At 42.5% G+C, this 57,671-nt stretch carries 41 protein-coding genes (1 of these 41 running past the window's edge); 17 read left to right on the top strand and 24 right to left on the bottom strand.

What is annotated here, in order from left to right; all coding sequences use genetic code 11:
- From FO442_RS06575 to FO442_RS06535, 9 genes are all read right to left on the bottom strand, one after another.
- Nucleotides 1-477, bottom strand: partial view of a hemolysin family protein gene (locus FO442_RS06575; protein ID WP_144332370.1) — the 5' end (the start) only. 780 nt of this gene lie to the left of the window's left edge; the window shows 477 of its 1,257 coding nt (coding positions 1-477); its start codon is at nucleotides 475-477; the stop codon falls past the left edge of the window.
- Nucleotides 478-513: 36 nt separating this feature from the next.
- Entirely contained in the window at nucleotides 514-1,788 is a 1,275-nt protein-coding gene (gene purD / locus FO442_RS06570; protein ID WP_144332369.1) for a phosphoribosylamine--glycine ligase, read from the bottom strand.
- 1 nt (nucleotide 1,789) lies between these two features.
- Nucleotides 1,790-2,476, bottom strand: coding sequence for a phosphoribosylformylglycinamidine synthase subunit PurQ (purQ, locus tag FO442_RS06565; protein WP_144332368.1), 687 nt, complete (start codon nucleotides 2,474-2,476; stop codon nucleotides 1,790-1,792).
- A 63-nt stretch (nucleotides 2,477-2,539) separates the two neighbouring features.
- The gene (locus FO442_RS06560) at nucleotides 2,540-3,514 is read right to left on the bottom strand and encodes a hypothetical protein (RefSeq protein ID WP_144332367.1); all 975 of its coding nucleotides are present in this window, start codon (nucleotides 3,512-3,514) and stop codon (nucleotides 2,540-2,542) included.
- Between the two features lie 28 nt (nucleotides 3,515-3,542).
- Nucleotides 3,543-3,986 carry a GNAT family N-acetyltransferase gene (locus FO442_RS06555; RefSeq protein WP_144332366.1) on the bottom strand — a complete coding sequence of 148 codons (444 nt, stop codon included), beginning with the start codon at nucleotides 3,984-3,986 and terminating at the stop codon, nucleotides 3,543-3,545.
- Between the two features lies 1 nt (nucleotide 3,987).
- Nucleotides 3,988-11,349 carry a T9SS outer membrane translocon Sov/SprA gene (gene sov, locus FO442_RS06550; RefSeq protein ID WP_246073834.1) on the bottom strand — a complete coding sequence of 2,454 codons (7,362 nt, stop codon included), beginning with the start codon at nucleotides 11,347-11,349 and terminating at the stop codon, nucleotides 3,988-3,990.
- A 40-nt stretch (nucleotides 11,350-11,389) separates the two neighbouring features.
- Nucleotides 11,390-11,968 carry a Holliday junction branch migration protein RuvA gene (ruvA, locus tag FO442_RS06545; protein ID WP_144332364.1) on the bottom strand — a complete coding sequence of 193 codons (579 nt, stop codon included), beginning with the start codon at nucleotides 11,966-11,968 and terminating at the stop codon, nucleotides 11,390-11,392.
- 12 nt (nucleotides 11,969-11,980) lie between these two features.
- On the bottom strand, nucleotides 11,981-14,245 hold the full coding sequence (locus FO442_RS06540; RefSeq protein WP_144332363.1) for an NADP-dependent malic enzyme: 2,265 nt from the start codon (nucleotides 14,243-14,245) through the stop codon (nucleotides 11,981-11,983).
- A gap of 124 nt (nucleotides 14,246-14,369) precedes the next feature.
- The gene (locus FO442_RS06535; protein ID WP_144332362.1) at nucleotides 14,370-16,277 is read right to left on the bottom strand and encodes a T9SS type A sorting domain-containing protein; all 1,908 of its coding nucleotides are present in this window, start codon (nucleotides 16,275-16,277) and stop codon (nucleotides 14,370-14,372) included.
- A 113-nt stretch (nucleotides 16,278-16,390) separates the two neighbouring features.
- Between FO442_RS06535 and FO442_RS06530 the strand changes: the two genes are divergently transcribed.
- Nucleotides 16,391-17,080 carry an SIR2 family NAD-dependent protein deacylase gene (locus tag FO442_RS06530; protein ID WP_144332361.1) on the top strand — a complete coding sequence of 230 codons (690 nt, stop codon included), beginning with the start codon at nucleotides 16,391-16,393 and terminating at the stop codon, nucleotides 17,078-17,080.
- 53 nt (nucleotides 17,081-17,133) lie between these two features.
- Here the strand turns inward: FO442_RS06530 and FO442_RS06525 are convergent, their stop codons facing one another.
- The 3 genes from FO442_RS06525 to FO442_RS06515 all read right to left on the bottom strand — a co-directional run bounded on the left by FO442_RS06525 (nucleotide 17,134) and on the right by FO442_RS06515 (nucleotide 19,069).
- Nucleotides 17,134-17,796, bottom strand: coding sequence for a hypothetical protein (locus tag FO442_RS06525; RefSeq protein WP_144332360.1), 663 nt, complete (start codon nucleotides 17,794-17,796; stop codon nucleotides 17,134-17,136).
- Nucleotides 17,797-17,904: 108 nt separating this feature from the next.
- Nucleotides 17,905-18,183, bottom strand: a complete 279-nt coding sequence (locus FO442_RS06520) for a hypothetical protein (protein WP_144332359.1) — start codon at nucleotides 18,181-18,183, stop codon at nucleotides 17,905-17,907.
- Between the two features lie 130 nt (nucleotides 18,184-18,313).
- The gene (locus FO442_RS06515) at nucleotides 18,314-19,069 is read right to left on the bottom strand and encodes a T9SS type A sorting domain-containing protein (RefSeq protein ID WP_144332358.1); all 756 of its coding nucleotides are present in this window, start codon (nucleotides 19,067-19,069) and stop codon (nucleotides 18,314-18,316) included.
- 337 nt (nucleotides 19,070-19,406) lie between these two features.
- Here FO442_RS06515 and FO442_RS06510 point away from each other — a divergent pair, with 337 nt between their 5' ends.
- The 4 genes from FO442_RS06510 to FO442_RS06495 all read left to right on the top strand — a co-directional run bounded on the left by FO442_RS06510 (nucleotide 19,407) and on the right by FO442_RS06495 (nucleotide 22,917).
- Complete coding sequence (locus FO442_RS06510; protein ID WP_144332357.1) at nucleotides 19,407-19,916, top strand: TlpA family protein disulfide reductase; 510 nt, start codon at nucleotides 19,407-19,409, stop codon at nucleotides 19,914-19,916.
- Nucleotides 19,917-19,934: 18 nt separating this feature from the next.
- Nucleotides 19,935-21,629, top strand: coding sequence for a DUF6029 family protein (locus FO442_RS06505; RefSeq protein ID WP_144332356.1), 1,695 nt, complete (start codon nucleotides 19,935-19,937; stop codon nucleotides 21,627-21,629).
- Nucleotides 21,630-21,646: 17 nt separating this feature from the next.
- Entirely contained in the window at nucleotides 21,647-22,582 is a 936-nt protein-coding gene (locus FO442_RS06500) for an Omp28-related outer membrane protein (protein ID WP_144332355.1), read from the top strand.
- A 140-nt stretch (nucleotides 22,583-22,722) separates the two neighbouring features.
- Nucleotides 22,723-22,917 carry a hypothetical protein gene (locus FO442_RS06495; RefSeq protein ID WP_144332354.1) on the top strand — a complete coding sequence of 65 codons (195 nt, stop codon included), beginning with the start codon at nucleotides 22,723-22,725 and terminating at the stop codon, nucleotides 22,915-22,917.
- Nucleotides 22,918-23,070: 153 nt separating this feature from the next.
- On the opposite strand, the gene FO442_RS06490 is transcribed toward FO442_RS06495, so the two are convergent.
- Nucleotides 23,071-23,541, bottom strand: a complete 471-nt coding sequence (locus FO442_RS06490; RefSeq protein ID WP_144332353.1) for an acyl-CoA carboxylase biotin carboxyl carrier protein subunit — start codon at nucleotides 23,539-23,541, stop codon at nucleotides 23,071-23,073.
- Between the two features lie 122 nt (nucleotides 23,542-23,663).
- Between FO442_RS06490 and FO442_RS06485 the strand changes: the two genes are divergently transcribed.
- The gene (locus tag FO442_RS06485) at nucleotides 23,664-26,297 is read left to right on the top strand and encodes a M1 family metallopeptidase (RefSeq protein ID WP_144332352.1); all 2,634 of its coding nucleotides are present in this window, start codon (nucleotides 23,664-23,666) and stop codon (nucleotides 26,295-26,297) included.
- Nucleotides 26,298-26,363: 66 nt separating this feature from the next.
- Here the strand turns inward: FO442_RS06485 and FO442_RS06480 are convergent, their stop codons facing one another.
- The 3 genes from FO442_RS06480 to FO442_RS06470 all read right to left on the bottom strand — a co-directional run bounded on the left by FO442_RS06480 (nucleotide 26,364) and on the right by FO442_RS06470 (nucleotide 33,412).
- Complete coding sequence (locus FO442_RS06480; protein ID WP_144332351.1) at nucleotides 26,364-29,813, bottom strand: hypothetical protein; 3,450 nt, start codon at nucleotides 29,811-29,813, stop codon at nucleotides 26,364-26,366.
- Between the two features lie 206 nt (nucleotides 29,814-30,019).
- Nucleotides 30,020-32,389 (bottom strand): ribonucleoside-diphosphate reductase subunit alpha, encoded by a 2,370-nt coding sequence (locus tag FO442_RS06475; RefSeq protein ID WP_144332350.1) that lies wholly within the window; start codon nucleotides 32,387-32,389, stop codon nucleotides 30,020-30,022.
- A 48-nt stretch (nucleotides 32,390-32,437) separates the two neighbouring features.
- Nucleotides 32,438-33,412 (bottom strand): ribonucleotide-diphosphate reductase subunit beta, encoded by a 975-nt coding sequence (locus FO442_RS06470; RefSeq protein ID WP_144332349.1) that lies wholly within the window; start codon nucleotides 33,410-33,412, stop codon nucleotides 32,438-32,440.
- 465 nt (nucleotides 33,413-33,877) lie between these two features.
- Here FO442_RS06470 and FO442_RS06465 point away from each other — a divergent pair, with 465 nt between their 5' ends.
- The 3 genes from FO442_RS06465 (at nucleotide 33,878) to FO442_RS06455 (ending at nucleotide 36,932) form a co-directional block, all read left to right on the top strand.
- Nucleotides 33,878-34,597, top strand: a complete 720-nt coding sequence (locus tag FO442_RS06465; protein ID WP_144332348.1) for a ComF family protein — start codon at nucleotides 33,878-33,880, stop codon at nucleotides 34,595-34,597.
- 236 nt (nucleotides 34,598-34,833) lie between these two features.
- Nucleotides 34,834-35,760, top strand: coding sequence for a DUF1295 domain-containing protein (locus FO442_RS06460; RefSeq protein ID WP_144332347.1), 927 nt, complete (start codon nucleotides 34,834-34,836; stop codon nucleotides 35,758-35,760).
- Between the two features lie 125 nt (nucleotides 35,761-35,885).
- On the top strand, nucleotides 35,886-36,932 hold the full coding sequence (locus FO442_RS06455) for an NAD(P)/FAD-dependent oxidoreductase (RefSeq protein WP_144332346.1): 1,047 nt from the start codon (nucleotides 35,886-35,888) through the stop codon (nucleotides 36,930-36,932).
- On the opposite strand, the gene FO442_RS06450 is transcribed toward FO442_RS06455, so the two are convergent.
- Both FO442_RS06450 and FO442_RS06445 read right to left on the bottom strand, forming a co-directional pair.
- Entirely contained in the window at nucleotides 36,919-39,141 is a 2,223-nt protein-coding gene (locus FO442_RS06450) for a monovalent cation:proton antiporter family protein (protein ID WP_144332345.1), read from the bottom strand. The genes FO442_RS06455 and FO442_RS06450 overlap by 14 nt on opposite strands.
- Nucleotides 39,142-39,674: 533 nt before the next feature.
- Entirely contained in the window at nucleotides 39,675-40,154 is a 480-nt protein-coding gene (locus FO442_RS06445) for a toxin-antitoxin system YwqK family antitoxin (RefSeq protein WP_144332344.1), read from the bottom strand.
- A 236-nt stretch (nucleotides 40,155-40,390) separates the two neighbouring features.
- Between FO442_RS06445 and FO442_RS06440 the strand changes: the two genes are divergently transcribed.
- Nucleotides 40,391-41,842 carry a hypothetical protein gene (locus tag FO442_RS06440; RefSeq protein WP_144332343.1) on the top strand — a complete coding sequence of 484 codons (1,452 nt, stop codon included), beginning with the start codon at nucleotides 40,391-40,393 and terminating at the stop codon, nucleotides 41,840-41,842.
- A 100-nt stretch (nucleotides 41,843-41,942) separates the two neighbouring features.
- Here the strand turns inward: FO442_RS06440 and FO442_RS06435 are convergent, their stop codons facing one another.
- From FO442_RS06435 to FO442_RS06415, 5 genes are all read right to left on the bottom strand, one after another.
- The gene (locus FO442_RS06435) at nucleotides 41,943-43,442 is read right to left on the bottom strand and encodes an esterase/lipase family protein (RefSeq protein WP_144332342.1); all 1,500 of its coding nucleotides are present in this window, start codon (nucleotides 43,440-43,442) and stop codon (nucleotides 41,943-41,945) included.
- 119 nt (nucleotides 43,443-43,561) lie between these two features.
- Nucleotides 43,562-44,224 carry a response regulator transcription factor gene (locus tag FO442_RS06430; RefSeq protein ID WP_144332341.1) on the bottom strand — a complete coding sequence of 221 codons (663 nt, stop codon included), beginning with the start codon at nucleotides 44,222-44,224 and terminating at the stop codon, nucleotides 43,562-43,564.
- Between the two features lie 24 nt (nucleotides 44,225-44,248).
- A complete protein-coding gene (locus FO442_RS06425; RefSeq protein WP_144332340.1) occupies nucleotides 44,249-45,022 on the bottom strand; it encodes a sensor histidine kinase in 774 nt (257 codons plus the stop codon).
- The gene (locus FO442_RS06420; RefSeq protein WP_144332339.1) at nucleotides 45,019-45,714 is read right to left on the bottom strand and encodes a hypothetical protein; all 696 of its coding nucleotides are present in this window, start codon (nucleotides 45,712-45,714) and stop codon (nucleotides 45,019-45,021) included. The genes FO442_RS06425 and FO442_RS06420 overlap by 4 nt, the downstream gene beginning before the upstream one ends.
- A gap of 21 nt (nucleotides 45,715-45,735) precedes the next feature.
- Nucleotides 45,736-46,509 carry a hypothetical protein gene (locus tag FO442_RS06415; protein ID WP_144332338.1) on the bottom strand — a complete coding sequence of 258 codons (774 nt, stop codon included), beginning with the start codon at nucleotides 46,507-46,509 and terminating at the stop codon, nucleotides 45,736-45,738.
- 185 nt (nucleotides 46,510-46,694) lie between these two features.
- On the opposite strand from FO442_RS06415, the gene FO442_RS06410 reads away from it, so the two are divergent.
- On the top strand, nucleotides 46,695-48,047 hold the full coding sequence (locus FO442_RS06410) for a hypothetical protein (RefSeq protein ID WP_144332337.1): 1,353 nt from the start codon (nucleotides 46,695-46,697) through the stop codon (nucleotides 48,045-48,047).
- A gap of 261 nt (nucleotides 48,048-48,308) precedes the next feature.
- On the opposite strand, the gene FO442_RS19035 is transcribed toward FO442_RS06410, so the two are convergent.
- Nucleotides 48,309-48,488 carry a hypothetical protein gene (locus tag FO442_RS19035; protein ID WP_425460001.1) on the bottom strand — a complete coding sequence of 60 codons (180 nt, stop codon included), beginning with the start codon at nucleotides 48,486-48,488 and terminating at the stop codon, nucleotides 48,309-48,311.
- Nucleotides 48,489-48,828: 340 nt separating this feature from the next.
- On the opposite strand from FO442_RS19035, the gene FO442_RS06400 reads away from it, so the two are divergent.
- The 6 genes from FO442_RS06400 to FO442_RS06375 are packed head-to-tail and all read left to right on the top strand — an operon-like array spanning nucleotide 48,829 to nucleotide 57,452.
- The gene (locus FO442_RS06400; protein WP_144332336.1) at nucleotides 48,829-49,548 is read left to right on the top strand and encodes a VIT1/CCC1 transporter family protein; all 720 of its coding nucleotides are present in this window, start codon (nucleotides 48,829-48,831) and stop codon (nucleotides 49,546-49,548) included.
- A gap of 20 nt (nucleotides 49,549-49,568) precedes the next feature.
- Nucleotides 49,569-50,042, top strand: a complete 474-nt coding sequence (locus FO442_RS06395) for a hypothetical protein (protein ID WP_144332335.1) — start codon at nucleotides 49,569-49,571, stop codon at nucleotides 50,040-50,042.
- A complete protein-coding gene (locus FO442_RS06390; RefSeq protein ID WP_246073826.1) occupies nucleotides 50,002-50,964 on the top strand; it encodes a bestrophin family protein in 963 nt (320 codons plus the stop codon). Before FO442_RS06395 ends, FO442_RS06390 begins: the two co-directional genes overlap by 41 nt.
- Before the next feature lie 56 nt (nucleotides 50,965-51,020).
- Nucleotides 51,021-51,686: a response regulator transcription factor gene (locus FO442_RS06385; RefSeq protein WP_144332334.1), complete on the top strand. Its 666-nt coding sequence runs from the start codon at nucleotides 51,021-51,023 to the stop codon at nucleotides 51,684-51,686.
- A complete protein-coding gene (locus FO442_RS06380) occupies nucleotides 51,683-53,074 on the top strand; it encodes a sensor histidine kinase (protein WP_144332333.1) in 1,392 nt (463 codons plus the stop codon). The genes FO442_RS06385 and FO442_RS06380 overlap by 4 nt, the downstream gene beginning before the upstream one ends.
- A 55-nt stretch (nucleotides 53,075-53,129) precedes the next feature.
- On the top strand, nucleotides 53,130-57,452 hold the full coding sequence (locus FO442_RS06375; protein WP_144332332.1) for a CusA/CzcA family heavy metal efflux RND transporter: 4,323 nt from the start codon (nucleotides 53,130-53,132) through the stop codon (nucleotides 57,450-57,452).
- Nucleotides 57,453-57,671 lie beyond the last annotated feature (219 nt).

The following is a 57,671-nucleotide window of genomic DNA, read 5'->3' as shown; positions in this document are numbered from 1 at the left end:
AACAATGCGCAACAAACCATTACTCATCCAAACGATCAATTTTGTCGGAATATATAAAATCCAATATATCAGCAACATGGGAGATGCTCCTAAACGGAAAATCCCATTCGGATTAATTTGGAAAATGACTTTCGGGAGGAATTCTGCAACAGTTAAAACGATAAGCGTAGAGATGATTGTCTGAAGCAGAACGATCAGGTAGCCTTGTTTGATTCCCCAGGAATCGATCAAGGGATCAAGCCAGTCTGCCATATACATTCCATAAATGACAATTCCAATGTTGTTTGCTATCAGGAGTGTTGCTAAAAAATGTCCGTCATTTCCGTAGAAAACATCCAATAGTTTACTATACCAGGAATTTTTTCCGCGATCCAGTTCTACTTTCAAGCGATTGGAAGACACAAAGGCGATCTCCATTCCTGAAGAATATGCAGAAAATAGTAGTGACGCGATAATAATGATGACGGCAGGATCCATTCAGCTACTGAAAGCGATGAAGTTACTAAAAATCAATCAGACTACATCGAATCCGATGTCCTTTCTGAAGTATGCTTTGTCGAAAGAAATTTTTTCAATACTTGAATAGGAACGTTCCAATGCTGCTTCCAGGTTCCTTCCATAAGAAGTAACTGCCAGAACACGACCTCCGTTTGACAAAACTACCGGGCCGTCACTTGAAGTTCCGGCATGGAAAACCAAACTATCCGTCACGCTGTTGATCCCGTTGATCACTTTTCCTTTTTCATAAGCATCCGGATATCCACCCGAAACCATCATAACGGTACACGCACTTCGCTCTTCGAATTGAATGTCACATTCCGAAAGGGTATTGGTAGCAACACCTTCCAGTAAATCAATCAAATCGGATTTCAACCGCGGCATCACCACCTCTGTTTCAGGATCTCCCATGCGACAATTGTACTCGATCACATAAGGTTCCCCTTTTACATTGATCAGTCCAAAGAATATAAATCCTTTGTAAACAATTCCATCTTGTTTTAATCCTTTAACCGTTGGAATAATGATTTGATTTTCAATCTTATCCATGAATGTCTTGTCACAGAACGGAACCGGTGAAACCGCTCCCATTCCCCCGGTATTCAAACCTGAATCACCTTCACCGATGCGTTTGTAATCCTTGGCTTCCGGGAGGATTTTATACGAATCTCCATCTGTCAAAACAAAAACGGAACATTCGATTCCTTTTAGAAATTGTTCGATCACAACGCGGGAAGATGCATCTCCGAATTTGGCATCGGCGAGCATACTTTTCAATTCATTTTTGGCTTCAGAAAGTGTTTCAGGAATCAAAACTCCTTTTCCTGCAGCCAATCCGTCAGCCTTTAAGACGTATGGAGCTTTCATTCCTTCCAGGAATTTATATCCTTGTTCCAGGGTATCTTTGGTGAAGGTCGCATACTTGGCCGTAGGGATATTGTGACGCATCATAAATGCTTTCGCAAAATCCTTGCTTCCTTCCAATTGTGCTGCTTCTTTATTCGGTCCGATAACAGGAACATTTTTCAACTGGGGATCTGCAAGGAAAAAATCATGAATTCCTTTTACCAAAGGATCTTCCGGTCCGACGATCACCATGTTGATGTTTTCAGCAAGAACAAAAGTCTTAATTGTGGGAAAATCCGTTGCAGACATGTCCACATTTGTTCCATGAAGTCGGGTTCCGGCATTTCCCGGTGCGATAAACAATTGTTCCAAATGTGAACTTTGAGCTATTTTCCAGGCAATTGCATGCTCTCTTCCCCCCGAACCCAACAATAAAATGCGCATATTAACAGAATTTCAAGATTGATTCGAAGAAACGTTTTCCATCCTCATTTGCCAAAGCTGCATCTGCGGCTCTTTCAGGGTGAGGCATCATACCAAAGACATTTCTTCCCGGGTTACAAATTCCCGCAATGTGATGTAATGAACCATTCGGATTACTTGTCTCGGTAATTTGTGCCTCTTCATTCACATAGTGAAACAATACCTGATCATTATCTAAAATCGATTTCATTGTATCTTCCGGGGCGTAAAATCGTCCTTCCCCATGTGCAATCGGAATTTTATATGCTTTGGCAGGATCTAGTCCTTTGGTGATCGCGCTGTTTGAAGTAGCCGGTTTCAGGTACACATTCTTACAGATAAACTTTTGGTTGTTATTATGCAACAATGCGCCTTGCAATAACCCGCTTTCTGTCAAAATCTGGAATCCGTTGCAAATTCCCATTACATAACCTCCTTTGTCCGCGTGGTTCATAATTTCACCCATAATCGGAGAAAGTTTTGCAATCGCACCGGAACGCAAATAATCCCCATAAGAGAATCCGCCCGGAAGAACTACAAAATCTACCCCTTTCAAGCTGGTATCTTTATGCCATAAACGTTCTACTTGTTGGCCCATGATTGTTTCAAGGACATACACCATGTCTTCATCACAATTGGAACCTGGAAAGGTAACAACACCAAATTTCATTGATCTATTTTTGCGACGGAAAGCCCGTCAATTCATGAATGGCAACAAAGTTAGTCAATCTAGTCAGACAACCATGTATGAAATGAGGAAAAATTTAGCAACAGCTATAATTAGGGTAAGGTAAAAAAAGATACTCGCAACCCGCTGCCAAATCCGATGAATAAAGGCAAATGTAAAAAAGAAGCTCAGGGGAATGAAGAGCATACTGAGCCATTCGGACTGTTGATAAATAATGATTTCCGTTACTCCCAAAAGTAAGGTCCCGACCAGAATCCAGATTAAGGCACGATTTAACTTCTTAAATCGAATATTACTCACGCGTACCCGGATCTGGATCCCGATAATGCTCAACAAGAACAGGATAACGATCGTTGCCGATGTTCCGTAAAAAAATACTTCCTCATATTTAATCAACGATGAGTGACGCAAAATCCGGGTCGAAATGGTATGTCCTGAAATCCACCACCAGGTTAAGCCGTTCGCTATCGGAATCAAAAAACCGATGATCATTAAAAGCCACTGTCTGAAACTAAAAGGATGTAACGCCCAGGCGGAAAACCAGAATGGGATAATCAGTGCCGCACTGGGCGGAAGGAATGATGCAGACAATCCGATAAAAAAAGCACTGTTGAATGAAGTCGTCAGGTTCGACTCATGCGTTTTCAATTGGAATAACAGACGTACAGCCTGAAGTAAGAACAAATGGCAAATTAAAACCGCATCAACCTGGTAAAAGGAATGTGAAAAACTCATCAATACGACATAAAACAGCGATGGACCGTAATTATTCCTGTCTAAAAATTCATGCTGGTTGAACAGGAAATTGATTTGAATCGCATTTGCAATAACGATGACCGAAGCAATTATGGAAGTCCACCAGGTGTCCAACAAAGTTGTTTTCCCCCAAAGTCCCAAATCCACTACATCCAACAGGGCATGAAAATGAAAATATCCGTTCAGCAATTGGAATCCGACAACTATTGGAATCAACAAAACCAATACCAATGGACGATTACTCAGAAAAGGACGCAATATCATGCTGCGAATTTAATCGGAAATTTTAGAATCAAAAGAACAAACGGCCATTGACCCATTCAGGGTCCAGGACAGCCTGTTGTTTTTTATAGAATTGGATGGCCGATTCATTCCAATCCAATACCTGCCAATCCATTCGTTTTACACCCCATTTTCTGGCAATCTGCACCACTTCTGCAAATAACCGTGACCCGATTCCTCCTCTCCGGTATTCGGGTTGAATGTAAAAGTCTTCCAAATACAGGCATCTCCCTTTCCAGGTGGAATATGATTGGTAATACAATGCAAAACCGACAACTTCCTGCCGGTTGTTCTCTACCACCAGTGCTTCGCATACTCCATCAACAAAGAGATCGATTTTCAGGTTTTCAACAGTATTCGTAACCTCACCCGGTGCTTTTTCATACAATGCCAATTCGGAAATCAATCCGTGAATGGCGGTTTCATCACCTAATCTGGCAGCACGGATATTCATTTTACAATCCTCCTAAGTTAAACCGGAATCGAATTCCCGTACTCATATTACCTGTCGGGTATGATGTTGCGATTTTCGGATTGGTAATTACTTGATCGTAGTAAAATTGAACCATCAGGTTTGCACCGATATTGTAATCGATCGATGATTTGATCGAAATAACTCTTTGTCCTGCTGTAGCCTGTTCTGTAGATTCAACAATCTTACGGATAACTGTCAGGTTATCTCGGAACGTAAAGTCAAAACGAATATTCAATGGATTCTCCGGCTTGTTTTTTCCGATTTTAAACGGCAACCTCACTTTCGGGAATTTATATCCGGCACCGACCACGATTTCATTTCCTAACACTTCAGTCACCTGGTTGTTATTCAATGAAAGGGTAGCAGAACGATCTTTCTTGATCTCGAATTTCGTTATCAATCCCTGGCTTCCTGCCTTTTTACCACCCAGGTTCCAGGTTGCATCAAATCCAATCAGCGGAGAAAACCGTTCCGAAATAGTCACTGTCTGAATGTTTCTTTCAGCGATGAAATTTCCATTCAGATCGCGAGCCGTTGCAGAACCATTTTGGTCAAATGTTGCATTCAGATTCGATTGCACCTGGCCCAAAGTCACTGTAGAGGAATATGCGTGGCGAAGCACAAAATTCTTCGTCAGTTTTTTCATTTTCTCAAACTTCGCCAATCCGTTGTAATTCACGGTCCAATTCGGTAATGGCATCGCGCTGAACGGATTCACGGAACGCTTGTTCACTTTTCCATTCGTATAGGATGATAAAAACGCACCAATCACAACTTCCTGCTGGGAAATACCATATCCGTCACGGTATCCTCCCGAATTCCCGCTGGAGTTCGTGTTTGAAGCTCCCAACAACTCGGAAACTTGTTTCGTAGTCTCTCTCATTTGTTTGAAATTCCCGGATTCATACCCGGCGGATAATTTCTCAAACGCACTTCCAATGGAGATTGTTGAGTAAGAAAGCGTAGCGGTCTGGAAACGGCTTTGCGACTCAAATCGTTCGGAAAGATCATTGTATCTGAAGAAATCATTCGTGTTCTCAGACATGGTTCTGTTCAAGGACAAATCGATTGTCAAATCCTTCATCGGTTCAAGCGTAGCCCGTCCGGTAAATGTTTGATTGTGCGTAATTGAATGCTGACGGTTTAAGGCCGGATTCTTTACTAACCAATCGTTATCCGCAGCGGTTTGTGCAAAATTGTAGCCGTTTTCTCTACCCGAAACGGTATACGATTGCTGACCAAAAATAAATCCGCCCATTCCGGAACTGAACTGAGGGTTAAATCCAAGGACACTTGTTTTCTGGTTGTACCCCGGCAGCAATGTTCCATCTGTTTGGTTATACGTTCCGGAAACATTTCGAACACTCATCAGTAAGCGCGCTCCAAAACCTGCAATTGGATTTACCTTATTGTTCTTCTTGCGTTTTTGCTGGCGTTCATGCTTGCGTTTTTTGCGCTCCCATTGTCTTCGTTCCTTTTTGGTCATCTCATCCAATGGTTTTGGCGGTTTCAATTCCGTAACAGCCTCTTTCCCCTTATCTTCAGGTTTGGCCCCGCCATCGTCCGCTCCGACAGCTTTTTTCCTCATCGGTGCTCCTCGAGCCGGGCCACCACCCGTGTTTACCTTTTTAAAGAATGGGATTTTATTGTACAAGGTCGTCATATTCGCCTGAAGTGTAGCATTCACTGTTCGGCTGTTCTGCACAATATTTCCGTAATCCGGATTATAAGCATTCGTACCAGGGATTTTTGATCCGTCCTGTCCGAGTGGTGCACGTTGCCAGTTATAAGTCCCTGTATATTTTGCGTTTCCGGTTAGCCAATTTAAGGCAGGAATCAAATTAAAAGGTACATTGTATGAGAATGTGTAATCATGAGTATAGTCCATGGTCTTTCCAAACGTTCTCATTTGCTTTGCAATAGTATCTTTGAACTGACGGTATAAAGTATCGTTTCCTCTGCGGTTTACTTCTCCATCCTGCTCATCGAAAATAGCCCTGTTATTTGCGTTGAAAGTCAGCTTCAGGTTTTTGGTCAAATCCCATCCCAATCGGTAACCTCTGTTCCACTGGAAGTTCTTAACGTATACCGGTTTATACTCAAATGCTCCTGCTGATGTATCAATGGTGTTACGTATCTGGCGCTCGTTATAATTTCGTTGAAGATCATTGGTAAAGCCAAGTGTTTTCGGCAAGTACCCGATGCTGGTTTCTTTAAATATACCCCACCATTTGGATTTTTGCATGAACTTGGTCTTCTTAAATGGTTCGAATGGCTTGTTATCAAACGTATAAGCATACGCCAAGCTACCTTTCCATTGTTTTGTCCGATCGTAATTCGTGTTAAAATCACGATGGAACGTTTCACTGTAACCATAACCTGCCATCCAGTTGGAAATATCATAGAAATGGGCCTTTTTACCTGCCGCCCGTTCTTTGCGAACTCCCTGGAAGTTATAGGATTTGCGTTCGGTATAATCCTGAGCGATCTTAGCGATACTTCTTCTTTGGCCTGCTTCATAGGAGCTCAGTTTAATATCGGGATTGAACGGATCGTATTCCGGATTAATAATTCCGACGGAATAACCATAGAAGAACGGAACCGACAATTTAATACGATTTCCAAAGAACTGCCCCAATTGCAAGTTGGTTTGGAAATCCATTCCGATCTTTTGATTTCGCTGTCTTTCCTGAACACGGGAATCCACTGCTCCCCAGTTTATACCGGAATAATTACCTGAAAGAGAGAAGCTACCAAAGTCTGCAGCCTGAACCTGCATTTGGGCAATCGCAGCCGAACCACCATCGTCTACGAAATCCGTCAAACGCAATTCGTTGACCCAAACCTGTACACATTTTGCAAGACCATCATCTGACCAAGGCGACGGTTGACTTTTACTCGGATTGCGCACCCCGATCATGATCGTTTTAATTCCCTGCAGGTTCGGACTTCCTTTTACTTTAAGTCTTCTGTCCGGATTTGCCGGATCTATAATCACATATTCTACATTTGAAGAAACTCCGGAACCGCTTGCCCCCAATAAATCGTTTCTGCGCTTTTTCAAGTCCAATAAATCCTGGAATACGATTTCCATGTTATTTACTTCGGGCCAAACTGCGTCTGCATTTTTGGTATACCACGGAGTCAAAGATAAGGGAAGCTCATACTCGTAATAGTTGTCAACGAAATCAGTCCCCAAACGAACGAATAAAGTCACATCTTTATCGTGCAGGGTATTCGCCGTAACTTCTTCTGCATGGACGTACATCTTTAATTTTTTGTAGGTACGAACGTCGAACTGAACATTCTTGTAAGCTGCTCTTGCGTCACCATCCTGAAGGTTACAAACATCCAATGTCAGCGCCTGCTCATTCATCTGGCGTTGCTGAGGCTGAGAAGGGTCAATTTCCCGCTGAATTCCCGGAGGGATCTGATATCCGATCGGAATTTTCTCATTGTTTTCTTCAAAATTCAATGCCCCGATATTGAATGTTGTCAGGTTCGGATCCACCTGGATAACTTCTTGCGCAGCCATCAGGTCCAATAAATATTTTCTCCATTCACCGCGAACCAATTCCAACTTGGCAAAACGAACGATTACTTCCTCATCAAATCCTTTCATGAACATCCGGAAGAAACGAATGGATCTGAAATCACGAATCCCGTTAATCGTTCTTTCCGGTTCTCTGAGCGGAACTTTGAACTGGTACCACTTTTCTGTTTTGTTTGAATTCTTTGGCGTAAACGTTACCACACTGGTAATGTGGTTTTTCCCTACAACCATGTCTGCAGGGCGCAAGCTCACTTTGTATTGGAAATATGCCTCTGATTCGGATAAGTTATTGTCCTGGTTGATATCCTCCAAATCCGGAGTATTTCGCGCCTGGGTCGGGTACTTATCGTTATTCATGGTATCAGACATTTCTGTCGTAGCAGAGTTTCCTTCCATCCCATTATACTTTTTATACCGCTGAAGAATATTCAACTCTTGCTGATCATACACATCATCGCGGTAAAAGTTATAATCGTCATTGGAGGGATCGGCAATCATACGTGCCTTTGTTTCGGCAGATAATGTTCCGTTAGCCTGAACCCAATTCACATAACCCGAATAGGAAGTAATCTCTTCCGCTGACTTATATCCATCGATACCTACATCCTGGTTAATACGCGAATTCGGGTCGTTGTCAAATGCGTTCACGATCACCTGTTGGGTAGACACTTTTGCCCATGGCGTAATGACTACCGGGTAATTAGCTCCTGCATATGGAGGAATTCCATTTTCAAAACTTTTTCTTGAATCTGCCAGTACATCTTCCGAAACGTTTCCTAAGTTGAAGTATAAATCTCCACCCGTTAAGTTGGGGGTCGCTGTCATCGCATCCTCGTTAAACGGATCCAAAATCCAGAACTGGATGTATTCCACGTTTGCCTGTTCGAAATCATTTGTTGTCAGGGAACGCATAATTCCTCCCCAATGATCTTCCGGATTGGTAAATGTTCCATCCGCATTCAACGGTGCAATGGTATCGTAGTTATACATTCCACGTTCTTTTGGATAATACCCCAACTCCAAAATCTGGATAGTCGGAATAGCTCCGTAAGTTAGCTGCTGATTCGGGAAAACATCCGTTTGAAGCACCTGGCGCATACGGCTATCGTAGATCTGTGTAGGATCGTCTTTGATATGCTGTGGCGTCAGATTATTGGATTGATAAAAAAGCGGGTCAATTAAATACCAGGCAATTTTTGATCTTTTATATCCATTGGACAAATTCTTTGATGAACCTTCCGGGAACAGGTCTGTTTGACCTTGCGGGGTCGAGGCAAGCCTCCAGCTACTCTGTGTTCTTAAATCAATCGTACTCTGACTTCCTTCGAAATCATCCACATATGAGATCCCCGCTTTTGAAATCGCCTTCGGAGTGCCCGGAATTAAGTGTGCAAATTCACCCTTGAAGGTCATGAAGGATTTTTCCTTTGTGGAAAGAATTGGCAATAAGTCAATGAACTTGGTTAAAAACGGTAATTCCGTTCGGTAATTGATATCAAAACCAATTACGTTATTCTTATACGGTTCACTGCCAAAATCGACTTTCTGAGTAACCGGCCGTTCCATCATCCGAAGCCAGGTAGCCCCAATGTTGAAATCTTTATTAAACCTGTAATTGAGGTGAGTTCCGACCATGGATTTGGACTGGAACCCGAAGACTGAGTTACTTTCAATGGAAATTTTGATGGGTGTATTTGATTCCAATACTCCTGTGTTCAAGATCTTTACGCGACCCAAATTGTAATCTACCGTATAATCCTGTCCTTCTACCATCGGGATTCCTCCTGCGGTAACTTTAACAGCTCCTTCCGGAACGTTCAAAGCATTCAAAGAGATGTCCGAAGTAACGGAAGATTGGTATTCCCCCTTGAATACGAACCGGTTCTTGCTTGGGATTTGCTGAGCGGCCGTTTTCGTCGAGTCATATAGTTCCGTGTATGCAATGGTTTTGGCAATCGTTTCAGGCATTCCCTTCACCATCAGTTTTTGTTTCAGTACTTGCCCAAACGGTTCGGTCGTTGAAAACATGACACGTCCGTTCCTCGTATTGATCGTACCCCCTGTTTCTGCTTTTTGTCCGTTATAAACAATGGGAACGAAATCGAACAATCCATCAGAAAACTGCTGGTTGTTGACATTCAGCCGGTCCATTTCAACCAGCGTGATGATCTGGGTGTCATCCAATCCGCTATACGGGAAAATAGGTGCCAAAACGGATGTCTCCGGGTTATTGTAGAAAATATTCAGCTTAAACCCGGTTTGGTCTACCTGGTATGCACCGATTGAATAGACGTTTTTCATCATCAAATCCCAAATCTTCAAGGTCGGATTGGTGATTGTCGGTTTCAATAATTTTAGCATCAGTGCGCTCTGACCGGCAATACCGTCCGTAGAAAATTCCCCGACCTGATAGGTGGTTCCCCTGTAAGTATATTCATACGCAACCGCCAATACTTCATCGTTATTCAGGGGTTGACTTAAGGAAATAAATCCAAGCAACGCATTATAGGTATATTCAGATTCACTCAACTTTCGGGCATTTTCTACCTTCTCATAGTGAATTGCCTGCTGAAATGGCCCCGGAGTAGCTGTTTGCGAAGAAAGTTCTGCTACAGCTCCGTTAAATCCGCGGATCGCAGGACTTGAAGGACCCGCTGTCAGGTAATTGTAAAGTGCATTTGATTGATTGCTCGGAAACGGAGATGAAGACAAGCCTCCGGGAGCACCCACTAAGTTTTGCGGCTGAGATTCCCCTAAATCCGAAAAGGCAAGGATATTTCTTGAATTTTCCGTGTTATTGACCTTGTTGGTTACCCAAACCTCCATTCTTGTCACATACGTTTCAGAGGCCACATTCGGCATTTGGGACATGGCGGCATCATACTGGTCATGAAAGAACAAATTCAGGAAGTAGTGACGATTTGCTTCGTAATTATCCGCAGTAACCTCATAAGGTTGGATTTGTGCTTTCCCGGTAATATTAATTTCTGTTCTTTTTCCTTTCGATGAGGCACCGATCGCATCGACCGTTAAATCCCCGAAACGCAATTTAGCATAAGCTCCGAACAAAGTTTGAGAACCCGGAATCAAAGCTCCAAACGAAGGAAAACTTACATTCCCCAATTCAATTCGCTGAATGATTTGATCTTCATCTCCGGAATATCCCAATTTCGTTACGTTATCAAAATCGAATGCTGCCTGCGTATTGTAGCTTGCGCTCAATTTCAGTTTTGTCCCGATCTGTCCGACCAAGTTCATCTGTATCTGCTGCTGAAAGTCGAAACGGGTAATTTTTCGCTGTTTTACAGGTAAAATAGGGTTGTCGTAGCGGGAAGTGTTGACACCAAAAGCCAATTCGATCGATCCTTGCGGACGAATGGTAATTTCATCAGATCCGAAGAAGCTGGTAAATACTTTGGATGGGATTTTAATCGGAAACTCCAGCGCCCGGTCTTCTTCTGTCTGAGCGTCAATTTTATCTTTCCAGTTTTCCTTTAATGATTTTTGACGTTCATATTCCAGGTACTCTTCCAGTGTCATCATGGAAGGATTTCGATAATTCAGGTTGGTATTACCCATTGTTTCAGAGAAGATATACTTCCCTGTAACCGGATCAAAGACGATACTTTTCTTTACACCGGAAGGATCTCCCAGGTCAAAAGTTTGAGGATTGTTTTGAGTAGGGTCCAACGGATTGGTAATCGGAAATGGCAATGTAGTATCCGGTGGGGTTTGTCCCCAGAATACAAGCGATACAAAACAGAAAACAACCGTTGAAAACAGTTGCATCACTCTTGTGTAGTTAGCGTTCAAATTTTTTTCCAAGTGTTTATAATATTTTCAGTGCTCCTTTGATTAATTCTTCCACAGTTTCATCTCCGGTGGCAATTTTTTCTATTGCTTTCTCTGCTGATTTTTTGTCAAAACCCAAAGAAATTAAAGCAGTTAACGCATCAAATCGATTTGTATTGTTTCCGACAAAAATATTTGTCGGATCATTCCACTCTACTTTCAACATCTTATCTTTCAAATCGATAATAACCCGTTGTGCTGTTTTTGCTCCGATTCCTTTGATTGCTTGTATAGAACGTACATCTTCCGTTTGTATTGCGTTGGCAATCTCATTCGGCGACATGGACGAAAGCATCAGGATAGCTGTATTGGGTCCGATTCCTGAAACAGACAACAATAAATTGAATACATCGCGCTCTTCGGAAGTTGCAAATCCGAAAAGCAAATGTGCATCTTCCCTGATAATTTGCTGGGTCAACACTTTTACGGATTCCGACGCTCCGATAGACGAAAAGGTATTCAGTGAAATTTTAACGAAATACCCGACACCACCGCATTCGATAATCAGGTTGGTTGGATTTTTTTCAATTAAACGTCCGTTCAAATGTGCAATCATTGCTTTCTGTTTCTACTTGGTTTGTGCATCAACCACGGCAACTTTCACCATGTTTACGATTTCTCTTACAGACGAACCCATTTGCAATACATGGATCGACTTTTTCAATCCGACCAAAACCGGCCCGATTGCATCCGAATCAGTCATTTCCTGAAGTAACTTGTAGGCAATATTTCCCGATGAAAGGTTCGGGAAAATCAAGGTGTTCACTTCTTTATTTGCCAGTTGTGAGAACGAGAATTTTTCATTCATCAACTCATTGTTCAATGCGAAATTTGCCTGAACTTCTCCATCCACAACCAAGGTGGGGTGATTCTCATGCAGGATTTTTACTGCTTCTGCCATTTTTTCGGAATCTTCACCCGGAGCGGAACCAAAGTTCGAATAGCTCAACAATGCAATTTTTGGAATCACCTTGAATTTTCTGAGTGTTTTCGCAACGTTGTGTGTAATTTCAGCAATCTCACAAGCAGTAGGGTTTTTATTGATGGTCGTATCTGCCAAAAAGATAGGACCTCTTTTCGTATTCAGGATATATACTCCTGCTACCGTATTCACGTCTTTTTGCAAGCCAATTACCTGAATTGCAGGTCGAACTACATCCCGATAATTTCTGGTCAATCCAGAAATCATTGCATCTGCGTCACCCATTTCCACCATCATGGCACCGAAATGATTTCGTTCCCGCATCAGCTGAATGGCTTCATATTCTGTTACTCCTTTGCGTTTGCGCTTTTCAAAGAACGATTTCCCGTAAATCTGGCGACGCATCTTTTCGGTATCCGATTTCGGATCGATGATGGTCAGATTCGGAATTTCAATAGAGTATTCCGCAATTAACGATTCGATTACCCGTCGTTTTCCTAATAAAATCGGGAAACAAACTCCTTCTTCGCAGGTTGTTTGGGCTGCTTTCAATATTTTCACATTATCTGCCTCGGCAAAAACCACCCGTTTCGGATTATTTTGAGCTTTGGTTGTAATTTGCCGGACCAGTTTGTTGTCCAATCCCAACCTCTTCTTCAGGGTCATTTCATATTCTCCCCAATCGGTTATTGGATTTTGAGCAATCCCGGATTCCATTGCAGCACGCGCAACAGCCGGTGCAACGTGATAAATCAATCGGGGATCCAATGGTTTTGGAATAATTTGGTCCCTTCCGAAGGAAATGTGTTTTTCACCGTAAGCTTCAATGACTTCTTCCGGAATAGTTTCTTTGGCCAGGTTTGCAATCGCTTTCACCGCAGCCAATTTCATTTCTTCGTTAATCCCGGTTGCTCTTACATCCAATGCTCCCCTGAAGATGAACGGGAATCCAAGTACATTATTCACCTGGTTAGGATGATCGGAACGACCGGTCGCCATGATAATATCATTACGCGTAGCCATTGCATCCTTGTAAGAAATCTCCGGATCAGGATTCGCCAATGCAAATACAATCGGGTTCTTTGCCATGGAAGCCACCATTTCCTTCGAAACGATATTTCCTTTCGACAAACCGATAAACACATCAGCTCCTTTGAATGCTTCCTGTAAAGAGATATCTTTTTTATGCGGAGCGAATTGCTGTTTCATTTCATCCAGGTCCGTTCGTCCTGCATGAATCAGGCCTTTGCTGTCGAACATAAAAATATTGCTTACTGAAGCACCCAAAGCCATGTACAATTTCGCACAGGAAATGGCTGCTGCCCCGGCACCTGAAATAACAATTTTTACTTTACCGATTCGTTTTTTAGCCAATTCCAGAGCATTGAGCAACGCAGCAGCAGAAATAATTGCCGTTCCGTGCTGATCATCGTGCATCAGAGGAATGTCTAACTCTTCTTTTAAACGACGTTCAATCTCAAAAGCTTCGGGAGCCTTAATATCCTCCAGGTTGATTCCTCCGAAAGTGGGGGCAATCGCCTTGACAGTCTGGATAAATAATTCCGGGTCTTTCGCATCGATTTCAATATCAAATACATCAATATCTGCAAAAATCTTGAAAAGCAAGCCTTTTCCCTCCATGACAGGTTTGGAAGCCAACGGACCAATGTCCCCCAGTCCAAGTACGGCTGTTCCGTTCGAAATAACGGCAACCAGATTTGCTTTACTGGTATACTTGTATACATCTGCAGGATTTTCTGCAATCTTCAGACACGGCTCTGCCACTCCCGGAGAATATGCCAAAGACAGATCACGCTGAGATGCATAAGGTTTCGTAGGAACGACCTCGATTTTACCAGGTCTTCCTGAAGCATGATAATCCAGTGCGTCTTGTTTGCGAACTTTTGCCATATAATGAGATTGTAAGGGGCGATAAAGTTAATAAATCTAATACAAAGAGCACTAAAAGTCGGATAAAAAGAAACCCCGGTACCATATGTACGGTACCGGGGTCATTATAAAAATTATCTGTGAATTACTTCACCATCAATTTTTGAGTATAAGAACCAGTCTCATTAGCAATGGATACCAGGTAGTTTCCTGATACCAAACCTGTAACCGGAACTGCAACTGATGTAGCGCCAGCACCAGTAACTACTTTCGATGCAACTGTACGTCCTGACAAATCAATGATTGAAACTGTGTAATCTCCACCTTGTCCTTCGAAATTAACGTTTACTACGTCAGAAGCAGGGTTAGGGAATACTTCCATATTGATTGTGGATGTTTCAGCCAAACCTAATGTTGCCAATGAAATTTCTTTTGCATTCAATACTTCACCTGTAGCTTGGTCAATTACAACAGCAACTGCATGCATGTTTGCACGAACACTTGTAGCAGGAACTGTATAGTTAAATGTATACGTAGCTACTTGTCCGTCTGCGATAACCGCAGGAACTGAACCAGCCTGACCTGAGTAACCACCTAATAATGCTCTACCAACGTGGTCGTATTCCATGTTTGCAGCAAGTACCGGATCCGGTTCTGTTTGCCAGTTGTGTCCTGCACCGGTCAATGCAATGTTATTTGTTTGAGAACTGTAATAATTGTGTTGGTTCCAGGTTGATCCTGTTCCTGTCACATTATCCTCAGAAATAATTACACCCAATCGGTAGTTTGCAGCAGCAAAGTTACTTCTGAAAGTTGCGTTAACAGTAACCGTTACGTTATTTCCCGAACCACCTGTTTGAATTGCAATTCCTACCGGAGTGATCAGGTCTTTACGATCGTTATAGTAAGTCTCAAAATCCTGGTCAGAAACATCTACTCCTAAAAGTACTCTGTCCACGTTTGCTCCAGGGAATCCGGAGAAATCTGCTGCAGCGTCATACGCTGTAACTGTCATCGGGTCACCGTTGTGAACAGCTACACCTGCAAATGTGTTCGGGTATGTATTATCCATGTATTCCATAGCAACCGCACCTCTTGGACACCATCCACACCAAGTACCTGTTCCTTCTTCAAACAAAACTACTTTTTGAGAGTTTGCACTTACCGTGTTAAATGGTTTACTTCCTGTGTTGTTTCCCGGATTTGGATCTGTATTACCGTTTACTCCAGTAATATTGATATTCAATGTTTTCTCAACAACAGTTGCATAGTTCACGGCAATCGGGTGATTGATCGTTGCTGTAGCACCAACAGCGATGTTTGTAGAAATCACGCTGCTGTGAGCTGTTCCGTCATTCCAGTCAACAGTTAAACTTGTAATTGCATTTGCCCCGTCATTTTTAACCTGAAGGGAAAGCGTATTGTTAGTACTTGTTAAAGAATAACGATTTACAGAAGCAGAAAGGAATTTCGCATCGTCGGGAGATGGTTGACGAACAACGAAGTTGTCAATTCCCATACCGAATAACCATCCTCCGTTATCATTGTATAAAAATGAAACTTTTACGTTAGCATTTCCTACATAAGGAGTCAGGTTAATTCCAACATTTTGCCAGCTAGCTGATCCAGTCAAAGTTTGAGCCGTTGTCCAAGTTGTTCCACCATCAATAGAAACCTCAATTTTCCCTGATTCTGTCGCTCCCTGGTATGTCCCTTGGGCATAAAATAAATCAACCTCCATAACTGCTGCAGCAGCAGTACTTAAGTCAATTGTAGGAGAAATCAATCTGTCTGCGCTTTTGTCACAGTTACATCCGTCATCGTTTGTAACCAGCATTTTTGTTGCATTCGTTGTTGGTACAGGAAATGACTGACTGGAAAGAGTCGCAGCTGTTCCACTTTTGAATCCACCATCGGTAGCCAAAGTAGTTTGCGACCAGGTTGCCGGAATGGCAGGTGCAGTGGTCCCCTCAAAATCTTCGGACATAATTATTTGGGAGAACGAAGTTCCTGCCACAAAAACCGCCGAAAAAGCAAGTAAAGTTTTTTTCATAATCTTAACGTTTTAGAATTCCAAATCTAACATTAAGACAATAACTTAACAACTATTTAACCTCCTAAGCTTGATTCAATTAACTTTGACTATTGGAAAGCTAAATAAAGGATATGAAAAGTAACCTCGTTATTCTATCGGGAGCAGGGATTAGTGCGGAAAGCGGTATAAAAACATTTCGAGATGCCGATGGCTTGTGGGAAAACTACTCTATCGAGGAAGTGGCAACACCCCGGGCCTGGCAAAATAATCCAGATTTGGTCCAGAAATTCTACAACGAAAGACGGCTCAATGTTATAAGCGCAAAACCAAACCGGGCTCATCATTATTTCAGTTCTCTCGAAGAACATTTTCATGTTCAGGTAATTACACAGAATATCGACGACCTGCACGAGCGGGCAGGAAGCTCCCATGTGCTTCATTTACACGGCAATATTCGTTATGCAAAGAGCTCCGGACCTGCTAAAGAAAAGAAATACTACCCGATCGAAGGCCATGAACTAAAAATGACCGACCTGTGTGATGATGGTTTTCCCTTAAGGCCGCATGTGGTTTGGTTCGGAGAAGAAGTTCCGCTTTTATATGAAGCAGCAGAATTAATTAAGCAGGCGGATATATTGATCGTTGTAGGAACTTCTCTCAGCGTTTACCCGGCTGCCAATCTCATTCACTATACGAAGACTTCGTGTCAGAAAATCCTGATTGACCCTAAGGCAGACCAAATGCAGGTTGAAAGTCTTTTCACCAAAATAAACAAGAGTGCTGTTGAGGCGGTGGAAGAGTTGAAAGAATTATTGTTCTGAAACAAGAAAGGGGCTTTTTTTACAAAGCCCCTTTCTCTATTATAATTTATAAATTATCTTGCCGCATCATTCATTGCCTGACTCATAATATTTATAACCGGTCCAAGAGTCGGAGTTGGAGTTGTTAATGTCACTGTCCGCTTTTGAGTAACGTATGTATTACTTGTATTATTTACCGGATCATATCCATGAACCATAGAATTCCAGGGCTCATAAATATAGATCGGTGATGTGTGATTTGAGACGACCAAAAACGCACCGCTAGGTGAACCTGAAGTGGAATAATTGGTAGCAATGTTTGTTGGAACTGTCCAATAACTGTTCGGATTAGCCAAATTCAGCGTAAAAATCTTACAAGTTGTAACACCAACGGCAACACCGCTTTTTAAGTACATTTTGTCCGGACTTATGCCTTGTTGATTACTAATAATCGTAAAGTCCATTCCTTCGAATTTAACACCCGGGAACGATTTAATGAGTGTTGTGTTTCCGGTGTTTTTATCTATTTGGGCTATTTTCGATTCTTGAGTCGATGAGTTGTAAAAAATCCCGTACATCAGTTGAGAATGATACTCAATATGAGAAATTCTCCATCCGCTGCTCGCTGGCGCAAAAGAAGCATTTAGAATGATATAATTGTTAATAATGTAATTACTTGATGCATCTACACTTGCAAAAAACAATGCATGTTCGGATGAACGACTTCTGCACAGCATGATGGGTGGATCGTAATAATTAGCTGCCCGATCTACGGCTAACCCGCTAAATACTATTCCTGCAACATTTACAGGAAGGCCTAAAAATTGATTGGGATTAAAAACTTCTCAGGTAGTTGCTCCCATTGAACTGAAAATTCCATCTCTTAATGAAGTGACGTCATATGGAGTTACACCTAAGAAATCATCGCCATCCGGAAGGAAAGCAATTCTTGGTCTGGATGAGCTTGGGACCAACACCAAGGTAGAAGGTGGTGTGTTCTTAATCGTTTTTTCCTGATCGTTTCCGTTATTAGAATTATTTGTTCGGAAATTTTCTTGCTTCTCACACGAAAATGTGATTACAGCCATCGTACAGATAGCCAAAAAGTTCAGTGATTTTTTCATTGTGCTTTTAAATTAGATTCGGAACAAAAGAACTGAATTAAAAACAAGGATAAAGCAAATGAGAATTCGGAACAAAATCCCAAAAAAAGGAGTCCGCTTGCGAACTCCTTTCCATATATATGATTAAATCTTAATGCTTAATAACGATTCGTTTCGTTTGAACCAAATCTCCTTTGTTGTAAACGTATACTAAGTAAACTCCGTTCTTGAAGTTGCTTACATCTACTTTGTTGATTGGTGCTCCTGATTCGGATAAAACTACTTTTCCAAGTACATCAACCATTTTCAATTCAACAGTTCCTTCCAAACCTTTTGTGCTAACAGTTAACACGTTTGCAACCGGGTTAGGATATACAGAAACAGAAACTTCTTCCTGCTGCTGATCTGCCACCCCTAAAACAGAAGTAACCAAGACATCTACAGAATCCACACGGTTACCACCTTCTACTAAATAGAAACGGTATTTTTCAGTTCCTGAACCATGCGTATCCGTATCAGCCATTAAATTCGCAGATCCTCCTGCAGCAACAGTTAAATCATATTGATTCGGGTTTGCCCATGGATTTGTATTCATCTGAGAAGCGGTATAACACATTCCGAATGGATCTCCGGGAGCTCCCCAGCAGAAATTATCTGCCCATGCAGCAGCGTCAGTAATTCTGTAACGCTCCATCTTCCAAACCTTCGTGCTTGCCGAAGTGTTTTTGAAATTGATAGCAACGCTTTGTAAAGCATCCGTGGAAACAACATAAGCATATTCTTCTCCGTTCAAGGCATTACCTGTACCGGATTGCGTACCGGAATCCCATAGTTTTATTTCTACCTGCCCGAAACCAGTAGAGCAAGCAAGTAAAACAACAGTAACTAAAGAGTATAATTTTTTCATAATTGCATTTTCAGTTTTCACAAATATAAGCACGATCTATTTCTCAAACAATAGGCCAATTCTTATATCAATCAGTAAGATTACAATTTTTTGATGGAAAAAACAACCACATTACTACAGATAATCGTTAATTTTTGATTTAACTGTCGGTTTTTGGGAGTAAACGGTTTGATTCGGATGAAAATCAGGATTATTAGGATTACAATCTTTCCCGGCACCTTAACATTTTTTAGGAATACAATATTATCCGATAACACATGTTTAAAATTGTGTTAAGGAAAAGGTATCTTTGAATTTCGGCACAGAACTTGAACTGTCCGTTGCTAAAATTTAAACTATGAAAAAAATTGCGTTCCTATTTTTAGGGCTTATTGTTTCCTCTTTATCAATGGCTCAAGACCATGAACCTTTGGTTGTCAAACAACTTCCTTCTGTAAAATTAGTAGACATGGATGGGAAAGCGGTGAATACTGCTGAATTGGGTTTCAAAGGACCGGTTGTAATTTCCTTTTGGGCAACCTGGTGTTCTCCATGTAAACGTGAATTAAACACCATTCATGAATTATACCCGGATTGGCAGGAAGAAACCGGTGTAAACCTGGTTGCCGTAACCATCGATGACGAAAAAACAAAAAACCAGGTACCGGTTTATGTAGACGGAAAAGGATGGGACTACCTGGTTTTGATGGACCCGAACGGTGATTTCAAACGCGCTATGGGTGTTAACAATGTACCTCACACATTTTTAGTGGACCAAAACGGGAATATCGTTTATTCTCACAACAATTATGCTCCCGGAGACGAGGAAAAATTGTACGAAGAGATCAAAAAACTAGTAAACAAATAAGCTACTTATTATACTTCGATGAAAAACTGGATTTTAGGAATCTGTGTATTATCCGGGTCGTTCAGCGCGCTCGGACAGTCCAATCTGTTAGGAGGTATTACCGGGAATATGGAAGCGACTTTCCAATACCTGAACGCCGACCCGTTGATTGGAGCCCTTCAACCGACTGAACGAGGCCTGCTGAATTCATATATGAATGTGTTTTATTCCGGTTCTCATTTTAAAGCGGGTGTGCGCTTCGAATCCTATCTGCCTCGAATTAACGGTTATCCGAACCGTTTTGACGGAACAGGCCTTGGAATGCGTTACGTTGGCTGGTCTAATGACTACATAGATATCACCTTGGGGAACTTTTACGAACAATTCGGCTCGGGAACGATTTTCAGAGCATACGAAGACCGAAATTTAGGGTACGACAATGCCATGGACGGAGCTCGTGTGATTTTGCGTCCGTACAAAGGGATTCAGCTAAAAGCAGTTTATGGAAATCAACGCTATTCGTTCCAGGGAGGAAGGGTTGACAAATCCGTTGGTATTACCCGCGGTGTTGACTTGCAGCTGCACTTAAATGAATTGATCCCGGCAATGGATTCCAGCGATCTGGATGTAACTATCGGGGGAGCATTCGTGAGTAAATACCAGAAAGACGACAATGAAACGTATATTCTTCCGGAAAACGTTGCAGCTTACAGCGGACGAATCGGGTTGCGCTACAAGAAATTCACTTTGAACGGGGAATATACGCACAAGGACAACGATCCGAGTGATGACAACGGTTACATATACAATCCGGGGCATGCCGCTCTGATTAATCTGGGGTATTCCAGGAAAGGATTGGGGATCTCACTTTCTGCAAAATCCGTTGACAATATGAGTTACCGTTCCGACCGAACAAAAGGGTTGGCCGATTTGTTCATCAATTATTTACCTGCGATGAACAAAACTCATACGTATAACCTGGTTGCAACGCTTTATCCGTATGCAACACAACCTTTGGGTGAAATTGCTTACCAGGCCGAAGTGCTTTATACGATTCCGAAAGGAAAAGGTGGAGGAAAATACGGGATTCCAATCAACTTCAATTATTCAACGGCTTATAAGCCATTGCGTCATACAAACGGATACGGGCTGCCGGGTGATTCTACCCGTGTAACCTATAAGGGAAATCCGTTCGATATGTCTGACAGCTTGCTTTGGCAGGATATCAACGTAAACATTACCTACAAGTTCAATAAAAAGTTTTATTTGATCGGATCCTACTTTAACATTGCAATTAACAACGACGTTTCAAAGGTGTCGGAAGACGGACATGGTATCATCAATGCGCACATCGGGGTGTTGGAAGCAGGTTGGAAGATCAATAAAAAGCATAACCTGAGAATGGAGTTGCAGGCTTTATTCACAACGCATAAAAAAATGGCGCTCTTTGATTATCAAACATCCAAAGACAAAGGTGACTGGGTAACTCTGGTACTTGAATATACCATTTCACCGAACTGGTTCTTTGGATTTATGGACCAGTACAATTATGGCAATTCAAACAAAGATTTGAGAGTACACTATGTCATCGGATCTTTTGGTTGGATAAAAGATGCAACTCGCGTAACTTTGAATTATGGCCGACAACGCGCCGGATTATTCTGTGTAGGCGGTGTTTGCCGATTTGTTCCCGCGTCGAACGGATTGACCGTTTCATTAACGCAAAGTTTCTAATTAATCAGATTCAGAACATGAAGAAATTTATTGTATTAACCGCAATCTTCGCAACAGTCCTTACGGCTTGTGATAAAGTGAAAAATGCTTATCCGGAGAAAGCTGCCGGGAACTCCACACTCGATTGGTCTTTGTATCCGGATGGTGATTCGGCATATTATGTTTCACAGGGGCTTTGGCCGACATTCACGGCAAATACCAATACGTTTACCAACGTCATGATTGAGGATTATACGGGACATCGTTGCTTCAATTGCCCGAATGCAGCAGCGCTTCTGCACAACCTGGAAGATGCTAACCCGGGAAGGGTATTTGGAGTGGGAGTTCATACCAGCCCGGTAGGAATGTCCAATTTCCAGGAGGAAGAGCTTCCTGATTATCCAACCATTTTGTATAACGATCTGGCTTTTCAGATAGGAATTCACTTCGGGTCCAAACCGGGAACCGGATTCATCGGAAACCCGAACGGCAGTGTAAACCGCCAACTGAATGGTACCGACAATACCAGTGCACCGCAGACGTGGGCCTCGAAAACCACTGTTGAGTTAAACAAACCACTTCGTGTAAACATTCAATCACATGCAAACTACTTTGCCAGTACCAGAGGTAGTTTCCTTCATGTAGAAGTGGACAAAGTAGATAATAACATCACAAATGATTTAGCGGTGGTTGTTTACGTGTGTGAAGATTCATTGGTAGGGCCGCAATTGATGCCGGATCTGACCAGAAATGCCAATTACGTTCACAAAGATATTTTGCGGGACTGTATTGACGGAAAAGCATTCGGTCGCGTGCTGGAAGCATCAGATTTGGGCCCTAATGGCAAATACTATGTCAATTACACGTATAAATTACCGGCTTCATACGACGTTGATAATATGCATTATTTAATCTATGTGTACGATAAAACAACAGAAGAAATTTACCAGGTTATCGAACAGCACCTCCATTAAAAATTTAATATTGGCTATAAAGCAGCGTGTGTCTGAAAGTTACGGGCACACGTTTTTTTGTGTGCATAACTTTTAACATTTTTAACATACCAAATACGAAAAGGGATCGTTATATTAGATGAAATTATAAACAGAACCCCATGTTTGAACTAACGAAAAAAATCCTGGTTCGGGTAAGTTTTGACCCATTGTTATTCCAAAAAGAATTGTCCAAAGCAATCAAATGGATGTCTGACTCAGAAGAAATTCAACGTTTAAGGGAATGGTGTATGAAAGAATTTGGCGCGGTTTATCCTGCTATCATCAACAAGGCGTTCACACCGCAAAAAAATTAAAAAAAGACATATTATTGATACGACTAACGGCTCCAATCGGAGCCGTTTTTAATGGATGCTTATTAACTATTTTTTTATCAATGGATTTCTGAACCATGACGTCGTATTCCGTTATTACGTCAGATTGAAATTTTGAATTACACTCAAAGTTCCTTACTCGAATTCAATCAACAATCCTCCTTTATCTACCACATCCTGCGGATTGACCGCAATAGCTTTAACGACTCCGACACCTTCCGCCTTGAGCACGTTCTCCATTTTCATTGCTTCCAGCGTAAGTAAAGCATCTCCTACTTCAATGGATTGACCAATGGTAACAGCCACGCTAACAACTCTTCCCGGCATCGGAGCTTTCAATTGCTTCAATTTACGCAATTTCGGCTTGTCCATTCCAAGAGAAGCAATCAATTCATCCAAAGGGCCACCTTTCTTCACTTCAAAAACACGGTGATTTAATTTCAGTGTCAGTAACCCTTCTTCCATGCGGTTTGACATGACTTCTCCGCGAAATTTTTTGCCTTTATAAGTAATTGTAAAAAACTGCTGGTCTTCCCAACGGATATGAACCCCATCTCTGTTAGCATGAAGGACTTCTCCGTCCGATGTCCAATTAGCTGTTTCCATCTGTAAGAATTTTGCGACAATAATACGAACTATTTGTCCATTCATCTAGAAAAAGATTGTAAAAAAAACTTAGTTTCCTATATTTGCCCTTCAATGTATTTACGAATCATATTCGCCCGAAAATGAAGAAAATATTCTATTTGGTTGCTCTTGTCCTGGTAGCTTGTCAACCTAAACATTCTGACACTGAGCACGCGGCAAGTCAAAGCAACGACTCGAAGTCAAACACTACTGCCGAAATAAGCGAGCCAACGCAAGATAAACCGAAAGTATATCACGCTTCCCGAACGGTTTTAACTGATTTGATCAATACGAAACTGGAAGTTTCCTTCGATTGGACAAAATCCTGGTTAATCGGTAAAGAAACCCTTCAGGCAAAGCCGCATTATTATGCCTCCAATGAATTGATCCTGGATGCAAAAGGAATGGAGATCAAACATGTTTCCATGACCGGAAAAACACTTGAGTATGATTATAAGGACGATGTGTTGACCATCAAACTGGATAAAACATACACCCGTGACGAAAACTTTACGGTAGTGATCGATTACATCGCGAAACCGGATGAACGCAAAACAGGCGGATCGAATGCGATTACAAGTGACAAAGGCCTCTACTTCATTAATCCACGCGGAGAAGAAGCAAATAAAATGCCTCAGATCTGGACTCAGGGAGAAACAGAATCTAACTCGGTTTGGTTCCCTACCATCGATTCCCCGAACTCCAAAACCAAACAAGAAATTTACATTACTGTACAGGATAAATACGCAACGCTGTCCAATGGCAGATTAGTGAGTTCCACCAAAAATGCAGACGGTACCAGAACAGATTACTGGAAGCAGGATTTGCCTCATGCCCCTTACCTATTTATGATGGGAGTCGGTGAATTCAAAGTGGTGAAAGATGCATACAAACGCCCGGACGGATCAACCATGGAGGTGAACTACTATGTAGAACCGCAATGGGAAAAAGATGCGAAAGCGATTTTTGGGGAAACTCCGGCAATGATCGGTTTCTTCTCTCAATTATTGGGGGTTGAATATCCATGGGACAAATATTCTCAAATCATCGTAAGAGATTATGTTTCAGGAGCAATGGAGAACACCGGAGCAGTTATCTTCGGAGAATATGCTTATAAAACACAACGCGAATTGTTGGATGAAAACGATAATTCCACGATCGCACACGAGTTGTTCCACCACTGGTTCGGTGATTTGGTGACTTGTGAATCCTGGTCGAACTTAACGTTGAACGAATCATTCGCAAACTATTCTCAATTCTTGTGGGATGAGCACCGTCATGGTTTGGACGAAGCGGAATTCCAGGCTTTGCAGGAAGCAGCGGGTTATTTCGCATCTGCCGACCAGGGAGGTTACCACAACCTGGTTTGGTTTGATTACAAATCGCGTGAAGATATGTTTGACGGACATTCTTATAACAAAGGAGGCCGTATCCTGCACATGCTTCGCAAATACATCGGAGATGACGCGTTCTTCCAGGGTTTAAAAAATTATTTGAAGCAAAATCAGTTTAAAGCTGCTGAATTCCACCAGCTAAGACTGGCTTTCGAAGAAGTAAGCGGGGAAGATTTGAATTGGTTCTTCAATCAATGGTACCAGGGAAAAGGACATCCGATACTGGATGTTTCATATAACGCTGATGCCGCTGCAAATACCGTTTCGATTACGGTGAACCAAAAGCAGATAAAAGAATTCGGTTTGTTCAAATTACCGATTGATGTGACCGTTTATGATGATCGCGGGGCAACAACTACCCGTCAATGGTTCAATGACGAATCCACAACCGTAAGTATTCCAACAACTGGGACTGTAAAGAATGTGATCTTTGATGCGGAAGCAATGCTTCTATGCAAAATGGAAGAGAAAAAAGATCCTTCCTGGTACGCGTTTCAATGGAACAATTCGAAACATTACATTCACCGAAAAAATGCACTCCAAAAAATTCCATCCAGTTCTCCTGAAGCTGCCAGAGTAGCACAGGAAGCATTAAAAGATCCTTTCTGGGACATTCGCTCCACTGCAATTGAAAAGATCGGGAAAATGAGCAGTGACAATAAAACAGCTTCCATTAACCGGGTGAAACAATTAGCAACTTCCGATTCGGTTTCTGCTGTTCGCGTAGCTGCAATTACTGCTTTAGCAGGAATGGTTTCCGGACCTGAACTGGAACAATTGTGTACTGAAATCATTCAAAAGGATCAGTCCTATTCCGTTATAAGTGCTGCATTGCTTCAATTGTCGAAAGTGAACAACAAGGCTGCTCTCGAGGCTTGCAAACGATTGGAAAATGAACCCTCAAGCAAAATGCAAACCGGGGTTGCAATGATCTATGCAAAATACGGAGACGCCGATCAAATTGCATATTATGAAAAGATCTTCCAATCGAATGTAGTACAGGGATTTGATAAACTGGGAGTACTAAACTCGATGACGTTCTTTGCCTCCCGACAGGAACCGAAAATCCAAAGACGTACCTTGCCTATTTTCGAGAGTGAATACAAAACAGGGGGGATGTATACGCAAATGTTTATGCCTCAATATATTGGGTACTTAAGAGATAATCTGAAGAATTCCATTGAGAAGTATAAGGCGGAAGAAGAAAAAGCGAAGAAAGACGGAAACAGTAATGCAGCAGATATTGCTCATGGAAAAGTTACAGATGCAGAAGCATTGTTGGCTGATTATGAGAAAATGATGGCAGGTTTCCCGAAAGAGGAAGAAGGAGCAGGACATTAATAAAAAAACCAAAAACCGTAGGCACGCGATTAATCGCGTGCCTACGGTTTTTTTATGTCTATGGTTTTAGAAAAAGGCTTTCACCTCCATTCCACCCGCATGGATGATTTTATTTCCTTCACTTTTCCGTCCGTTATACTGAACCGAAATCTGGAGGCTTTTAGATAAGGAACGCTGGTAACCCAAACTCCAAACATAATTTATACCGGGTTTTAATGCTTCAAGCAATTCAAAACCCAACGGGGTATTGGAATCTCCCCGGAATGCAATTCGGATCACATTGAACTGGCCCTGCAAACTTCCCTTCTGGGTTTGGTTGTATTTCCCACTTACTCCAATATCATAAATATCGGCCTGCTCGCCACCCAAATTTTCTTCGTTCTTCTTTTGAACCACACGTCCGTCTATACTAAACCGAAGTGAAGTGTTCGGCTGGTAAATCAACGAGGGTTTTAATTGCCAGTAATGTAAGCGGTAATTACGCCCCGAGGTATAATCGACGGAAGATGTTTTTAATCCTGTTTCAAATTGAGACTGAATACTGAATTTTTTCAGAATGGTAATTCGTGCGTTAAACTCGTGTGATTCCTTGGTTCTTCCATCGAACCCCGTGGCAAGCAATGTTTTGGTCTTTGAGCTTTCATAACTGTAGTCCCCCCCTCCGACATTATTTGTCCGGTTGAAGTATAGTGTATTCTTAATGACATTGGCCGTACTGATCAACGAATTATCATCAATACTTCCCACAAAAGGATTATAGGCTCTTGCACCGTCAAATACATTGGTTTTGCGTTGCAGCCTGAAACGGGTTTGGGTGGAGAACCGTGCCAATACTTTTTTCACACCGGTACTGTTTGACCAGATCCGTTCCGGACGAAGTGTTACGGATTGGTTGTACTCATTGGAATAAGTCTTAATGTAATCGTTGGATGGTGTGAATACGCGGATATAACCTGCCTGGTCTGCATAGGCGGCAATTTCAAATTCATTCAGGTCCTTGATTCCATCGTTGTTGTAATCGTTCCAGGTATAGACACCCTGTCCGTCATTTACTTTGATGTATATAAACTCCTTTTTTTGTTCCAATCCCGCACCTACTTCGTAGAAGGTAGTCAGGTTGATTGTTCCTTTCCAGAACTTGATATCGTGATCGATCCGGCCATTCGTGGTATTTTCAGGTGCCTGGGTGATTAAAGTCGTATCCAGGATTTTCAGTTCACGGTAGTTTGCAACCATGTATAATCGCTGGTTTTTCCAATTGTTTTTCGTCCATTCTGCCCGGAATGTTCGTGCTTTTGCAGCATTGCGCAAGCGTGTACTATCCGATCTTCCGTCGACCCGTTCACGGTAACTCAGCAACAACTCCCCGGATGAAGTATCCCCCAAAGCCACGTAGCCCTGATAGTCGAAAAAACTATACGATCGGAGACTTAGCAGCGAATCTCCCTGAATAAAACGGTTTAATTCCTGATCGTCCTTGAAGCCGATACGCACTTTTTTGATTTGTTTGGAAATATCCGCTTTGTGCCGTAAAAACTGATTGGTGCTTTCATTTTTTGCGGTCAAAAAACTTGCATCGATAGCGACGTGATATCCCCGCTGTCTCCAGGAAGTGATCAGTTGTGTCCGCAATCCGGAAAAATCCGAACCTATTTTATATTGCTGTGCATTGATCCCGATCTTTCCATAATTCCTGTTTTCAATACTGGTTCCCACGGTTGTCAGGACCTGGTTTCCGGTATATCCTCTACTTCGTGTATTCCAGTCACGGTCGAATTCTACCGCTCTGTATTGCTCTATCGGCTTGAAATAAGGGTCCAGCATTTCTATTTCAACCTGCTTTTTCCAACTCCAGGCAGGAACGGAGTCTTTCCCGAAGGGATTCGAATGCTCTACTCTGGTTCGCATGGAATAACCCCGGTCATCAAACCGGTCCAGCGTAGAAAAGGTATTCAGATCGTAACCACTCATTCCCAGTTCCGAAGTTACTTTAAGCTTTTCATTGAAGCGGTAAGTTGCTCCGGCGGTAAACAACTGCTGTCTTTTCGGAGTGATTAGTAAGGAAACCGGTGCATAATCTCCTACCGAAACTCCACCAACCGGCTGTACCCATTTGTATACCCGACCGATCGCATTGAATTTTTCAAACACATAATCCCCTTTTCCCGGACCGACGTATGAGAATTGCGCTTTGTAATAAGCCAGGCTCTGATCTACAGAAGCCACCAATACACTGTCATATCCCAAGGTATCTACCATTTGGTACATGACCAGGTTTTCAGAGAAACCAACAGAATCGATCACCGAATAACGGGCTAATTCCAGGCTGTCTCCAATTTCCGACAACAATTTTTTCTGGTCGTTTGTCAGGTTTTGCTGCAACGGTTGATTTTTCGCATCTTGTTCCGAATACGCATTGATCCACCAATCCAGTTTTTTGCCCTGAGCAGCTGTTGAAAACTGAAAGAGCGAACGGGCATAATTCTGATCTGAATATTGGAATTCTACAACAATCCGGATGTCTTTCGTGATCAGGTTCTTCGCAGTAAAAGTCAATTCCGACGTGTTGTAATCGATGACGTAATCGTATTCCTGTCCGCGACTCAGTTGTCTTCCGTCAATATACACGCGCTCCGTTCCGGAAAGAATGATAATGTACGGTTCATTTTCATTTCCTCTTAAGCGATAAGGCCCCTGATTTCCTTCTATACCCTGAATGATCTGCCGGTTGAATTTTCCTTTGGACAAGGCACCGCTTACCTGGGTTTTGATGGTTCCTGTTTTGTCTTTCTTCCAAAAATATTCACCTGTCAGACCCTGTCCTCTTTTCTTATACGTTAAAAAGTAGCCATCCGGCTTGCTAATCCAGAAATCCCCGGCAGTCAACTTAAACCGGTCATTGAAGAGCTGAATAAATACCTGGTCGAACTCCTGCAATTTGTTGGTATTTCCTTCGGGTTGAATGGGTAAATTATCGTCCGTTACAGAAGCCAGGACCTGCAGATTCGGTGCAATGTAGCCGGATAATTCCAGGTTCAGGGAGGAATTTACAGATAAATCCTGCCGGTTTCCAAAGGTAATTCCCCTAGAGATACTTCCCGATTTTCGCAGACCGTTTGCTCCCATTAAGTCCAAAGGCTCCACAGTCGGGGTAATCAGATACTTTTCCCTGTCTCCTTTGTTTTGCGTGTAAATGATATTTGTGTCGCGTAGTTGATAGCTCTTTGCAAATGAAAAGGGCAAAACACGGTAGGAAACCGTCAATTCATCCGAACAGGGTTGGAACAATTGAAACGTCCCTTTTGCGTAATCAATGAGGTAATTGTAAGGTAAAATGATTTCTCCGCCACAACGTACGATTAGTGAATTCGGTGCAATACTTAAGGAATCCAGTTGGATCATATTGCCGGTTGCTGCAAGGGTTTTTTGACGGTACGCGTTGTCCTGTGTCCAGCTATGAACCCAACAAAAAATACTGCCTAGCAATAGAAGTCCAACCCGTACAGCGTGCATCATGCTAAAGTACTAACGTTTTAAGTGCTACGCTAGTATATAAAACAAAAAAATCCCACTGGCAGGAAGCGAGACATCGCGTCACTGCAGCAGGATTTTAGTGTGTGATATCATAAAAACGGCACAATTATTAACACCACCACATTATCAAACACGTAGGCACGCGATTAATCGCGTGCCTACGTGTTTTGTTTTATTTATTTCAAGTTCTATCCTGAACACATTTCACAGTTGTCCGGATTATCCAAAGAACATGCGATTGCTGCTTGTTGTTCTTCCAATTCCGCTGCGGATACTGCTGCCGGTTCTTCTGTTACTGCTTTATCTACTGTGAACTTAATTGCATCTGTTGCAGCTTTCGTTCTCAGGTAATACATTCCTGTTTTCAATCCTTTCTTCCAGCCGTAGAAGTGCATAGATGTCAACTTACCAAAGTTTGCATTCTCCATGAAAATATTCAAGGATTGTGATTGACAAATGTATGCTCCACGATCAGCAGCTTGCTCGATAATTGCTTTTTGAGAAATCTCCCAAGCTGTTTTGTATAGATCTTTGATGTATTGAGGAATCTCGTTGATGTTTTGAACGGAACCGTTTGCTGCCATCAGTTTCTGACGCATGTCTTTCGTCCATAAACCTTCTTTCACCAAGTCCTTCAATAAGTGCTTGTTCACGATGATGAACTCTCCTGACAATACACGACGTGTGTAAATGTTGGATGTATACGGTTCAAAACATTCGTTGTTTCCAAGGATTTGTGCTGTAGAGGCCGTTGGCATCGGTGCTAGCAACAAAGAGTTGCGTACACCGTGCTTTTTCACTTCTTCTTTCAATAAATCCCATTCCCAACGATTGGTTGGAGTAACGCCCCACATATCGAATTGGAAAATTCCTTTTGAAACCGGTGATCCAGCGATTGTTTCGTATGGTCCTTCAGTAATTGCCAAATCTTTGGAAGCGGTCATTGCTGCGTAATAGATCGTTTCGAAGATCTCGCGGTTCAATGCTTTTGCTTCTTCCGATTCGAACGGGTAACGCATCATGATAAATGCATCCGCCAATCCCTGAACTCCCAATCCAATCGGGCGGTGACGCATGTTTGAGTTGCGTGCTTCTTCTACCGGGTAGAAGTTTCCGTCGATGATGCGGTTCAGGTTTACCGTTGCCTGGTAAGTTACTTCGAATAATTTATCGTGATCGAACGTTCCTTCTTCTGTTACGAATTTCGGCAATGCCAAAGAAGCCAGGTTACACACTGCGATCTCATCCGGTGCAGTATACTCGATGATTTCCGTACACAAGTTAGAAGATTTGATCACTCCTAAGTTTTGCTGATTTGATTTCGCGTTTGCAGCATCTTTGTACAACATGTATGGAGTACCTGTCTCAATTTGAGATTCCAATACTTTGAACCACAAATCCTGAGCTTTGATTGTTTTGCGGCCTTTTCCTTCTGCTTCGTATTGTGTATACAATGCTTCGAAGTCTGCTCCGTATGTTTCGGAAAGTCCCGGACACTCATGCGGACACATCAAGGTCCAGTCTCCGTTCTCTTCCACGCGTTTCATGAATAAATCCGGAATCCACAATGCATAGAACAAATCGCGGGCACGCATTTCTTCTTTTCCTGTATTCTTTTTCAAGTCTAAGAAATCGAATACATCCGCATGCCATGGTTCGATGTACATTGCGAAAGATCCCTTGCGTTTTCCTCCACCCTGGTCTACGTAACGCGCAGTGTCGTTGAATACACGCAACATCGGAACGATTCCGTTAGATGTACCGTTTGTTCCTTTGATGTATGATCCTGTAGCACGAATATCGTGAATAGCCAATCCGATACCACCAGCCGATTGCGAAATCTGAGCGCAAGATTTCAACGTCTCGTAAATACCTTCAATACTATCTTCTTTCATTGTTAACAAGAAACAAGAAGACATTTGAGGTTTTGGTGTACCTGCATTGAATAATGTCGGTGTTGCATGTGTAAACCACCCTTCAGACATCAGGTTGTACGTCTTGATCGCCTGTTGCAGGTCGTTTTTGTGAATCCCAACAGCAACACGCATCAACATTTGTTGTGGTCTTTCTGCGATTTCACCGTGCAAACGCAACAAGTAGCTTCTTGTCAATGTTTTGAATCCGAAGTAATCGTAGCGGAAATCGCGATCATAAATGATACTTGAGTCCAATACTTCTCTGTTGTTCGAGATCACTTCATACACATCATCAGCGATCAATGAAGCACGTTGTCCTGTTTTAGGATCTACATATTTGTATAGATCTTCCATTACATCGGAGAACGATTTTTTCGTTTCCTTGTGCAGATTGGACACCGCGATTCTGGATGCCAACAAAGCATAGTCCGGGTGATCAATGGTCTTAGCAGCTGCAACCTCAGCGGCCAAATTATCTAAAACTGTTGTTGTTACTCCATCGTAGATTCCTTCGATGACTTTCATGGCAACAGCCTCGGGGGAAACCAGCGGGTCCAGCCCGTAGCACATCTTGATGATGCGCGCAGTGATCTTGTCAAATTTCACCGCCTCTTTTCTTCCGTCTCTTTTAATTACGTACATAGCGCTCTATTATGGGTTGTTGTTATTGGTAATGAATAATATAATCAATTAAAATTCTTCGTCCAAACTAAATGTTTGGTCTTCCTTGTTCGACATAACGCCTGACTTTTGGTACTCAGCCACCCGTTTTTCGAAGAAGTTGGTTTTTCCCTGGATAGAAATCATATCCATGAAGTCGAATGGATTCGATGTATTGAACACCTTTGGATTCCCAAGTTCTGTCAATAAACGGTCTGCAACGAACTCAATGTACTGTGCCATCAATTCTGCGTTCATTCCTATTAACTTCACAGGCAGTGCATCTGTTACAAACTCTTTCTCAATTTCAACAGCATCCAGGATAATCTTTTCTACCTGCTCTTTCGAAAGCTGGTTTACCAGGTGTTTGGTGTACAATAAACATGCAAAGTCACAGTGCAGACCTTCATCACGGGAGATCAACTCGTTGGAGAAGGATAATCCCGGCATCAAGCCGCGTTTTTTCAACCAGAAAATCGAACAAAATGAACCGGAGAAGAAGATTCCTTCCACAGCAGCGAATGCAACTAAACGCTCTGCAAAAGAACCGTTATCGATCCAGCGCAATGCCCAATCAGCTTTCTTGCGAACGCAATCAATCGTATCCAATGCATTGAATAAGTGATTCTTCTCTTTTTGATCCTTGATATAGGTATCAATTAACAACGAATAAGTCTCTGAATGGATGTTTTCCATTGCTACCTGGAAACCGTAAAAGAACTTTGCCTCGGTGTATTGCACTTCAGCCAAAAAGTGCTCTGCCAGGTTCTCGTTTACGATTCCGTCAGACGCTGCGAAAAATGCCAAAACGTGTTTGATGAAATGACGCTCATCATCATTCAATTTCGTTTCCCAATCAATTAAATCCGGCGATAAATCAATTTCTTCTGCAGTCCAAAAACTTGCTTCTGCTTTCTTATAAAAAGACCAAATATCTTCATGTTGGATTGGAAACAACACGAATCTGTTTTTGTTTTCCGATAAGATTGGTTCTGCTTTTGCCATTTTTTAATTTTGTTTTTTTTTAAGTCAATAATTCCTATGCCATGGTCATTTTTTCAACCATGGATCAGTGTGTGTTGGTATTCAAATTTCAGTTAGTTTCCCCTTCGATTTTGTTGTGTGTGACCAACAAGTTTTGGCTCAAAGGGGCTTACAAAAATTGTCAAAATTCTTTCCTTTCACAATTAAAGAAATCCACAATTGAATGAGGTTTTCAACATCGCTACTTTGAAAGCCTTTAACATGAACACTTAGCGAGTTTATCAACATGCCCTCTAAAGATATTCACAGTATATTATCTGCAATTCATCGAAGAATTTACCAGATTCATCCAACTTCAAGTGTATGAAGACTTTCAGCCGGCTTTCCTATAAAATTAGGCGAAAATTGAATTACTTTTTTTCTTATTTTTAGGAGGCTATTAACAGCTGGTTGTTCATAGTTAAGCAAAGCCAAATAAACACTGCTATGTCACTAAAATTTTCGTCGAATTTTAACAAATGGACGCGCGATTTGCTCCATGTGCTCTATCCTCAAAACTGCCTGATCTGCAAACATGAATTCAACCAGTCCAAACTGGCAATTTGTCCCATTTGTTCGAGTGAACTGGCTTATACCTATTTCGAGGATTACACCGAGGCAACCAACCTGGACAAATTATTTTGGGGAAGGGTCCAATTAGAAGGAACTTATGCGCTTTTGCGCTTCAAACAGCAAAGCTCTACTCAGCAAATCCTGCATGAACTCAAATACAGGAACAATCCCGAAATAGGAAAGCACTTTGGGAAGGAGATCGGGATGAAATTCAAACACCTCGTTAAGTTTTCGGATGTCGATGCACTGATTCCCGTTCCGCTCCATCCGAAAAAAGAATTTATCCGCGGCTACAATCAGGCAGAGGTCATCTGTAAAGGAATCAGTGAGAGCAGTGGTGTCTCATTAAGAAAGGACTTGCTGAAACGCATTTCGTTTACGGAAAGCCAGACCAAAAAAGGGAAGTTCTCCCGCTGGGAAAATATGCAGAACCGCTTCAAGATACAGGGAGTAAAAAACACGGAACTCAAGCACCTGGTGGTGGTTGACGATGTCGTCACAACAGGTTCAACGCTTGAAACGTGTGTGCGGATTCTCCGGGAAGAGTTTCCGAATACGAAGATCAGTATTGCGGTACTGGCTGTGGCCGAGTGATTTCCACCTTTTTTCCATTGCCATAAAAAGGTTTGAGAACACCTCAAACTATAATGAAATACTTTTTTATTCTGCCGTAGGAATTTTTAGGAAAAATGGAATAATCTGATAACTATGGTGATGAAAAGAGTCGAATCCTCAAAAAACTTTTCAATTACCCAAAATTTCACGCTTTTCTGAGACTCTTTTTTTGGATTTTACATTTTGAATTTTGAATTAAATACTACCTTTCGGTTATGTTACTTACTATACTTATCCTCATCTTGACTTTGGTGGTGGTTCCGCTGATGTCCTTCTATTTCGGAACACCCTTAAATGCCCTTCAAATTGAAGTAATGACCGATATGGGAATCGTTCTGGCTGTTGTTACGGGAGTTTGTTTTCTGCTCGGGGAAATTACCCGCAACAATTCCCAAATCGATAAAATCTGGAGCATTATCCCGATCTATTACGTCTGGCATGTCGCTTATGCCGGAGACTTTGCGCCGCGTTTGGTCCTGATGGCAGTAGTGGTGACTATCTGGGGAGCCCGTCTAACCTACAATTTTGCCAGGAGAGGTGCCTACCAATGGAAATTTTGGGCCGGTGAAGAAGATTACCGCTGGGCAGTTTTGCGCAAACGACCGGGTTTCAACAACCGTTTTGTCTGGATGCTGTTCAATTTGTTCTTTATCTGTTCCTACCAAAACACCCTGATTTTCCTCTTTACCCTTCCGGTATTGACAGGATTGGGAGATTCTGCTCCAAGTACTATACAGGCATGGGACTGGGTCATTGCAATTGCCATCATTGCCGCGATAGTCGTGGAGTTTATTGCCGATCAGCAGCAATATAATTTTCAAACGGAAAAGCACCGCCGGATCAAAGCCGGAGAAAACCTGGGACCTTATTCCAAAGGATTTGTAGATACCGGCTTGTGGAGCATCGTTCGCCACCCGAATTATGCCATGGAACAAACGGTTTGGATCCTGTTCTATGGATTCAGTATCGTTGCCACTCATGAATGGATCAACTGGTCAATGGCAGGCTGCTTGCTGCTGGTGGTCCTGTTCAAGGGAAGTTCTGATTTTTCGGAAGAACTTTCTGCAGAGAAGTACCCGGATTACACCAATTACCAGCGAAAAGTCCCTCGTTTTATCCCGTTTACGAAATTCAACAGGTGATTTGATTCGATTTTAAGATGCCGGGGCTTACGTTTTTTGCTTCTTAAATTTTTGAACTCTGCGCCGATGCTAAAGCTTTAGCGCAAGCATTTTGAACCTTTTGATCTTTTCAACATCTTTGCAGTATGAAAGTATTGGTTGTAGGATGTGGTGTTGCCGGGATTTGTTTAACTCATGAATTGCTCCGGGCAGGATGTGAAGTACAGGTTATTGATAACAACAAAAATGTTTCTTCTGCTGTTGCCGCAGGAATCATCAATCCGCTTGTTTTCAGACGCATGACACTCAGCTGGCGCGTTTCAGAGTTGATCCCTTTTGCTTATTCCAGATATCCTGAAATGGAGCAGCTAACGAACACTTCTTTTTTCCATCCGCTGGTAATCCGCCGTTTGTTTGCATCCGAACAGGAAGCTGAATTTTGGAAGAAAAAACAGGTGCAGGATGACTATTCCGCCTATATGGAACTCCTGACAGAAGAAGACCTGCATTTTCCCCTGGAGCAAAACACCTTTGGGACCGGCCGGGTGAAGCAAGCTTCCTATATCGATACCGACTCTTTTATGCGGGCAAACAAAGATTATTTCCGATCGAAGGGAATGCTTTCGGAGAGCATCTTTGATCACGATGAACTGGACCCGGTCCAAGCGGTTTACAAAGGAATTACTTATGATTACATCCTGTTTGCAGAAGGGAAGGATGGTAAATACAATCCGTTTTTCGCTTACCTGCCTTTACAACAAACAAAAGGCGAAGTACTGACCATTCAATCAGCCACCATTTATTCACAAGAATCATTGAACCGCAAGTGCTTTTTGCTTCCGACCGGAGACAACCTGTTCAAAGTCGGTTCTACCTATACCTGGAATACAGACGATACCGTTCCGACAGAAGAAGGAAAACAAACCATTGCAGCCAATTTAAAATCGATTACATCAGAGCCGTATACCATTGTAGAACACCGGGCCGGAGTTCGCCCGACTGTTCCGGACAGGAGACCCATGCTGGGAAGACACCCGGAATTTCCAAAGATGGTGGTTGCAAACGGATTGGGAACAAAGGGTTATATGCTGGCCCCGCTTTTGATGCATGAACTGGTCAATCACCTGTTAAACGGAACGGAAATCGATGAGGAGTCTCATATCAGCCGCTTTGAATACCTTATGAATTCTTGAGGATGTTGCGCAAATAGATTTGGATCCGCTTGTTCGAACCTACGATCCAGATGACGTCGTCTGCTTCAAACGGGATATCCGGATCGGGGTTTACAATCCGCTGATCATCCCGCTCCAACCCAACAACAATCCCCTTACACATTTCGCGCATCCTGGAATGGCGCATGGTCTGACCGATCAGGTTTGAATCTTCCGGAATGGAGAACGAATGCAATCCAACCTGGGAAGAATCGGTTTTGGATTCGATCTTTGTTTCTGAAATGGTGATGTAATTTTTAAATGCGGTCAGTTGTTCATCCGTCCCGATCACAGAAATGATGTCGTTGGGGTAAAGCACATGGTCCTGTCTCGGAATATTGATCGTATGATCTCCCCGTTCAATAATAACGATGTTGATCCCGAAGGTTTCGCGCAGTTTCATTGCGCTCAAAGGTAAGCCGATAATGGGTGAGCGGGCGTCCAGAATGAAGGTTGTTAAATGGGAATCCCAGGGAGCAAGGTACTGCTTCTCTTTCTGAGCACGTTCGCGTTCGTGCAGATTGAGCAGGAATTGCGATTCGATCCGGCTGTAAAACCGTTTGATCCGATGTCTTTGGGTAATAAAAAACAAGGCGCTCACCAACACCCCGATCAGTGCAGCAAACGGAGAATAATATTTCGCGAAGACAAATCCCACAAAGAAAATGGCCAAGGCAATGCGGGAAATAATTAATGCCAGAAGCGGTCCGCGGTAAATCGGCCTGGTCCAGATACTCGCATAGGATTGTGACGGGCCTCTTCTGAACGCGAGCGCATATAAAAAAGGTGCGATCAGCAATAAGGTCAGGGAAACAATGAACAGGTTCTTCCATTCGCTTTCTTCGAAAAACGGTGCCAAGAAGCGATCTGCCAGGAGAATGATGCTGATGTTGATAACCGAAAAAATCAGGGTGTTGATCAGGTAAAAACGGATCAACTTTTTCCAGTCACTTGCTTCGGTCACCTGCTGCGTTCCCTGACTGTATTTGTACAGGCGGTTCCTCCATTTTACCGGGATATTCAGGGTTACCCAATCCGACATTTTGCCGGAAAGTCCGATCATGTAAGGTGTTGTAAATGTCGTAATGACCGAAACAGCCACTGCAACCGGATAGAGGAAATCACTGGTCACATTCAGGGTTACTCCTAAGGTTGCAATGATGAAGGAGAATTCGCCGATCTGGGAGAGACTCATCCCGGTCTGAATGGCAACTTTAATCGGTTGCCCGGCAAATAGGGCCCCGATGGTTGCAAAAATGGGTTTTCCAATCAGAAGGACGAAGGTTGAAATGATAATCGGAAGTGCATATTGCATCAGCATGTGCGGATCGAGCAACATTCCCACAGAAACAAAGAAAATCGCTCCGAACAGGTTTTTCACGGATTGTACCAACTGCTCGATCTTTTCCACTTTGGGTGTTTCAGCCAGGATGGAACCCATGATGAATGCTCCCAATGCGGGTGAGAAACCGGCTTCGGAAGAAAGCACCACCATCAGGAAACAGAGTGACAGGGACAGAACCAACAAGGTTTCGTCGTTCAGGTATTTCTTTAAGCGTTTGAAGATCGTGGGCAGGAAGAAAATTCCCGAAACGAACCACAATACCAGGAAAAAAATGAGTTTCACAATGGAAAAGATCATTTCTGCTCCCTGAAAGGAGCGGCTGATGGAAACGGTCGATAAAATCACCATTAAGACAACAGCCACCAGGTCTTCGATGATGAGTGCACCCAATACGATGCCGGCAAACTTCTGGCTTTTGACACCCAATTCGTCGAAGGCGCGGAAAATAATGGTCGTTGAGGCGATGCTGAGGATTCCACCCATAAACAAGCTATCCATCATGTTCCAGCCAAGAATGGTTCCTACATTATACCCGATCAGGAAGGTCATTCCAACACCCATTAGGGAAGTAATTACCGCTACGTTCCCTACTTTGAGTAATTTCTTGAAGCTGAATTCGAGTCCCAGTCCGAACAGGAGAAAGATCACACCTATTTCTGCCCAGGTTTTTATTCCATCCGATTCAACTACAGTGGGAAAGAAGTTGAAATAGGGCCCCACCAATACCCCGGCAATGATGTATCCCAGAACAACCGGCTGACGCAACATCTTAAAGATGATGGTCATTACGGCTGCGGCTCCTAAGATGAGGGCCAAATCGATAATTAACTCCGGAACATGTCCCATGAAATTGGTTTTATGATCTACCAAGTTGCGATATTCCTAAAATTAGGAAAAATGACCTTATTCCGGATTAAAATGGGATTAAAAAGGTGTGGAAACTTATCGGAGGTGATGAAAGATCCATTATTTCCAGCTGAGAATCTTCTCTGTTTTATCCTTTTACTCTGTCCGGATGATGTACCATATGATTACTTTGTTGCCTTCTAATTCTTCCTTCGCAGAACTGTGATAGAGGAGTTAATGAAAGGGGTGTGACGAAAAACAGTTATTCATGTTACACTTATGTGCAATAGGGATCGGACTGTGTGCGTTGTGAGTTCGGCCTGAAAAGGTGGTTTCGACTTCGCAGAATTCTCTTTTTCCAGTAAAACGGGCGTTAAATTCATAACATTTTCATACTCTATCCATACAGTACCCATACTCTACCCATACTCTACCCATACTTGAACCAGGGAGTGTGTTTTTTGGCTGAGCCTCATGTCTTTTATTGATTACACTTATGAGAAATTCCGATGTCCCGTAAACCTTTATTTTTTCTACTGTTTTTCCAGCACCCGGTTGATCTCTACTACCGGTTTCCGTGGTTTTGCCGTATCGGGGACGGTCAGCATCCGAATGGTTGGTTTATCGTCGTAGCTGTCTTCTGTGAAGGCGATTTGATTCCCGACCTCATCGAATTGTGTGGTGGAATGGTAATACTGGATTCCGCCGTCGGGAGCATCGCTGTAATACACACTTTTTACCTGTCCATTCGGAAACCAAGTCAACTGAGCGGAAGCATGTCCGCCATAACTTCTCAAATGATAGGAAAACAGTTCTTTCCCCTGGCTGTTGTATCCTTTCAGGTTTCCGTGACGTTTGTCTTTCGTCCAGGTTTCTATGGTGGAAACTGTTCCGTTCTTGTGAAGGCATTTTCTGATGGTCGACCCGTCTTCCTGATTTGATGTTTTGCAATTGAGCTGTGCAAAGAACAACGGGGTTTGAACGAGGATGAGTAAAAGAAGGACTGTTTTCATAGGAGGAGGATGGGCAAATTTGGTGCCAAAAAGACTATCGTCTGACGTATCTTTCTCTTATGATCTTTACTCATTAACAGGTACCGTTTTTCAAACTATTCAAAACTTAGTCACCTTATTTGAGGCTCATGACGTGTTTTGGGCATTTAATGCCCTGCTTTTCCAATTTAGTGCCAATCCCCGCAACGGGGTATGAAAATTATTCTATCTTAGTCCCAACTTAAAGAACACTATTCATGAAAAAGAACACTTTGACCCTAAGTTTAGGATTGCTGACCATTGCGGGTTTGGCGATCCTTACCAATTGCACTTCCGGAACGGAGGAAAAAATCGACAAGACAGGTTACAATGCCAGCAGCTCACCGGATTCTCTTTGTTTGGTCAGTCCGAGTTGGTTTCCGCACAGTCAAACTCCTGCTCCTGAAGAAGGGATCGGAAGTCCATTTGATACTTCGAGTACGACGAACCAGATCTTCCACCAATGGTCCTGGAACAAATTCCTTTGGCTCACCAAACCGGATGCCGGTGGAAATCCTTTGTTTTTGAACCAAGCGAAAGTGAAACAGGTCACTTCTCACATGAACGCTGTCACGGTTCCAAGCGGAACACTGGTGGTTCTCCAGGATACAGCACAGGCCGGATTCCAAAGCGCTGTATTGCAAACAAACCCGGATTACAATAATGGGACCAGTGCAATGGTCTATTATTCCATCCACATGAACCCGACCATGTATACTGCCGGACTCAGCTTCGCGAATCAACTGGAAAGCGGTACATTGCCTGCTTCCAACGATGCTTCCTTCCCGGTCGGATCGTTTGAATTGAAAGTCGCATGGGTTCCGCTTTCCGCGATCCCGGCTTCCAAGCAGAACGATTATTACACCACCACTGCATCGCTTTCTACAAACAACGGTGTTTCTTTCACTAACACGCAGGTTGCTTTAATCGGAATGCACGTCGTGGGTGTGGTTCAAAACCACCCGGAGTTCATCTGGGCAACATTTGAACACGATGATTTGTCACCGGATTACGATTGGACTGCCAATTCTGCAAGTTCCGCTTCCGATCAGCTCTTGTTTAAAAACGGAACGACAACAGGAATTAACGGGATTTTGTACAACACAACAACGAAATTGGGCCAAACGCCTTACCAGGTATTCGACTTGTTCCAATATGGAATTCCGCGCAATCCGGATGGGACATTCATGAACACCTCACAGCAGGAACCGGCAGATTTCCAAAACGTGGATGGCATCAACCAATGTGTGAAGTCTCAATTGAACGACGTGTGGGCCAATTATTTCTACAACGGATCACTCTGGCTGAATACGGACGGGAAAACACCGGCACAGCAAGCGCAATTGATTGACAGCCTGGCAGGAAACATGGGGAACGCCACTCCGGGAAGTTTTGCCCGCGGAAGTTTGAACTGTGCCAATGTGACCATGGAAACGTTTACGCAAACCTTTGAGAGCAGCATGAGCGGAATCGATGTCTCTAACCTGGCAAATTGTTTCTCTTGTCACAGTTCTCAATCATTCGCCCAGAGTTCGAATGTTTCGCCGATCTACCTGAGCCATAGTTTCCAGGATTATTTATCGGAACAACAAGGAAATTCGTTCAAGAAAGCCGAGGCAATCAAGTCTAAAGCTGAACAGCGCGTGATGAAACTTATGAAGAAAAAATAGATTACCTGATAATACTAAAGGCTGTCCGTTTCGGACAGCCTTTTCTTTAACCTGATTTCCTGCCGATGAGGAGTGTTTGGCAGAATCTGCGGATTCAAAACTATTTCACAATCCCATTTCCCGGGTTTACTTTTTTGAAATTCAGGTTTTGCGGACCATCCGTGTTTCTCACTTTCTCAAAGCGGAATACTTCGTTACTCACTACCCGTTGAATGCAAATATCGATCATTGTTGTTGCATTTGGTTGGAAAACCCTATCGAACAACTCTTTGGAAGCGTGGATCTCACACGGTAAATAGCGGATAAATCCGTCGTCCGGACGCGGTCGGATGATCAATCCCAATTCATTGATCCCTTTCATTTCATCCAGTTTAACTCCATTTACGGTCATCGCTTTTCTTCCATGAAGCACATCGTAATTGAAGAAATAGGTGACTGTTGATTTATTGACCTGGTTACATTGTCTGTCGGCAAAAAAACCAACGGGTAAAGCATTCGGATCGTGGTTCGCTCCTGTGAGGATCAGATCGAAATCGGTCACCGGATGTCCCTCCGAATCAACTAAACGGAACAAAATCATGGAGTACCGGTCATGGATATAGTATTTCTTCCCGAACAAGCGTTTGTCTTCTTCGACCAGTCCTTTCAACTGCACATCTGCTGTTTCATTGGCAAAATCTGCTGTCAGTTTTTTATAGTCCGCATCCGTTGTCACCCCGATACAGCGGAAAATGGCATTCACTACTTCGGTTCCTTTCGGGTCTTTCGGATCCTTCAGCGGACTGCGCATAATTCCCATTTCTGCACCGGAGTGTGATTTATAGGTCATCACCCGGAAAGGTGTTGGAGGAGCTTCTCTAAAATCGGAAATTTCGAGCTTATTCGCCTGCCAGGTTCCACCGACCAATTTGGGTGTTTCCTGTTTGAGTTTTACATACCGGCCATTTTGATTGGCTGCTGCAACACGCACAACTCCATCACTTCCCAATTCGCCGGTGTAGGAATTCAAATGATCATACAACTTGCGGTCTATGTCCTGCCCGATTAATGAGAACGGGAAAATTCCATTCGGCCCGATGTGTTTTTGACCGTTCAGGGTCCAGTCTTTATTGAGTTTCCAGGCGTCACTGCTTCCCAATTCCAGCCAATTCAGCACGCGTTGTCCGGGTTCTACTCCATCAAACCACGATTTGATGCGGCTTAAGCGACTTTTCCCCAATTGTGCCAGTGCAGAGCCGTAATTGGCCGGTGCAAGCATTACCAAATGGGACATCGGACAGGTCTTCCGATCTTTGTAATAGTTGTTCCACCAGGTCCGTACGACCGGCCCGCCGGTTGAATGTGTGATACACGCAAAGCGTTCTCCTGCGACCAAATTCGGGATGAGTTGTTCCTGCACAGCCTGTTCCATTGCACGTGCAATATCTTCCAAGCGCACTTCGTCGTTGAAACTGATGTAGCGTCCTAAAAAGATGTGTTCGATTTTGAGTTGGTAACCGTAGTTCCCGGCTTCCTGCATTAAGCGCAAAGGCATTTCTCCGTAAGTGTCGAGGTTTGTGACACTGTATCCGTGCACAAATGCAAGGGTTAATGTTTTCATTGTAAATAGTTTAAGGTAATGACTGAAAATTAATTGTTTTTTTTGATTCCGTGATTCGAATACAAAAATAGTGATGCAGGTCGTAAAGGATTTACGGGGAACAGGATGCGTTCAACCTTTCAGAGCTCATCAAACAACTGATGCTTCAGGACAAAGAGTACCAATCCGGTTTTGGATTTGATGGCGAACTTATCGAAGATTGCTTCCCGGTAGCCATCCACCGTGCGTGAACTTACCTGCATTTGATCCGCAATCTGGTCGTAGGTATATTCGTATTCGTGGCACACCCATTTGAGAAATTCGCGTTCCCGGTCAGTCAGTTGAGCCAGGATCCGTTCTTTTTCGGAAAGCCGGGTTGTTTCGACTTCCGTTCTTAAAGAGAGGGCCAGGAATTCATTGTGGTAATAACCTGTTGCCAGGATGGAATCCAATGCATTTTTCAGCATTTCCGCGCTGCAATTCTTTTTCAGGAATCCGCGAACCCCGTTCCGGAACAGGCGTATAATGGTTTGTTCATCACTATCCAGGGTTAAAATGAGGATTTTTTGTGCTTGTTCCAAAGTCATTATGTGTTCCACCAATTCGAACCCACTCATTCCGGGCATGTTTAAATCGACAATGACCAGGTCGGGTTTCTGAAGCACAGGGAAATTCTCCAGGAATGCATTCCCGGAATCAAACTGTGCCGTTACGGAGTAAGGGCCTAATTTTTCGATGAGTTCTTTTAAACCGTTCCGTACAATGGTGTGGTCGTCAATCAGAACAATACTTCGGTTTTTCATGAGCAGCGGTGCGTTAAAATCATCCTAATGTGGCGATTTTTTCAGAATAAAGCACGTTCCTTCGCCTGATTTTGTTTGAATTTCGCAATCCAGCTGTGCCAGGGCAGCCCGTTTCAGGATATTCCGAAGACCCGAACCTTTATTTTGTTTCAGTACTTCCTGGTAATCAAACCCCTTTCCGTCATCCCTGATTTCGAGTTGAAACAGGTCGGAATCAGTTTTCAGATGAATGGATACATTCTTTGCCCCGGAATGCTTCATCACATTTTGAAGGATTTCCTGGAAAATCCGGAACACCATCAATTCCTCCTCTTTTTTCAAAACCGATACGAAGTTTCCGGCTTCCAAGTGAACTTTGAACCGGCGCAAATTGTTCATCCTGTTTACTTCCATCTGAATGGCAGAAAGCAATCCACTGTGGGCGATAAAGTCGGTATTGAACGTTTTGCTTAACAAGCGTAATTGCTGTGTCACTTCATTGAGATAGATTTCCAGTGGCTTGAATTCGTCCTGGCTGCCCGGATCGTCCAATTTCCGGTTTTCAATCTCGATATGCATGGCGGTGAGCAACTGCCCGATGTTGTCGTGGAGCTCGTTGGCAAACTGTCCCATGACATGTTCACTGACCTCCGTTTCCACCAGGCGTAATTCGCGTTCGAATGCCAGTTTTGTTTCCGTCAGGATTTGTTCCTGGCGCATCCGTTGTCTGCCTGCCATAAAAAAAGTAATTGTAATTCCGGCGATGAGCAGCAAAATGAGCAGTGTAGCGGAAACAATACTTAGAATAATATCATTCATGGGTGGATTGTTTGTTTTTTAGTATTTCGATAGATCATCCAGCACGCAAGAGCTAATAAGAAATACCTGACATTTGCCAGTACACCACTGATCAGGTAATATAAAAAGGTATTGATCGCAGGGTTTGTGCGTTCCAGGTAATTCATCATGGAAACATAAGGCACGCTGCAGGCAAAATAGAGCAGGATACCCAAACATGCCCATTTCTCAGGTGACTTCCAGAATGCAGTACTTGTGGTTTGTCCGAAGTTGTAAAGGACCACTGAAAAAACCAGTGTAATTCCGATACAGGCAGTCACGTCTGCATAATTGAGGTAAGTTCCGAATCCCTGACCGCTGCCCTGCACTCCAAAAACGAGCAGGAAAAGAGAAAATGCTCCGATTACCAGCGGTGTTCGAAGCATTTTCGGCAATACACACCAAGCCGCTGCGAGCAGGATTCCTGTTTCAATGAGCATGTGAATATTCATGAGCCACTGATTGTTTATGGGTAAATGATGCGCGTGCTGGTAGCTAGTAATGACGTGTGAACATGCGTAAAACAAACTCCAGACCATTACTTGCAGCAGAAGCACCCGGAAAAACCGGTCCATCTTGCGAAAAGCAAGGATTCCAAAAAAGAGGGCCAATGAGATACATGAGATTTCAGTGAAAAGCGTAAGCATGTCGGTATGAATGTAATCGAGTGACATGCTAATATACTATTTACAGGCTTATGCTTTATCCAGGTCACTGATTATTCTGCACCCTGGAGGGCATAAATGCGAACGATTGGCATAATTCCCGTGAAAGGTTGGATATATAGCTCCAATTTCCGTTTCAGCAGCCATGAGTAACAGAGAATGCTTGATCAACAGATTTCCAGTGGCTTTGTCCTTTGGTAAAGCATTGGTGATTGTCACATAGTTTTCATTATATGTCAAACTATCAAAAATCATAGTATAGATGGTTTGAAAAGGATAAGTTACAGATTCAACATCAGCTCCAGACGAAAAATTTCCAAATGAACCCGCAAGAGTTGGTTTAACATAAATATTTGTTCTGTATTCTATATCAACTCCCGAAGCAACTCCTTCAATAAACACCTCATTTTGATGATCATACATATATCTTCCAAGTTCAGTTACCTGAAAATTCACCCCTCCGTCCGTTGATTTTAAGTACAGAGGTGAGAAAAAAAGTTCCTGGGAATAACCAGAAGCACCGTGGTGAATTCTCAGAGCAGTGAGGTAAACATCTCCATTTGAGTACTTACTTGATGCTTTTTGATACAGGTCTTTCAAAGCCGTATTTTTTATCCCCATCGCAATAACGTCCAGATAGTTATTATCCTTCCATTTAAAATGCGAGCGAAAATCAACGATCTGGGGCATTGGATTTGTAGTAGGAACCACTGCCGGTTCCATATCTAAAAGAAACTCATTTCCCATCCCATTCAAAAAAGGAAATTTAGCTACTAGCTGAGTAATTGGTGTTGGTCTAGACATAATATCATAATTTAAGTTTAAGTGCAAAACTCCACATTAAATCCTTTATGCGCAAGTTTTTAAGCAGGGACTTCCTGCAAAACAGGACCGGGAAAAATACGGGGAGGTTTTGTGGGAAGGGCTCTTTTTGAATGTTCGAAAAAAGAAAATCTTTGTCGCAATTATTTACTGAAAAACAGCGACTTATGAAAACAATTGAAAACAAACCGATAATAATCGGGAAAAAGTACGATTTATTCAATCAATCCTTTAGTGGCATTAATCTTGCCATTATCTTTTCAATACTTGCCTTTCTTTCACAGGGACAAAAGATAACATACGACTCAATTCCAGGAAAATTTACCCACAAACGAATTACAGGGCTAAGTAATCAATCTGTAAATCATAAAAGTAATTACCTGATTCGTTTAGATGATTTCAATACAGCCCTATACAAAGTACAGTTTAAGTTCAATGATTTTGACTGGGAGACGGAACCACCAGCAATTCTGGAGCAGTATCTCCACGGACTCGAAAGCATCACTTTGTCTGATAAAGCACTATTTGAGGACAAACGATTTAGGGCTTTGGTAGATTTTAAAGATTCTTCTATTCAAGAAGCAGATCTTGTAGAAAAATTGAATAAAATAATTCGATTTATTGATGAATATCCGAATACTATTAAAGATATAAAGTTAGATGAGATGACTTTAATAAAGGATGCTTCAGAAAAAGGATTAAAAGATCTAGGTTTTAAATCAACCGATTATTCGGAAGAATTAAATGAATTTCAAAACGATATTTTTTATGTTAAAGGACTCTATAATGCTCTTAAAGAGTTCAACGCGGAGTCTCCCAACAGTAAGTTTGAGTATGTTCAAACGTTAGCCAGTATGGAAGGTGTAATAAATAAATTAAACTCCAAAAACTATCCAAAACTGCTTAGCTATATTATTTCCTTCGCAAAAGAAGCACCGAAAAATTACGCAAAATCGGATATCCACTTCCCGGAGAAAGAAGTAACTACTTTGCAAATTATTGTAATAAATCGATTTGATCCGACTGATACGATTTGTAATTACTCAACTGACATCTACAGAACCGGTGTTTTCAAAATCGATTTCTCTACGGGGATTGGAGTGAATTCTTTGGTAAAACCAACTTATTCCATGGCAAATAACGGTTCTCCCTACATCCATAAAGAAAATGGCCGCGATGCTGATTTGAGCGTGATGGCTTTGTTACATGCGAACTGGAGACTAAGCAGAAATTTCACCTTCGGACCAACTGCAGGAGTTTCGGTTTCAACCTTTGATGCCAATACAGGCTTTGTTTTGGGTATCAGTGGATCCTTCGGAACCCGAAATACGATCAGCCTTTCTACCGGGGGAATTATGGGTAAATCGTATAAACTGTCAAGCAGGGTTTCAAGCGATGGAAATAAAGCAGATATCCCTCTTGAAAGCGGAATGACCGAAGTTCCAAAAGTGGATGCGGTGAATTATGGCTGGTTTGTGAGCGTCACCTACAATTTAACGCGAATCAAAAAGAAACCGTAATCACTATTGAAAGATCGGAGCTTCGGAGATTTGTTCGTTTAATCATTGGTATAACTCATCTGAATTTCGTAACTTATACCTATGGAATATATCCTGAAATATTTTTTTGATTCGTCCTTTCGGAAGAAAATCATGCGGGTGATTAATCGCAGAGGAATTGCCTTATTATTATCCCTCTTATTGGGATTTCAGTAAATGAGAGAACGGTAACGGAAGGCTGATCGTTTGGACAGCCTTCTTTTTTAGCAGCGGGGACACAACTTACCGACGATCATTTCCTGCGTTGAAAATAATATCGGCACAAACTTCTCGTCGTGTCAAAAATGAAGCACAAAAAAGGGGGAAACCGTTCACTGCATTGAATCCTTTCGGACCTTCTTCCAAATTGAAGTTTACCTCCTGTGCTAACATCGTTAATGAAACCAAAGCCTTTTGTCTCATTGAAGAGTTTTACTGTTCCTTCTTGCATTTTACTTAAGTATTAATTTGAAATAGGCTTTGTGAAGGAGTTTAAACAACATGAAATCAAATAGGGATCATTTTCCTTTCGATTTGAATTTTAACACTTCGTAGATTCGAAAAGTTCAACATCTAACTAATAATCGCTTTGAAGTCGGAAATTGAATAAACTAACTGATTTATATCATTGTAGAAATGATTTATTCCGGATATCCTTGCATATTAAATTCCTTTTCCAATTTAAAACGTAATGTTAGAAATCAGCTAAATATAGCTAAGGAAGATATGGAGTAACCCTATCATTCATGAATTTGCAGAAATTATGAAAAAGAAATCTGAATTACTGACAATTGACAACTATTTGGATAATCACTTTATTCATCGCAGTAATTGGTTAAGAGCAACTGTTTTGGGTGCAAATGATGGGATTATTTCATTATCCAGTCTTGCAATAGGAGTTGCAACAGCAAGTGACTCAAGAGGACCTATTGTTTTGGCAGCTGTAGCCGGTTTGGTAGCCGGAGCTTTATCTATGGCTGCCGGCGAATATGTTTCTGTAAGTTCTCAAACCGATACCGAAAAGGCAGATATTGAACGGGAAATTGTAGAACTGAAGGAAATGCCGGAACAGGAATTGAATATTTTAGCTCAGATTTATGAAAAGAGAGGATTAAAAAAGGAAACCGCTATGCAGGTTGCTATGGAGTTGACGGAGCACAATGCGCTGGATGCTCATGTAAGAGATGAATTAGGAATAAATGAGGTAAGTCAAGCCAAACCAATACAGGCAGCCATGGCATCGTGCGGAGCGTTTTCAATCGGAGGAGCTTTACCGTTATTGGTTGTTTTGTTTGCTCCAGTTCAAGTTATGGAATATTGGCTATATGGTTTTACCATCTTGTTCCTGGCTATCTTGGGAATAATTTCGGCAAGAACAGGTGGTTCAAAAGTACCGAAGGCTGTCTTGAGAATTACTATTTGGGGAACGCTGGCGATGGGTTTGTCCGCATTAGTAGGTTATCTCTTCGGGGTGAATGTTTAATAACTTAAAATTGGATTATTATGAATGGTGCACATTTTCATTTGGTGGTAAATCATTTACCGTTAATCTTTCCGCTGGTCGGAGCAATTGTTTTGTTGACAGGAGTTCTTTCCCGTTCCGAAGCGATTAAACGAACCGGTTATTTTGTTTTTATTTTAGGTTCCATTACTACCCTTTTGGCGATGTCGAGCGGTGAAGGAGCAGAAGAAGTGGTCGAAGAGATCAAAGGGATTTCAGGCAAGTTCATTCACGAACACGAAGAAAAAGCGGAACTATTTGCCTTATTATCTTATGGTCTTGGATTACTTTCATTGGTTTCACTTTGGCTTAGCTGGAAACAAAAGCCGCTCTCCAAACCGGCAAGTTTTGTTATTTTGATTTGTTCGTTCGCCGTGTTGTTCTTCGCAAAGCAAACCGGTACTTCCGGAGGTGAAATTCGTCATACGGAAATCCGTGAAAATAGTGCTGCCACCTCAGATGAATCTCATCAATGAAAACAGGATGATCGTAACAGAAAGCCAAGGAGTTAAACACCTGTTAAAAATAGCAGTTCCCTACCTGCTTTTTTCTTGCATTTATGCCGGCATTATTCTGGGGATAGAAGAATTTGCAGGAGATCAGATTTACCAAATTCCAACTCAAATAGGCTCTGTCTTCGGATTGGCGATTGCATTTTTCCTGGGATTCAGAATGAATTCTGCTTATGACCGCTGGTGGGAAGCACGAAAAATATTCGGGGAACTGACCAATAATACCCGAAGTTTTGTGACAAAGATTTATGTCTATTATGGAAATGAGAATAACGTTACGAACTCATCGGACGGTCCAACAGGTCAAAAAGCGAGTGATCTAATTTCACTCACCATTGAATATGTCCGTCAACTTAAACGAGAAATGCACAATCAAAAGGAACCTTCTTTTGAAGAGGAAACAGTTGCGTTTTTTAGCAAGTACGGTATCAATCTGAAGAATAAAGTCTCCAATGAGTTACTAGTAGCAATAACTCAAATAATTGAAGGTGATTTTTCTCCGAAAGCGGGACTCGAAAAAAACGATTTGATGCAACACATGAATCGTTTCTATGAAATTCAGGGGAAAGCGGAGCGAATTAAAAACACCCCGTTTTTGATGATTTACAGCGCTTTCACGCGGATTATTGTTACCGTATACATCTTGTTAATTCCCTTATTTATTGGGGATATTGACTTAGGGGGAGAAAAAAGCAATTTGGAGTTACTCGCGATTCCAATCATGGTGATCATAAGCACCGTCTTTTTAACAGTTAATAAATTGGCCAATTTGTTCGGCGAACCCTTTTCGGAGTCTGCAACATCTGTTAGTATAGATCAGATTTGTCAGACGATTGAAAATAATTGCCTGGAAATAAAGCAGAAAACAATCGGTTTGAATTCTTAAGCAAACTTTAAGAATTGACTATTGAACGACTGGTATATTTTTTAAATCTTTGCAGCATGAGGTTATTAGTCGTTGAAGATGAGATCGGTATTGCCAATTTCCTGAAACAGGGATTGGAAGAAGAGTCTTTTGCCGTGGATGTATGTCATACGGGCAATGAGGGACTGGATCTGGCGCTTTCAGGCGAATACGACCTGCTGCTCCTGGATTGGATGATTCCGGGGAAAAGCGGCATTGAAATTTGCACGGAATTCCGAAAACATTTTAAAACCACACCGATTATTTTTCTGACAGCTAAAGATACGCTTCAGGAAACTATTTTCGGGTTACAGAACGGAGCAAACGACTATATTAAGAAACCTTTTCATTTCGAGGAATTGTTAGAACGTATCCGCGTACAGTTGCGTCCGAAATCCGGAGAGACCAATCAGCTGACGCTCGGACCGTTAACGATTGATTTATCAGCCCATACCGTATTTAAAAACGGAACCGAAATCACGTTGACTCAAAAAGAATTTGCTTTGCTGGAAATGCTGATCCGGAACAAAGGAATGGTTTGTACTAGAACCCGAATCATTGAAAGTGTCTGGGATATTCATTTTGAATACAATACCGGTGTCATCGATGTGTATATCAATGCTCTCCGGAAAAAATTGCAACTCGGAGAACATGAAAACTACATTCAAACCATTCGCGGGGTCGGATACATTGCCAAAGAATGATGAGTTTCAGAAGGAGAATAGCAACCCGTTTTATGCTGGCTACGGCTTTGGTTATCCTCATTGTATTCGGGACGGTTTATTTCATTGTAAGGGAAACAATCTATACCAACCTGGACAAAGATTTAACGTTTGAATCTTATAAACACCTCGCTGAGGTCGAATTAACATCCCGTTCTATCCGTTTTATCAACGAGAAAGAAATGGAAGAAGCAGAACACCAGGAAGTTCAGGTAAATCCGGTTTTTATTCAGATTGTTGACCGAAACGGAAACCTGCTCGCAAAATCACCAAATTTAAAAGGGCAACACCTTGTATTCCAACAGGAACAAGCAAACGACCGGCATTTCAATACCCAATTGAACCGACGAAATATACGCCAGGTACAAATTCCAATCATCCGGAACGGATCTGTAAAAGGATTTATCGTAGCTGCGATGTCGATGGATGCTTCTTTAACCGTGCTCAAAAACCTGGGGACTGTTCTGATGATACTATTTCCAGTTATTCTGATCGGTTTGTTCTTTATTACCTCTTATCTGGCAGGAAAAAGTATTGTTCCGGTTGTTGCAATCAGTGAGACAACAAACAGGATTACCCGTACCAATTTGAATGAAAGGGTAACGCTTCCGGCAAGTAAAGATGAGTTATACGATTTGTCTTATTCGATCAATAGCCTGTTGGATCGCATAGAAGATGCCGTGCACCGGGAACAGCAATTTACTTCGGATGCTTCCCATGAATTGAGGACTCCGCTTGCTGTTTTAAGGGGAACTTTAGAGGTGCTGATCCGAAAACCACGTGACCAGGAAGAATACGAATCAAAAATTCAATATTCCCTGAAGGAAATAGACCGAATGACTGCGGTAATCGACCAATTATTGGAAATTGCCCGTTTTGATACTAACCCGGAACTCACGATCAATACATCCGTTGAAATGGACTTACTGCTGGCAGAAGTATTGGCACACAGGCATCCAGACATTATTGCTAAAGAATTACAGATCATTAAACAGGATAATTGCGACGGTTCTGTCTCTATTCACCGTTTTTACGGTCGCCTGATCCTGGATAACATTGTTGGAAATGCCATCAAGTATTCCAAACAAGGAGGGCAAATTCTTATCCGGACTTTTGAAGAGAAAGGTGGAATCTATTGTGAAATAACTGATTCAGGAATTGGAATACGACCCGAAGATATTCCCCAATTATTCAACCCGTTTTTTCGTTCCGATGCCCTTAATCACAAGGAAATCAACGGGACCGGCCTAGGGCTTTCAATCGCCGGTAAAGCAGCTGCTAAAATTGGTGCAACCATCACGATCTCAAGTGAATTGGATCAAGGAACGTCGGTAAAGATCTATTTTAAGGAGATCTTAAGAAAGTCCTAAGAAAGCCTTTAGAAACCCATTCTACTTTTGATGCCAGATACCAAAGGTCATCCACATGTTAGAAAAAATCATTCAATACAGTATCCGGCACAAACTAGTTGTCATCCTTTTTACAGCAGCAATTGTAGGATCAGGTATTTACTCGTTGATGAATATCCCTATCGGAGCAGTTCCGGACATTACCAATAACCAGGTTCAGGTCATCACTACTTCCAGAAACCTTGCCACCCAGGATGTGGAAAAATTTCTGACCTACCCCGTCGAACTGGAAATGGCGAATCTTCCGAATGTGAAGGAAATCCGGTCGATTTCAAAATTCGGACTGTCGGTTGTGACGATCATCTTCGACGATGAAATGGGGACTTACCTACCCAGACAATTGATTGCAGAGAAGATTAAAAGTGCTGAAGAGAAAATCCCGGCAGGGTTTGGGAAGCCATTTATGGGACCGATCACAACAGGTTTGGGAGAAATCTACCAATATACCATTGATGTGGATTCTACATACCGTGACCGATATTCAATTACTGACTTGAGAACGATCCAAGACTGGATTGTCAGACGACAGCTTTCCGGCATTCCCGGGGTAGTAGAAGTAAACACCTGGGGAGGAAACCTGAAACAATACGAAGTGGCGATTAACCCGGAACGGTTGCGTTCCATGGGCATTTCCGTCTCGGAAGTGTTTACTGCCCTGGAAAACAATAACAGTGTTGCCGGGGGAAGCTACATTGAAAAAGGTAATGAAAGCTATTTTATCCGGGGAGAAGGACTGACAAGCTCGCTGGAGGACATTCGCAACGTAGTTGTTTCCAATCGGGACGGAATTCCTGTTTATATCCGCGATGTAGCAACCGTAGGTTATGGTGCGGCGAATCGTTTCGGTGCAATTACCGCAAACGGACAAGGTGAGAAGGTGCTGGGACAGGTCATGATGCTAAAAGGAGCCGATTCCAAAAAAGTGATTGATGCAGTGAAACATCGTGTTGCTGAAATACAAGGAGGACTGCCCAAAGGAATCCGGATCAACCCCTTTCTTGAACGCAGTGAACTGATTGCCAAAACAACCTTTACAGTGGGAGAAAACCTGGTGTTAGGGTGCCTGATCGTTATTTTTGTTGTGATCTTACTGTTAGGAAATGTGCGTTCCGGTTTGGTGGTCGCTTCCGTGATCCCCTTGTGTTTATTCTTTGCATTGACACTTATGTATCTGTTCGGAGTAGATGCCAACCTGATGAGCCTCGGGGCAATTGATTTCGGGATCATCATCGACGGAGCCGTGATCATTGTAGAATTCATTGCATACAAGATCACTTCCGAGCGAGGAATCATCCAAACACTTCCACGGGAAGAGCGCCGTGGATTCATCGACAAGATCACCTTCTTAGGGACTACTAAAATGATGCGTTCCGCCATTTTCGGGCAAATCATCATTATCATCGTATTCATTCCGATTCTTTCCCTGATCAATGTAGAAGGGAAAATGTTCCGTCCGATGGCATTGGTATTTTGTTTTGCGCTGATCGGAGCCATGATCTTTTGTTTCACCTATGTTCCTGTAATGGCTGCTTTATTCCTAAAGCCTTCCAACCCGGAAAAGAAAAACATTTCCAACCGGCTGATTCGATTCCTGGAAGGTATCTATAGACCGCTGATCGTTTGGGCTTTGCGAAATAAAAAGATCGTTTTGGGAAGTGCTTCGGTCTTGTTAATCCTGGTATTCTTCTTATTCGGAAGAATGGGCGGCGAATTTGTTCCAACGCTGGATGAAGGTGACTTAGTGATTCAGCCCATATTGAAGACCGGGACATCTCTTTCCAAAACCATCGAAACAACGACCCAAATGGAACAGATCCTGCGGTCATTCCCGGAGGTGGAACAAGTTGTTTCACGTATCGGTGCAGCTGAAATCCCAACAGATCCGATGTCGATGGAAGAAAGTGACGTGATCGTGAAACTGAAACCGAAAAGTGAATGGGTTACGGCACACTCGAAAGACGAATTAACCGATGCATTCAAACAAGCCCTGATGGATATTCCCGGGATTGATTATGAATTTACTCAACCGATAGAAATGCGTTTTAATGAGCTGGTAACCGGTGTACGGGCAGATTTGGCTATCAAGATTTTCGGAGAAAATATGGATGTTCTTTACCAGAAAGCCCTGGAAGTAGAACGGGCGATCCGCAAAGTACCCGGTGCTTCGGATATTTCGGTTGAAAAAGTAGCAGGACTTCCTCAAATGAGTGTCAGATACGATCGCGCAAAAATTGCAAAATACGGGTTGAATATTGCCGAGTTGAATAAAATTCTGACAACGGGCTTCGGAGGATATACTACCGGGATGGTTTTCGAAGGTGAAAAACAATTCGACCTGGTAGTTCGCTTTGACAAAGCTCATCGGAAGGATCTGTCTCATTTGCAAACCACTTCGATTCTGCTACCTGACGGAACCAGTCTGCCTTTCAGCGAATTTGCCGAAATCACCTATACAAAAGGTCCGGCAAAAATCTCCCGCGACAACACCAAGAGACGGATTGTAATCGGGGTCAATGTCCGGAATCGCGATTTGGAATCGGTCGTGAAAGACGTACAGCAAATCATCGGTTCCAAGATCAAATTACCTGCGGGTTATTCAGTTGACTACGGCGGACAATTCGAAAACCTCCGTTCAGCAAGGAATCGCCTGATGGTTGCCGTACCGATTGCCCTGGTATTGATTTTCCTCCTATTGTACTTTGCTTTCAACTCAATCAAAGAAGCATTGATGATTTATAGCGCCATTCCGCTTTCCGCAGTAGGAGGAGTACTCTTCCTGTATTTCAGGAATTTACCTTTCAGTATTTCTGCGGGAGTAGGTTTTATTGCTCTTTTTGGAATTGCGGTACTGAACGGAATCGTGTTGATTGAGCAATTCAAAGAACTCAAGGAACACGGAGTGACCAATATCAATAAACGTATTTTGCAGGGAACACAACAACGATTGAGACCGGTATTATTAACAGCAGCAGCAGCGGCTCTCGGTTTTCTTCCGATGGCTGTTTCAACCAACGCCGGTGCGGAAGTGCAACGCCCTTTGGCTACAGTTGTTATCGGAGGATTGATTACAGCAACTTTGCTTACTCTGGTCGTGCTTCCGGTTCTCTATGCGTTGTTTGATAAAAAAACGAAGCCCTTAAAACCGGCAAATCACGAGTTGAAAACCCTTGGAATCATCGGCATGCTGTTTTTTATTCCGCTTGCAGGAAATGCACAACACACTCCTGTTTCGCTGAAACAAGCAATCGACTTAAGTCTTCAACGCAATCATCAATTGAAAGCCAATAACAATCAAGTACTGGTAAGTCATCAATTGGGAAAGACCGCTTTTGATCCCGGAAAAACAGATGTCTATTACAGTTTTGATCAAAACAACATTGCTCCGAATAATCGGGCACTGCATGTTTTCGGAATTAGCCAAACAGTCAAACTACCGGGTTATTATGGTATGCAAAGAGCCACTTTGCAGACGAAAGAACAGATAGCGCGTTCGGTTGCCGGGCAAACGGAATTGCGCCTGCGAAAAGAAGTCACCACTGCTTATCAATCCATTTTGTTCTGGCGCGCAATGGTTAAAAACTACACGTATTTAGATAGCATTTACAAGCATTTCTCTTCAGCAGCCACGCGTAAGCTGGAAGCCGGAGAGTCTAATTCACTGGAGGCATTAACGGCTCAAACCAAACAACAGGAAATCGGGATTCAGTTGAATCAGAGCAGGTTGAACGAGGAGCGCGCAATCATTCAGTTCAATAAATGGATTCAATCCGACAGCTTGTACACGGCTCAGTTAGAAGAATTGCAACCCATGCTGATTCAGGGACTTGATACCGCTTCGAATCCGGCTTTAAATTACATGCAGCTAAACTCCCTACTGGCTGAGCAATCCCTGAAATTAAACAAACAGGCGCTGCTGCCCGATTTGAAGTTCGGCATTTTCCAGGGAACAAACAATGGAACCGGAACGACCCGTTACCTGGGAATGCAAGCGGGTTTGGCAATTCCTTTATTCTTTGGTGCCGATAAAGCACGTATTACTGCTGCTAAAACAGAACTGCTTGTACGTGAAGACGAATACGCCGATTACCGCATCCGTTTACTGGCAGATTATCAATCGCTGCTTGCGGATGCAGAAACTTATTTGGATGGAATTCGATATTACAGGGAAACCGGAGAGAAATTAGCCGCAGAGACTTTCACGAGTGCTTCCAAATCGTATGAAAGCGGTGAGATTGATTTTTTACAATATACCCTTTTGATCGAGCGGGCAACTGCCATTCAGACCACTTATCTGCACAACCTGTATTTCTATAACATGACTGTTACGGAATCATCATAGATAGAGAAGAATATTATCCTTTCGGTGATACCTCTTTACGCACCTTTTCGAAAAAAAGATATCGCTATTCAAGTAAGGAGAAAGATGCAGAGAGTGTGTAACCTTCCCCGTTTTCAGACAATGATTAAATATAATTATTCTGTTTTACTTTTTCCAATCTATTACTTCCCTTAAACAACCAGGGGCTTTGCCCCGCTAAAGATTTGTGTGGATGATTTG

Origin of the sequence: Fluviicola chungangensis (genome assembly GCF_007558725.1) — a bacterium.
GTDB classification, from domain to species: domain Bacteria; phylum Bacteroidota; class Bacteroidia; order Flavobacteriales_D; family Crocinitomicaceae; genus Fluviicola; species Fluviicola chungangensis.
This window is presented reverse-complemented; position numbering and strand designations above follow the sequence as displayed.

Excerpts from the sequence above, each read along its gene's own strand:
- purD (WP_144332369.1), bottom strand. The coding sequence starts at position 1,788 with ATGCGCATTTTATTGTTGGGTTCGGGGGGAAGAGAGCATGCAATTGCC.
- purQ (WP_144332368.1), bottom strand. The coding sequence starts at position 2,476 with ATGAAATTTGGTGTTGTTACCTTTCCAGGTTCCAATTGTGATGAAGAC.
- FO442_RS06560 (WP_144332367.1), bottom strand. The coding sequence starts at position 3,514 with ATGATATTGCGTCCTTTTCTGAGTAATCGTCCATTGGTATTGGTTTTG.
- FO442_RS06555 (WP_144332366.1), bottom strand. The coding sequence starts at position 3,986 with ATGAATATCCGTGCTGCCAGATTAGGTGATGAAACCGCCATTCACGGA.
- sov (WP_246073834.1), bottom strand. The coding sequence starts at position 11,349 with ATGCAACTGTTTTCAACGGTTGTTTTCTGTTTTGTATCGCTTGTATTC.
- ruvA (WP_144332364.1), bottom strand. The coding sequence starts at position 11,968 with ATGATTGCACATTTGAACGGACGTTTAATTGAAAAAAATCCAACCAAC.
- FO442_RS06540 (WP_144332363.1), bottom strand. The coding sequence starts at position 14,245 with ATGGCAAAAGTTCGCAAACAAGACGCACTGGATTATCATGCTTCAGGA.
- FO442_RS06535 (WP_144332362.1), bottom strand. The coding sequence starts at position 16,277 with ATGAAAAAAACTTTACTTGCTTTTTCGGCGGTTTTTGTGGCAGGAACT.
- FO442_RS06530 (WP_144332361.1), top strand. The coding sequence starts at position 16,391 with ATGAAAAGTAACCTCGTTATTCTATCGGGAGCAGGGATTAGTGCGGAA.
- FO442_RS06525 (WP_144332360.1), bottom strand. The coding sequence starts at position 17,796 with ATGCTGTGCAGAAGTCGTTCATCCGAACATGCATTGTTTTTTGCAAGT.
- FO442_RS06520 (WP_144332359.1), bottom strand. The coding sequence starts at position 18,183 with ATGAAAAAATCACTGAACTTTTTGGCTATCTGTACGATGGCTGTAATC.
- FO442_RS06515 (WP_144332358.1), bottom strand. The coding sequence starts at position 19,069 with ATGAAAAAATTATACTCTTTAGTTACTGTTGTTTTACTTGCTTGCTCT.
- FO442_RS06510 (WP_144332357.1), top strand. The coding sequence starts at position 19,407 with ATGAAAAAAATTGCGTTCCTATTTTTAGGGCTTATTGTTTCCTCTTTA.
- FO442_RS06505 (WP_144332356.1), top strand. The coding sequence starts at position 19,935 with ATGAAAAACTGGATTTTAGGAATCTGTGTATTATCCGGGTCGTTCAGC.
- FO442_RS06500 (WP_144332355.1), top strand. The coding sequence starts at position 21,647 with ATGAAGAAATTTATTGTATTAACCGCAATCTTCGCAACAGTCCTTACG.
- FO442_RS06495 (WP_144332354.1), top strand. The coding sequence starts at position 22,723 with ATGTTTGAACTAACGAAAAAAATCCTGGTTCGGGTAAGTTTTGACCCA.
- FO442_RS06490 (WP_144332353.1), bottom strand. The coding sequence starts at position 23,541 with ATGGAAACAGCTAATTGGACATCGGACGGAGAAGTCCTTCATGCTAAC.
- FO442_RS06485 (WP_144332352.1), top strand. The coding sequence starts at position 23,664 with ATGAAGAAAATATTCTATTTGGTTGCTCTTGTCCTGGTAGCTTGTCAA.
- FO442_RS06480 (WP_144332351.1), bottom strand. The coding sequence starts at position 29,813 with ATGATGCACGCTGTACGGGTTGGACTTCTATTGCTAGGCAGTATTTTT.
- FO442_RS06475 (WP_144332350.1), bottom strand. The coding sequence starts at position 32,389 with ATGTACGTAATTAAAAGAGACGGAAGAAAAGAGGCGGTGAAATTTGAC.
- FO442_RS06470 (WP_144332349.1), bottom strand. The coding sequence starts at position 33,412 with ATGGCAAAAGCAGAACCAATCTTATCGGAAAACAAAAACAGATTCGTG.
- FO442_RS06465 (WP_144332348.1), top strand. The coding sequence starts at position 33,878 with ATGTCACTAAAATTTTCGTCGAATTTTAACAAATGGACGCGCGATTTG.
- FO442_RS06460 (WP_144332347.1), top strand. The coding sequence starts at position 34,834 with ATGTTACTTACTATACTTATCCTCATCTTGACTTTGGTGGTGGTTCCG.
- FO442_RS06455 (WP_144332346.1), top strand. The coding sequence starts at position 35,886 with ATGAAAGTATTGGTTGTAGGATGTGGTGTTGCCGGGATTTGTTTAACT.
- FO442_RS06450 (WP_144332345.1), bottom strand. The coding sequence starts at position 39,141 with ATGGGACATGTTCCGGAGTTAATTATCGATTTGGCCCTCATCTTAGGA.
- FO442_RS06445 (WP_144332344.1), bottom strand. The coding sequence starts at position 40,154 with ATGAAAACAGTCCTTCTTTTACTCATCCTCGTTCAAACCCCGTTGTTC.
- FO442_RS06440 (WP_144332343.1), top strand. The coding sequence starts at position 40,391 with ATGAAAAAGAACACTTTGACCCTAAGTTTAGGATTGCTGACCATTGCG.
- FO442_RS06435 (WP_144332342.1), bottom strand. The coding sequence starts at position 43,442 with ATGAAAACATTAACCCTTGCATTTGTGCACGGATACAGTGTCACAAAC.
- FO442_RS06430 (WP_144332341.1), bottom strand. The coding sequence starts at position 44,224 with ATGAAAAACCGAAGTATTGTTCTGATTGACGACCACACCATTGTACGG.
- FO442_RS06425 (WP_144332340.1), bottom strand. The coding sequence starts at position 45,022 with ATGAATGATATTATTCTAAGTATTGTTTCCGCTACACTGCTCATTTTG.
- FO442_RS06420 (WP_144332339.1), bottom strand. The coding sequence starts at position 45,714 with ATGTCACTCGATTACATTCATACCGACATGCTTACGCTTTTCACTGAA.
- FO442_RS06415 (WP_144332338.1), bottom strand. The coding sequence starts at position 46,509 with ATGTCTAGACCAACACCAATTACTCAGCTAGTAGCTAAATTTCCTTTT.
- FO442_RS06410 (WP_144332337.1), top strand. The coding sequence starts at position 46,695 with ATGAAAACAATTGAAAACAAACCGATAATAATCGGGAAAAAGTACGAT.
- FO442_RS19035 (WP_425460001.1), bottom strand. The coding sequence starts at position 48,488 with ATGAGACAAAAGGCTTTGGTTTCATTAACGATGTTAGCACAGGAGGTA.
- FO442_RS06400 (WP_144332336.1), top strand. The coding sequence starts at position 48,829 with ATGAAAAAGAAATCTGAATTACTGACAATTGACAACTATTTGGATAAT.
- FO442_RS06395 (WP_144332335.1), top strand. The coding sequence starts at position 49,569 with ATGAATGGTGCACATTTTCATTTGGTGGTAAATCATTTACCGTTAATC.
- FO442_RS06385 (WP_144332334.1), top strand. The coding sequence starts at position 51,021 with ATGAGGTTATTAGTCGTTGAAGATGAGATCGGTATTGCCAATTTCCTG.
- FO442_RS06380 (WP_144332333.1), top strand. The coding sequence starts at position 51,683 with ATGATGAGTTTCAGAAGGAGAATAGCAACCCGTTTTATGCTGGCTACG.
- FO442_RS06375 (WP_144332332.1), top strand. The coding sequence starts at position 53,130 with ATGTTAGAAAAAATCATTCAATACAGTATCCGGCACAAACTAGTTGTC.